This is a genomic window from Rhodococcus sp. KBW08 (genome assembly GCF_003852455.1).
Lineage (GTDB): Bacteria > Actinomycetota > Actinomycetes > Mycobacteriales > Mycobacteriaceae > Rhodococcus_F > Rhodococcus_F baikonurensis.
On the sequence record NZ_QAJJ01000017.1, the window covers coordinates 1 to 55,918 of the forward strand.

Annotated in this window: 59 protein-coding genes and 2 pseudogenes (1 of these 61 cut by a window edge); 32 read left to right on the forward strand and 29 right to left on the reverse strand. The window is 60.9% G+C overall.

The genetic code is table 11. The annotated features are described in order from the left end of the window. Positions 1–221: pseudogene (locus DBV08_RS20675) on the forward strand (hypothetical protein); the annotation flags it as partial. Positions 222–233: 12 nt separating this feature from the next. On the opposite strand, the gene DBV08_RS20680 reads toward DBV08_RS20675, so the two are convergent. Next, entirely contained in the window at positions 234–692 is a 459-nt protein-coding gene (locus DBV08_RS20680; protein WP_172436599.1) for a MarR family winged helix-turn-helix transcriptional regulator, read from the reverse strand. Positions 693–755: 63 nt separating this feature from the next. Between DBV08_RS20680 and DBV08_RS20685 the strand changes: the two genes are divergently transcribed. Both DBV08_RS20685 and DBV08_RS20690 read left to right on the forward strand, forming a co-directional pair. Further along, on the forward strand, positions 756–1,634 hold the full coding sequence (locus tag DBV08_RS20685; protein ID WP_095971322.1) for a haloalkane dehalogenase: 879 nt from the start codon (positions 756–758) through the stop codon (positions 1,632–1,634). Between the two features lie 143 nt (positions 1,635–1,777). Further along, a complete protein-coding gene (locus DBV08_RS20690; RefSeq protein ID WP_095971323.1) occupies positions 1,778–2,416 on the forward strand; it encodes a PAS and ANTAR domain-containing protein in 639 nt (212 codons plus the stop codon). Positions 2,417–2,572: 156 nt separating this feature from the next. Here DBV08_RS20690 and DBV08_RS32350 read toward each other — a convergent pair whose 3' ends face one another. After that, positions 2,573–2,719, reverse strand: a complete 147-nt coding sequence (locus DBV08_RS32350) for a hypothetical protein (protein WP_166813326.1) — start codon at positions 2,717–2,719, stop codon at positions 2,573–2,575. A gap of 179 nt (positions 2,720–2,898) precedes the next feature. On the opposite strand from DBV08_RS32350, the gene DBV08_RS20695 reads away from it, so the two are divergent. From DBV08_RS20695 to DBV08_RS20710, 4 genes are all read left to right on the forward strand, one after another. Then, positions 2,899–4,086 carry a zinc-dependent alcohol dehydrogenase gene (locus tag DBV08_RS20695; protein WP_124568688.1) on the forward strand — a complete coding sequence of 396 codons (1,188 nt, stop codon included), beginning with the start codon at positions 2,899–2,901 and terminating at the stop codon, positions 4,084–4,086. A 112-nt stretch (positions 4,087–4,198) separates the two neighbouring features. Continuing rightward, positions 4,199–4,726 (forward strand): SRPBCC family protein, encoded by a 528-nt coding sequence (locus tag DBV08_RS20700; protein WP_095971325.1) that lies wholly within the window; start codon positions 4,199–4,201, stop codon positions 4,724–4,726. Between the two features lie 51 nt (positions 4,727–4,777). After that, complete coding sequence (locus DBV08_RS20705) at positions 4,778–5,365, forward strand: TetR/AcrR family transcriptional regulator (protein WP_095971326.1); 588 nt, start codon at positions 4,778–4,780, stop codon at positions 5,363–5,365. Then, positions 5,362–6,132 (forward strand): glucose 1-dehydrogenase, encoded by a 771-nt coding sequence (locus tag DBV08_RS20710; protein WP_095971327.1) that lies wholly within the window; start codon positions 5,362–5,364, stop codon positions 6,130–6,132. The genes DBV08_RS20705 and DBV08_RS20710 overlap by 4 nt, the downstream gene beginning before the upstream one ends. 12 nt (positions 6,133–6,144) lie before the next feature. Here the strand turns inward: DBV08_RS20710 and DBV08_RS20715 are convergent, their stop codons facing one another. From DBV08_RS20715 to DBV08_RS20730, 4 genes are all read right to left on the reverse strand, one after another. After that, on the reverse strand, positions 6,145–6,864 hold the full coding sequence (locus tag DBV08_RS20715) for an enoyl-CoA hydratase/isomerase family protein (protein WP_260395674.1): 720 nt from the start codon (positions 6,862–6,864) through the stop codon (positions 6,145–6,147). Between the two features lie 53 nt (positions 6,865–6,917). Further along, positions 6,918–8,165, reverse strand: coding sequence for a CaiB/BaiF CoA-transferase family protein (locus DBV08_RS20720; protein WP_260395675.1), 1,248 nt, complete (start codon positions 8,163–8,165; stop codon positions 6,918–6,920). Between the two features lie 39 nt (positions 8,166–8,204). Then, positions 8,205–9,803: a bifunctional 3-(3-hydroxy-phenyl)propionate/3-hydroxycinnamic acid hydroxylase gene (locus tag DBV08_RS20725; RefSeq protein WP_124568690.1), complete on the reverse strand. Its 1,599-nt coding sequence runs from the start codon at positions 9,801–9,803 to the stop codon at positions 8,205–8,207. A 160-nt stretch (positions 9,804–9,963) separates the two neighbouring features. Beyond that, positions 9,964–10,653, reverse strand: coding sequence for a DAPG hydrolase family protein (locus DBV08_RS20730; protein WP_124568691.1), 690 nt, complete (start codon positions 10,651–10,653; stop codon positions 9,964–9,966). Positions 10,654–10,836: 183 nt separating this feature from the next. Here DBV08_RS20730 and DBV08_RS20735 point away from each other — a divergent pair, with 183 nt between their 5' ends. Then, positions 10,837–12,072, forward strand: coding sequence for an MFS transporter (locus tag DBV08_RS20735; RefSeq protein WP_124568692.1), 1,236 nt, complete (start codon positions 10,837–10,839; stop codon positions 12,070–12,072). 114 nt (positions 12,073–12,186) lie between these two features. On the opposite strand, the gene DBV08_RS20740 is transcribed toward DBV08_RS20735, so the two are convergent. From DBV08_RS20740 to DBV08_RS20755, 4 genes are read right to left on the reverse strand one after another with little or no spacing between them, the layout of a single operon-like run. Further along, positions 12,187–12,924 carry an IclR family transcriptional regulator gene (locus tag DBV08_RS20740; RefSeq protein WP_124568693.1) on the reverse strand — a complete coding sequence of 246 codons (738 nt, stop codon included), beginning with the start codon at positions 12,922–12,924 and terminating at the stop codon, positions 12,187–12,189. A gap of 2 nt (positions 12,925–12,926) precedes the next feature. Next, on the reverse strand, positions 12,927–13,334 hold the full coding sequence (locus DBV08_RS20745; protein WP_124568694.1) for a hypothetical protein: 408 nt from the start codon (positions 13,332–13,334) through the stop codon (positions 12,927–12,929). Further along, positions 13,331–14,578: a DUF3500 domain-containing protein gene (locus tag DBV08_RS20750; RefSeq protein ID WP_124568695.1), complete on the reverse strand. Its 1,248-nt coding sequence runs from the start codon at positions 14,576–14,578 to the stop codon at positions 13,331–13,333. Before DBV08_RS20750 ends, DBV08_RS20745 begins: the two co-directional genes overlap by 4 nt. Positions 14,579–14,589: 11 nt before the next feature. Continuing rightward, positions 14,590–15,345 (reverse strand): FadR/GntR family transcriptional regulator, encoded by a 756-nt coding sequence (locus tag DBV08_RS20755; protein ID WP_260395676.1) that lies wholly within the window; start codon positions 15,343–15,345, stop codon positions 14,590–14,592. A gap of 63 nt (positions 15,346–15,408) precedes the next feature. Between DBV08_RS20755 and DBV08_RS20760 the strand changes: the two genes are divergently transcribed. Further along, positions 15,409–16,260, forward strand: coding sequence for a fumarylacetoacetate hydrolase family protein (locus DBV08_RS20760; protein ID WP_124568696.1), 852 nt, complete (start codon positions 15,409–15,411; stop codon positions 16,258–16,260). Between the two features lie 31 nt (positions 16,261–16,291). Here the strand turns inward: DBV08_RS20760 and DBV08_RS20765 are convergent, their stop codons facing one another. Then, the gene (locus tag DBV08_RS20765; protein ID WP_124568697.1) at positions 16,292–16,849 is read right to left on the reverse strand and encodes an RNA polymerase subunit sigma; all 558 of its coding nucleotides are present in this window, start codon (positions 16,847–16,849) and stop codon (positions 16,292–16,294) included. Positions 16,850–16,900: 51 nt separating this feature from the next. After that, complete coding sequence (locus DBV08_RS20770; protein WP_124568698.1) at positions 16,901–17,245, reverse strand: hypothetical protein; 345 nt, start codon at positions 17,243–17,245, stop codon at positions 16,901–16,903. A gap of 287 nt (positions 17,246–17,532) precedes the next feature. Between DBV08_RS20770 and DBV08_RS20775 the strand changes: the two genes are divergently transcribed. The 3 genes from DBV08_RS20775 to DBV08_RS20790 all read left to right on the forward strand — a co-directional run bounded on the left by DBV08_RS20775 (position 17,533) and on the right by DBV08_RS20790 (position 22,353). Continuing rightward, the gene (locus DBV08_RS20775) at positions 17,533–18,420 is read left to right on the forward strand and encodes an SAM-dependent methyltransferase (protein ID WP_095971330.1); all 888 of its coding nucleotides are present in this window, start codon (positions 17,533–17,535) and stop codon (positions 18,418–18,420) included. A 184-nt stretch (positions 18,421–18,604) separates the two neighbouring features. Then, complete coding sequence (locus DBV08_RS20780) at positions 18,605–20,011, forward strand: serine hydrolase (protein WP_124568699.1); 1,407 nt, start codon at positions 18,605–18,607, stop codon at positions 20,009–20,011. 1,166 nt (positions 20,012–21,177) lie between these two features. Continuing rightward, complete coding sequence (locus DBV08_RS20790; protein WP_095971332.1) at positions 21,178–22,353, forward strand: glutamate--cysteine ligase; 1,176 nt, start codon at positions 21,178–21,180, stop codon at positions 22,351–22,353. Here the strand turns inward: DBV08_RS20790 and DBV08_RS32355 are convergent. Then, positions 22,350–22,505: a DUF6131 family protein gene (locus tag DBV08_RS32355; RefSeq protein WP_095971469.1), complete on the reverse strand. Its 156-nt coding sequence runs from the start codon at positions 22,503–22,505 to the stop codon at positions 22,350–22,352. The two genes, DBV08_RS20790 and DBV08_RS32355, sit on opposite strands and share 4 nt — an antisense overlap. Positions 22,506–22,650: 145 nt before the next feature. Between DBV08_RS32355 and DBV08_RS20795 the strand changes: the two genes are divergently transcribed. The 3 genes from DBV08_RS20795 to DBV08_RS20805 all read left to right on the forward strand — a co-directional run bounded on the left by DBV08_RS20795 (position 22,651) and on the right by DBV08_RS20805 (position 25,250). Further along, complete coding sequence (locus DBV08_RS20795) at positions 22,651–22,854, forward strand: hypothetical protein (protein WP_003945456.1); 204 nt, start codon at positions 22,651–22,653, stop codon at positions 22,852–22,854. Between the two features lie 77 nt (positions 22,855–22,931). Further along, on the forward strand, positions 22,932–24,014 hold the full coding sequence (locus DBV08_RS20800) for a M48 family metallopeptidase (protein WP_095971333.1): 1,083 nt from the start codon (positions 22,932–22,934) through the stop codon (positions 24,012–24,014). Positions 24,015–24,215: 201 nt separating this feature from the next. Next, a complete protein-coding gene (locus DBV08_RS20805; RefSeq protein WP_124568701.1) occupies positions 24,216–25,250 on the forward strand; it encodes a hypothetical protein in 1,035 nt (344 codons plus the stop codon). 38 nt (positions 25,251–25,288) lie between these two features. On the opposite strand, the gene DBV08_RS20810 is transcribed toward DBV08_RS20805, so the two are convergent. Both DBV08_RS20810 and DBV08_RS20815 read right to left on the reverse strand, forming a co-directional pair. Then, a complete protein-coding gene (locus DBV08_RS20810) occupies positions 25,289–26,455 on the reverse strand; it encodes a MinD/ParA family protein (RefSeq protein WP_124568702.1) in 1,167 nt (388 codons plus the stop codon). 309 nt (positions 26,456–26,764) lie between these two features. Then, on the reverse strand, positions 26,765–27,472 hold the full coding sequence (locus DBV08_RS20815; protein ID WP_124568703.1) for a hypothetical protein: 708 nt from the start codon (positions 27,470–27,472) through the stop codon (positions 26,765–26,767). A gap of 218 nt (positions 27,473–27,690) precedes the next feature. Here DBV08_RS20815 and DBV08_RS20820 point away from each other — a divergent pair, with 218 nt between their 5' ends. From DBV08_RS20820 to DBV08_RS20835, 4 genes are all read left to right on the forward strand, one after another. Beyond that, positions 27,691–28,221, forward strand: coding sequence for a hypothetical protein (locus DBV08_RS20820; protein WP_029254615.1), 531 nt, complete (start codon positions 27,691–27,693; stop codon positions 28,219–28,221). Positions 28,222–28,329: 108 nt separating this feature from the next. Next, entirely contained in the window at positions 28,330–29,760 is a 1,431-nt protein-coding gene (locus tag DBV08_RS20825) for a PepSY domain-containing protein (protein WP_124568704.1), read from the forward strand. A 24-nt stretch (positions 29,761–29,784) separates the two neighbouring features. Continuing rightward, complete coding sequence (locus DBV08_RS20830; protein WP_124568705.1) at positions 29,785–30,285, forward strand: copper chaperone PCu(A)C; 501 nt, start codon at positions 29,785–29,787, stop codon at positions 30,283–30,285. Beyond that, positions 30,278–31,495, forward strand: a complete 1,218-nt coding sequence (locus tag DBV08_RS20835) for a Dyp-type peroxidase (protein ID WP_124568706.1) — start codon at positions 30,278–30,280, stop codon at positions 31,493–31,495. Before DBV08_RS20830 ends, DBV08_RS20835 begins: the two co-directional genes overlap by 8 nt. An 80-nt stretch (positions 31,496–31,575) precedes the next feature. On the opposite strand, the gene DBV08_RS20840 is transcribed toward DBV08_RS20835, so the two are convergent. Next, positions 31,576–32,712, reverse strand: a complete 1,137-nt coding sequence (locus DBV08_RS20840; RefSeq protein ID WP_124568707.1) for a GIY-YIG nuclease family protein — start codon at positions 32,710–32,712, stop codon at positions 31,576–31,578. 45 nt (positions 32,713–32,757) lie between these two features. Then, complete coding sequence (locus tag DBV08_RS20845) at positions 32,758–33,345, reverse strand: TetR/AcrR family transcriptional regulator (RefSeq protein WP_234036657.1); 588 nt, start codon at positions 33,343–33,345, stop codon at positions 32,758–32,760. Positions 33,346–33,540: 195 nt separating this feature from the next. On the opposite strand from DBV08_RS20845, the gene DBV08_RS20850 reads away from it, so the two are divergent. From DBV08_RS20850 to DBV08_RS20860, 3 genes are all read left to right on the forward strand, one after another. Then, on the forward strand, positions 33,541–35,106 hold the full coding sequence (locus tag DBV08_RS20850) for an LVIVD repeat-containing protein (protein ID WP_124568708.1): 1,566 nt from the start codon (positions 33,541–33,543) through the stop codon (positions 35,104–35,106). Further along, positions 35,103–35,759 (forward strand): DUF305 domain-containing protein, encoded by a 657-nt coding sequence (locus tag DBV08_RS20855; RefSeq protein ID WP_124568709.1) that lies wholly within the window; start codon positions 35,103–35,105, stop codon positions 35,757–35,759. The genes DBV08_RS20850 and DBV08_RS20855 overlap by 4 nt, the downstream gene beginning before the upstream one ends. Positions 35,760–35,822: 63 nt before the next feature. Beyond that, positions 35,823–36,746, forward strand: a complete 924-nt coding sequence (locus tag DBV08_RS20860; protein ID WP_124568710.1) for a DUF2797 domain-containing protein — start codon at positions 35,823–35,825, stop codon at positions 36,744–36,746. Between the two features lie 7 nt (positions 36,747–36,753). Here DBV08_RS20860 and DBV08_RS20865 read toward each other — a convergent pair whose 3' ends face one another. Continuing rightward, positions 36,754–37,224 (reverse strand): hypothetical protein, encoded by a 471-nt coding sequence (locus tag DBV08_RS20865; protein WP_095971344.1) that lies wholly within the window; start codon positions 37,222–37,224, stop codon positions 36,754–36,756. Positions 37,225–37,475: 251 nt separating this feature from the next. Between DBV08_RS20865 and DBV08_RS33160 the strand changes: the two genes are divergently transcribed. The 3 genes and pseudogenes from DBV08_RS33160 to DBV08_RS20880 form a co-directional block, all read left to right on the forward strand. Continuing rightward, entirely contained in the window at positions 37,476–38,297 is an 822-nt protein-coding gene (locus DBV08_RS33160) for a hypothetical protein (protein ID WP_095971345.1), read from the forward strand. 111 nt (positions 38,298–38,408) lie between these two features. Next, positions 38,409–38,774, forward strand: coding sequence for a pyridoxamine 5'-phosphate oxidase family protein (locus DBV08_RS20875; protein WP_260395678.1), 366 nt, complete (start codon positions 38,409–38,411; stop codon positions 38,772–38,774). Positions 38,775–38,852: 78 nt separating this feature from the next. Then, positions 38,853–39,596, forward strand: a pseudogene (locus tag DBV08_RS20880) (HNH endonuclease family protein); the annotation flags it as partial. Between the two features lie 30 nt (positions 39,597–39,626). On the opposite strand, the gene DBV08_RS32360 reads toward DBV08_RS20880, so the two are convergent. From DBV08_RS32360 to DBV08_RS20895, 4 genes are all read right to left on the reverse strand, one after another. Continuing rightward, positions 39,627–39,797 (reverse strand): hypothetical protein, encoded by a 171-nt coding sequence (locus DBV08_RS32360; protein ID WP_166811684.1) that lies wholly within the window; start codon positions 39,795–39,797, stop codon positions 39,627–39,629. 343 nt (positions 39,798–40,140) lie between these two features. Further along, complete coding sequence (locus DBV08_RS20885; protein WP_240952525.1) at positions 40,141–40,509, reverse strand: hypothetical protein; 369 nt, start codon at positions 40,507–40,509, stop codon at positions 40,141–40,143. A 288-nt stretch (positions 40,510–40,797) separates the two neighbouring features. Beyond that, positions 40,798–41,916 (reverse strand): Ig-like domain-containing protein, encoded by a 1,119-nt coding sequence (locus DBV08_RS20890; RefSeq protein ID WP_124568713.1) that lies wholly within the window; start codon positions 41,914–41,916, stop codon positions 40,798–40,800. A 55-nt stretch (positions 41,917–41,971) separates the two neighbouring features. Beyond that, positions 41,972–43,186 carry an Ig-like domain-containing protein gene (locus tag DBV08_RS20895; protein ID WP_124568714.1) on the reverse strand — a complete coding sequence of 405 codons (1,215 nt, stop codon included), beginning with the start codon at positions 43,184–43,186 and terminating at the stop codon, positions 41,972–41,974. 297 nt (positions 43,187–43,483) lie between these two features. On the opposite strand from DBV08_RS20895, the gene DBV08_RS20900 reads away from it, so the two are divergent. From DBV08_RS20900 to DBV08_RS20910, 3 genes are read left to right on the forward strand one after another with little or no spacing between them, the layout of a single operon-like run. Further along, complete coding sequence (locus tag DBV08_RS20900) at positions 43,484–44,983, forward strand: SulP family inorganic anion transporter (protein ID WP_185564847.1); 1,500 nt, start codon at positions 43,484–43,486, stop codon at positions 44,981–44,983. A gap of 35 nt (positions 44,984–45,018) precedes the next feature. Next, positions 45,019–45,444 carry a MerR family transcriptional regulator gene (locus DBV08_RS20905; RefSeq protein WP_124568716.1) on the forward strand — a complete coding sequence of 142 codons (426 nt, stop codon included), beginning with the start codon at positions 45,019–45,021 and terminating at the stop codon, positions 45,442–45,444. Between the two features lie 26 nt (positions 45,445–45,470). Further along, positions 45,471–46,091, forward strand: a complete 621-nt coding sequence (locus DBV08_RS20910; protein ID WP_003945756.1) for an L-threonylcarbamoyladenylate synthase — start codon at positions 45,471–45,473, stop codon at positions 46,089–46,091. A gap of 8 nt (positions 46,092–46,099) precedes the next feature. Here DBV08_RS20910 and DBV08_RS20915 read toward each other — a convergent pair whose 3' ends face one another. Continuing rightward, entirely contained in the window at positions 46,100–47,059 is a 960-nt protein-coding gene (locus tag DBV08_RS20915) for a helix-turn-helix domain-containing protein (protein WP_095971353.1), read from the reverse strand. Positions 47,060–47,222: 163 nt separating this feature from the next. Between DBV08_RS20915 and DBV08_RS20920 the strand changes: the two genes are divergently transcribed. Then, the gene (locus tag DBV08_RS20920; protein WP_095971470.1) at positions 47,223–48,335 is read left to right on the forward strand and encodes an NDMA-dependent alcohol dehydrogenase; all 1,113 of its coding nucleotides are present in this window, start codon (positions 47,223–47,225) and stop codon (positions 48,333–48,335) included. Between the two features lie 43 nt (positions 48,336–48,378). On the opposite strand, the gene DBV08_RS20925 is transcribed toward DBV08_RS20920, so the two are convergent. The 3 genes from DBV08_RS20925 to DBV08_RS20935 all read right to left on the reverse strand — a co-directional run bounded on the left by DBV08_RS20925 (position 48,379) and on the right by DBV08_RS20935 (position 52,187). Continuing rightward, positions 48,379–50,292, reverse strand: a complete 1,914-nt coding sequence (locus tag DBV08_RS20925) for an alkyl/aryl-sulfatase (RefSeq protein WP_124568717.1) — start codon at positions 50,290–50,292, stop codon at positions 48,379–48,381. Between the two features lie 99 nt (positions 50,293–50,391). Next, the gene (locus tag DBV08_RS20930) at positions 50,392–50,955 is read right to left on the reverse strand and encodes a TetR/AcrR family transcriptional regulator (RefSeq protein ID WP_095971355.1); all 564 of its coding nucleotides are present in this window, start codon (positions 50,953–50,955) and stop codon (positions 50,392–50,394) included. Continuing rightward, entirely contained in the window at positions 50,952–52,187 is a 1,236-nt protein-coding gene (locus DBV08_RS20935; RefSeq protein WP_124568718.1) for a cytochrome P450, read from the reverse strand. The genes DBV08_RS20930 and DBV08_RS20935 overlap by 4 nt, the downstream gene beginning before the upstream one ends. A gap of 113 nt (positions 52,188–52,300) precedes the next feature. Between DBV08_RS20935 and DBV08_RS20940 the strand changes: the two genes are divergently transcribed. After that, positions 52,301–53,140, forward strand: a complete 840-nt coding sequence (locus DBV08_RS20940; RefSeq protein ID WP_206029634.1) for a glycosyltransferase family 92 protein — start codon at positions 52,301–52,303, stop codon at positions 53,138–53,140. A gap of 108 nt (positions 53,141–53,248) precedes the next feature. Here DBV08_RS20940 and DBV08_RS32365 read toward each other — a convergent pair whose 3' ends face one another. Continuing rightward, positions 53,249–53,404: a hypothetical protein gene (locus DBV08_RS32365; protein WP_166811678.1), complete on the reverse strand. Its 156-nt coding sequence runs from the start codon at positions 53,402–53,404 to the stop codon at positions 53,249–53,251. A gap of 205 nt (positions 53,405–53,609) precedes the next feature. Here DBV08_RS32365 and DBV08_RS20945 point away from each other — a divergent pair, with 205 nt between their 5' ends. Beyond that, positions 53,610–54,371: an SDR family NAD(P)-dependent oxidoreductase gene (locus DBV08_RS20945; RefSeq protein WP_124568720.1), complete on the forward strand. Its 762-nt coding sequence runs from the start codon at positions 53,610–53,612 to the stop codon at positions 54,369–54,371. On the opposite strand, the gene DBV08_RS32370 is transcribed toward DBV08_RS20945, so the two are convergent. Continuing rightward, positions 54,353–54,490 (reverse strand): hypothetical protein, encoded by a 138-nt coding sequence (locus tag DBV08_RS32370; protein ID WP_185564881.1) that lies wholly within the window; start codon positions 54,488–54,490, stop codon positions 54,353–54,355. The genes DBV08_RS20945 and DBV08_RS32370 overlap by 19 nt on opposite strands. A 221-nt stretch (positions 54,491–54,711) precedes the next feature. Between DBV08_RS32370 and DBV08_RS20950 the strand changes: the two genes are divergently transcribed. Continuing rightward, complete coding sequence (locus tag DBV08_RS20950; protein WP_095971357.1) at positions 54,712–55,656, forward strand: alpha/beta fold hydrolase; 945 nt, start codon at positions 54,712–54,714, stop codon at positions 55,654–55,656. Here DBV08_RS20950 and DBV08_RS20955 read toward each other — a convergent pair. Then, positions 55,646–55,918: the end of an Lrp/AsnC family transcriptional regulator gene (locus tag DBV08_RS20955; protein ID WP_166811673.1), read on the reverse strand. The gene runs 732 nt beyond the window's last position; the window shows 273 of its 1,005 coding nt (coding positions 733–1,005); the start codon falls outside the window, past its right edge; the stop codon is at positions 55,646–55,648. The genes DBV08_RS20950 and DBV08_RS20955 overlap by 11 nt on opposite strands.

The following is a 55,918-nucleotide window of genomic DNA, read 5'->3' on the forward strand; positions in this document are numbered from 1 at the left end:
ACACCGGACAGCCCTTCACAGTCCCGACAGCGTCCGGGTGCGGCCCGTTCGGCGTTCTGAATCCAATCGTCAACTGGCGTGCCGGGCTTCCCTCGTCCACCACGTCCAACTCACTCACCACGACGAGCGACGTCTACAACATCGGCGCCGACAGCCTCAGGCCCCAGTCGGCCGGCTCACCTGAACCCGCCGCCGTCATCGCCGAACGTAACGCCAGGTAAGTAGTTCGGACTTCATTCATCTCCGGCTTCGGTGGCGTCGAGCAATGCACCGAGGGCGCGGTGAAGTTCGGCAAGCTCACGTCCACCGGCTTCCGTCAGCACGCGAGTATTCTCCGCATCCAATTCGCGGACAATGCCTTTGGCGAGCACGATGACTCGTCCTCCCTCGTCACTGAGATCGAGGCGAACGGCGCGCCCATCGCGGTCGTCGCGTTCGCTGACGACAAATCCCCCCTTCTCCAAAGCTCGCACGAGCTTGGATATGTAGATTCGCTGCAACCCTGTGTGCGTGGCGAGTTCCCGCTGGCTGGGCCTCTCCCCCGCACTCACCAAACCGTGCAGGGACGCAAGCACCGAATACTGGGCGTGAGTCAACCCGAGATGCGCAATCGCTCTGTCAACCCCCGCCCGCCAGCGCAAGGCAAGATGCCACACCAGCGAGCCAGTCGTCCATGTTTCTCGATCTTGCATGCATATAGAGTACATGGCTACTATCTCAATATAGAGTATATGGAAACTATTTGAGGAGTCGCAATGGCCGCAATTTCCGTGCTCGACTCGACCATGGCTTACAACTCGTGCGGCGCAGGCACCCCCTTCGTGCTGATCCACGGGAACCCCACATCGTCACACTTGTGGCGAAAGATACTGCCAGACATAGGAAATCTCGGCCATGCACTCGCTCCGGACCTCATCGGCATGGGGGCTTCCGGCAAACCGGCCATCGACTACGGTTTCCTCGACTCCGCCCGCTACCTCGATGCATGGTTCGACGAGATGAAGATCGACGACGTCGTACTCGTCGGGCACGACTGGGGTGGAGCACTCGCTCTCGACTGGGCCGCCCGCCACCCCGATCGCGTCCGAGGTGTGGCCTTCTTCGAAACGATCCTCCGTCCGATGACCTGGGACGAACACTTCCCGGGAGACGCACGAGCGCGGGTTGAAGCGCTGAGGGCCCCGGGCACCGGCGAAACGAAGGTGCTCGACGAGAATTTCTTTCTCGAAATTGCGCTTCACAGAACAGTTCTCGGAGCTCTACCCGAAACAGATGCTGACGCCTATCGCGCCCCTTACCCGTCACCCGAGAGTCGCCGACCCCTTCTCGCGTGGCCACGATCCTTCCCCATCGAGGGAACTCCCGCCGAAGTGACGGCACGCGTGTCGGCGTACAGCCAATGGCTTGCCACAAGCAGCGAGGTACCCAAACTCCTTCTCACCTTCAGCGGACCAGCCGAACTGCTCATGATCGGACCGGACGAAGTCGCGTGGTGCCGATCGAACATCACCAACCTCGAGGTGATTCAGTGCGGTCCCGCCGGGCATCTTGCCCCCGAGGATCAGCCAGGAGCAATCACCGCGGCGCTCACCGAATGGACACAGCGGCATCGTCTCAGCCCACGAGTGACGTAAGACCGACACCGACACCGACCCGCACAGCTAGCGTCCAGACCTCGCTCCGAAATGTGGGACCGACACCACCTCCGCCGGATTTGTCCGATATAACTATCTGGCGAGTACGCCGGTTGGGACGAGGTCGAGAACGAGGGGCGTGTGTGGTGAACGAGGACGGGTTGGGGCGGACTTCCGAATCGGGGGCTCCACACCGAGTGGGTGGGTTTCTCTATCACCGCAACGGCGACCGTTGGGAGTGGTCAGCCGAAGTTGCGCGAATTCACGGTTACGAACCAGACCAGGTAGCTCCGACGACGGAATTGATGCTCTCGCACAAGCATCCGGACGATCGAAGACACGTTGCTCAGACACTGCATGCCATCCGCACTTCAGGCGGCCCGTTCAGCAGCCGACACCGCATCATCGACACTGCCGGAGACACTCACTCGGTAATCGTCGTCGGCGACAGCATCGTGGACGAGTCAGGGGATGTGATCGGTAGCTCCGGCTTCTACATCGACGTCACCGAAACCCTCGACAGCACCGTGAAGGCATCCGTCGACGAACTGGTCAACGAAATCGCCACGTCCCGCGGAGTCATCGAGCAAGCCAAAGGCATGCTCATGGTGATCTACGGCATTTCAGCCGATCGTGCCTTCGATATTCTCGTGTGGCGTTCCCAAGAGACCAACGTGAAACTCAGGGATGTTGCCGAGCAGTTAATCGTTCGTGCGCTGGACGACTTCCGGGTCCCGGCGCTTCTGCGTACCCGGTTCGATCACTTGCTGCTGCAGGTTTGAATCACTAATGGGTTGAGGGATCTGCAGGGTTGAGGGATCTGCTTGAGGCGGTTCCCGTGGCTGGCTGCTCAACCTCGAGGAACCTCGCCCGCATTGATTCCGGGACGGTCCGATGCGGCCTATCCCCGTTGTTACCCAACACCGGGTAAAAGGAAACTACTCCTGGTCAGACTTTTTGTCGGAGGAGTCCTCGACCAGTTCAGGTGCTTGTTCTCGCGTTGCCATTCCGCCGTCGCCGCCCTTGTCCACGGGCCCTGGGTGCCCACCCTTGGGCGACTGGTCGTTGTCGTCTTTGTCGGTCATACGATTGTCCTCATCATCTCGTGGTCCAGGTCCTGGAGCCGGCGCAAAGACCGGGACCCAGCTCCATCTCAATCTAACGCGCTCAGGACTTCTCGCAACCCTCACCGATTTTGTTTGCATTTCAGTGCTTTCGGGCAGGTGAGTGCGAACAGCAGTTCCACGATGAGAGGTCGATTCCAGTGCGCGCAGTGACTTGGCAAGGCAAACGGAAAGTAAGCGTCGATACGGTTCCGGACCCCACGATCGTCGAACCCACCGACGCGATCATCAAGGTCACCACGACGAACATCTGCGGGTCCGATCTGCACCTGTACGAGACCTTGGGTGCGTTCATGAATGCGGGCGACATTCTCGGTCACGAACCGATGGGCATCGTCGAAGAAGTCGGGTCGGAGATCACGAACCTCGAGATAGGCGATCGCGTCGTGATCCCGTTCCAGATCTCGTGTGGCAACTGTTTCATGTGCGATTCGAGCCTCTACACACAGTGTGAGACGACTCAGGTCCGCGATCAGGGAACCGGCGCAGCGTTGTTCGGATTCTCCGAACTGTACGGATCGGTGCCAGGTGGTCAGGCTGAATACCTACGAGTGCCGCAAGCACACTTCACACACATCAAAGTTCCCGAAGGTCCCGCGGATTCGCGCTTCGTCTACCTCTCCGATGTGCTGCCCACAGCCTGGCAGTCGGTCGAATACGCCGACATCCCGCCGGGTGGGTCCGTGACAATCCTCGGTCTCGGACCGATCGGTGACATGGCGGCTCGCATCGCCCACCACAAGGGATTTCGGGTAATCGGCGTGGACCGTGTACCCGAACGCCTTGCACGCCTTGCCGAACGTGGGATCGAAACCCTCAATCTCGACGACTACGGCAGCAAGATCGGCGACGCCGTCAGGAATGCGACGAACGGCCGTGGAACCGACTCGGTCATCGATGCTGTCGGCATGGAAGCGCACGGGTCTCCGATCGGAAAGCTCGCGCAGCAGTTCGTCGGACTTCTCCCCGATGTTCTAGCCGCGCCTGCGATGCGTAACGCAGGAATCGATCGCCTCGGTGCTGTCTATTCAGCCATCGACATCGTTCGGCGCGGTGGAACCGTTTCTCTGATCGGTGTTTACGGCGGCATGGTTGACCCACTGCCGCTGATGACCATGTTCGACAAGCAGATTCAGCTCAGGATGGGCCAGGCGAATGTCAAGAAGTGGGTAGACGACATCATGCCCCTGCTCACTGACGACGACCCACTCGGCGTCGACAGCTTTTCCACTCATCAGCTGCCGCTCGATCAGGCGCCACACGCCTACGAGATCTTCCAGAAGAAACAGGAAGGAGCGGTCAAGATCCAACTGAAACCGCACCTGTAGTCCAACTCCGATCAGCTCGACGGGTTCATGCGCCGCTGCGCATCTTGTTCGCGAAACCACCGATCGTCATACTCACCTCACACACGCTCGACAGAAAGAAACTGAAACCGAAATGGCTCGCGTACTTACCGTCTCCGACAGCGTCGTCGTCAATGCCGACGCGCTGTCCCTCTACGAGCTCATCAGCGATCCCACTCGTATGGGTGCCTGGAGTCCCGAAAACTTGGGCGCGACCTTGCGAGGAGATCGCGAAAGCGCATTCCTGGGTATGGAGTTCGACGGACATAACAAACGTGGGCGCGCACAGTGGACCACGAGATGCACAGTCACCGCTGCCGACGCCGGAAAGCTCTTCGAGTTCCGCGTTCACAAGATAGGCCTCTCCACGCCGCGGATTCCTGCCGCCATCGCAACCTGGCAGTTCCGATTCTCGCCGGTGCCCGGCGGAACCCGAGTCACCGAAACGTGGACCGACGACAGGCGCGGCTGGCCGGACCTTGCGGCCGAGTTGTTCGACAAGGTTGCCACCGGTGGAAAGACGTTCGCCGACTTTCAGCACGGCAACATCCGCAAGACGCTGCTGAACTTCAAGAGCGTCGTTGAGCAGGAAGTATCCGGCGTCGAAGGCAGCACCGGCTGACCAACTGCAACCATATATGGCAGTTTCTGCCACTTTTGGTACAGTGCGGATATGGCAACAGCCCGCCGCACCGCACTACTTCTCCGCGTCTCGCAGAGTTGTGCTGCCGCTTTCGTCGAACGCGGCGACACTTCGACGACAATCGCCGAACTCGCCGAGCGTGCGGAAATCTCCGAGCGCACGTTCTACCGCTGCTTCGCCACCAAAGAGGAGAGCATCTGGCCGATGCTCGACGACGGCAACCGGAGCCTCGCCGCCGCACTCGGTGAGCAGCCACGCGATTCGGGACTTGCGCCGGCTGTCCAAAACGCCTTCGTCGCCTCGGTCGGCGAGTCTTTCGAGGCCATGACACGGTCACTGATGCCGATCATCTTCAGTGATGCTGCACTCCGGAGAGTCTGGGAGTCAGCGACTTTCGAGACGATGGAACTCATTCGCCCCGAAGTGGCCCGGCTGATCGATCGGCCGGAAACCTCGCTCGACACCACCGCAGCTGCGGGTCAGGCGACGCTCGCGGTGGTCGCAGCACTACGGGAAATGGCAGACCACCGAACCCCAGCGCCCGCGGCAATCAACCGTGCACTCGACGCGTTTTCGACGTCGTATCTCTCACATCCAACTGGTAAGGAACAATCATGACTCAGGATCTCTCCGGAAAAACCGTACTCGTCACCGGCGGCGCACGCGGCCTGGGTGAGGCGTTTGCGCGCGGCATCGTCGCGGGTAACGGCCGCGTCGTCATCGGCGACCTACTCGACGACGACGGTCGAGCAGTAGCCGAATCTCTCGGCGACGCAGCGCGTTACGTTCATCTCGACGTCACCGACCCAGGGTCGTGGAAGTCTGCCGTCGAGTTCACCGTGTCCGAGTTCGGCGCCATCAACGGTCTGGTCAACAACGCCGGGATCTCCGCGTCCGGCCAGACGGTCGCCGATGAGCCCCTCGAAACGTTCCAGCGGATCATCCAGATCAACCTCGTGTCCGTACACACCGGCATCCACACGGTGGTCCCGTTCATGAAGGCAGCAGGTGGCGGATCCATCGTGAACATCTCCTCGGCTGCCGGCCTGATGGGCATGGCTCTGACCAGTGGGTACGGTGCGGCCAAGTGGGGCGTGCGTGGACTGAGCAAGATCGCTGCCGTCGAACTCGGTCGCGACAAGATCCGAGTCAACTCGGTTCACCCCGGCATGGTCTTGACACCCATGACTGCACCGACGGGCATCAGCCTCGAAGAAGGCGCATTCCCCAACAATCCGTATCGACGCGTCGGTCGCCCGGAGGAGTTGGTCGGTGCAGTCACCTACCTGCTTTCCGACGATGCTTCGTACACAACAGGTTCCGAGATCGCCGTCGACGGCGGTTGGACTGCGGGACCGTCGATCGAGTACATCGCCGGCCAGTAACCTCGCGTCGACTCAAGTGTGCAGAATTTGCGCGATGCCAAGTTGGAGGTCGCGCAAATTCACGGCCGGACCGAGGGCGTGCCGTGGTGCTGAACCTGTAGCAGCGATCAATGCCTCCTTCGCCGCACGCACGGCCGATGTCGGCTGCCGACCAATCTCCTCTACCAATTCCCGAACACTCGACGCGAGCAGGTCGTCTGTCACACACCGATTCGCCAAACCTGTTGTCACTGCCTCCGATCCTTGCAGAAGTCGTCCGGTGTAGTGCAGTTCAGCGGCCACTGCAGGTCCCGCAGCACGGACAAGGCGCGCCGCGAACGCCGGGCTCGGCCGAATCCCGAGACGCGCAATAGGCATGCCGATTCTGGCGGAAGTCGCGATGACTCGAATGTCGCAGGAGAGCGCCAACTGACAGCCTGCTCCGGCTGCCACGCCGGAAATCTGAGCGATGACAGGAACCGGGCAAGCCTCGATAGCGCGGAAAGCTGCCTCCATTTGCGCGAACGACTCCTCGACGTCCTCAGCACGGGCACCGACCCACTCGGTGACATCGGACCCGGAGCAGAAGGTATCGCCGACGCCCCGGAGGACGACAACGCCGAGCGATGCATGGGTCGAGACGCCAATGATCCTAAGTGCGAGATCTTTCCAAGCATCACCGTTCAAAGCGTTTCGACGACGTCCAGTGCCGATCGTCACGGTCACGATCGGGCCGTCGAACGCTACACTCACAGACCCGGCGTCGCGCCGACGATGTCTCAGAGCCGGAACCACCGATGTCGGTCTCATCGGATTGCTTCGCTGAGCCAACTGGCGACAAAGGCGTTGTCCGCGCCGAGCAGCGGTGGAGCCGAATGACAATCTTTGGTGACCTCGATCCCGTCCACAGAGAAGAATCGGAGTGGGGGGCCTGGAAGCGTAATCCGGCCAAGGCTTTCGTGTTCGACTTCGACCATCAACCCCTGCGAACGAGTCTGTTCCCAGCGGTACACCTCGTCGATTCCACGAACACGCCCCGCCGGAATACCCGCTCGATCGAGCTCAAGCAGCAACTCGTCTGTACCATACTTCGAAAATGTCTCCTCGATGAGCTGGCGAACCACCTTATTGTTTCGAACCCGCTCGGAGTTGCCTGCCATCCCAGGGGCATCTGGGTCAAAACCGAAGCCGGAGCAGAACCGCCTCCAAAGTCCTTCACTGCCAACCGCAATCTGAACTACACCGTCTGCCGTAGGGAAGAGCCCGTAGGGACAGATCGACGGATGGTGATTACCCTGTGCCTTACCAGTTTCACCAGCGACGGTGAATCGAGTTCCCTGGAAGGCGTGGATACCTACTATGCCGGCCAACAAAGAGGTTCGTACCGTCTGCCCAACGCCGGTTCGCGCTCGCTCCTGCAGTGCCGCGAGAACACCGAATGCGCCGTACATCCCTGCCAGTAGATCGGCTATCGGGGTTCCGACCTTTTGGAAGTCGTCCGGACCCGAACCTGTCAGAGACATCAGACCAGCCTCGCCCTGGGCAATTTGGTCGTACCCCGCACGCCCGCCTTCCGGTCCGTCATGACCGAATCCACTGATGGACAGCACTACGAGTCGCGGATTCAGCTCCGAAAGTCGTTCGGCTGTAAGCCCCAACCGATCGAGGACGCCGGTCCGAAAGTTCTCCATCAGAACGTCGGCGCGTGCGACAAGGGATTCCAGTAGCGCAAGGCCCTCGTGAGATTTCAGATCAACTACGACCGACTTCTTGTTTCGATTTGCGGACAAAAAGTATGTCGATTCTCGCTGTGCACCTGCAGGTTCCATGAAAGGCGGTCCCCAGCCCCGCGTATCGTCGCCGGTACCGGGTGTCTCGATCTTGATGACCGTCGCGCCCAGATCGCCGAACATCATTGCCGCGTGAGGTCCCGCGAGTGCGCGCGTGAGGTCTGCAACGACTATGCCTGCCAAAGGTCCTCTTCGAACATCGGATTCGGAGTGGTTCGACGATGATTCCACCGAATCGATGTCGTCCGTCGCTGAATTGATCATGTAAATTTCCTGTCGATAGTCGGCGTAGCGGTAGAGCTGTCAGGCGAGCGTCCGAGCAGGTTCCTGCGCTCGCAACCTGTGGAGGAATCCTGCTGCCAGCTCGGTTGCGTGATGCATTCCTGCAACGCCGTAGACGTGAAAATCCGGTCTGACCAGAACGACATCTGCGTCCTGATCATCGAGCCAGCGCGTATAGGTGAGGTCGACGTCGTCGACAAGGGTGACGCCCGGCGATTCGTCTCCAACGAGCGCAACGAGGTCGATCCCCAACTCCGCCAGAGCTGTTCGCATCGTCTCCGGCACATCTCGCAGCGCGGCCGATGTGCGTGAAATCAATGCGCCCGGCCCATCGAACGCGTCGTCGAACATTGTTACTGCGCCATCTCCGATTCGAACCTGACCTTGCAACGCCAGACTGCCGCCGGCAGTCCCAACATGAATCCCTGGGCCAAGCCCTGGTCGTGGCGGAGCAGGTGCCTTCATTCCTGCAGTCCAGTCCGCGATCATCCGGGCATCACGTTCAGCGGCTTGCTGCGGGTCGGACATGCAGATGACTTGGCCTAGTTCCGTCGAGAACTGCACAAAAGCACGTACGTGTCGAAGTCGTTCTGTTCCATACGTATCGAGCAGGTGGTCGTCCGCCGCCGAACGCAGCACCGCGTCGAGCTTCCACGACAGATTCATCACGTCGCGAACACCAGCGCCCAGACCTTGTCCGGCGAACGGTGGCATGAGATGCGCAGAATCGCCGGCGAGTAACACGCGCCCACGCCGCCATCGCGTCGCCCAGCAAGCCTGGAACGTGTACACGGAGTGTCGTTCAAGGACTGCATTGTCGGGGGTCAGCCCATACGGCTCGAGCAGTTCCCATGCGGTGTCTTCGCGTTGAAGCGATTCTCGACTCTCTTCCGGCAGTCGCATGAACTCCCAGCGACGGCGCCCCGGACCACCTGGAACCATCGTGGAAGGGCGCCGATAGTCGCAATTCTGCGCGGCAACATTCGGGAAACTGGTTCCAGCCACAGGTTTGACATCGACAACCAACCAATCGTGGAAGTACCCCTCGTCGTGCCAGTCGATGTCGGCCCATTGACGAACGCGACTGTTCGCCCCGTCTGCACCGACGATCCATCGCGCATCAACGGTGACGCACCTACCGCTCTCCACGGATTGAACGACTACCGTTGCCAGTTCCGAATTCTGCGTCAATGCCACCGCTTCCCATCCCCTCATCACGCGAATGTTGGGCAACCCCGCGACAATGGAGTCAAGGGCCCCTTCCAACGCGGGCTGACTGAAAAAGTAGGTGTTGTACCAACCGGATTCACCTCTACCACTCCAGTCGACCTCCACCAGTGTCCGGCCGTCACCGTTTCGCCACACATACATGTCGTCATAGGGTTCGGTTATCTCCGGAATGGTGTCCGGCGCCAACCCGACCGACTGCAGGATGCGGGCGAAATCGGCGCAATGGGTTACCGCACGCGGCAGGGGGTATCCGACTTCATTGCGGTCCACCACGACGACAGCGTGACCCTTCTGAGCGAGTTTGACGGCGAGAAGCTTCCCCACCGGCCCGAAACCGACGATCATCACGTCAGCAGCTATCCTCGTTGCTTCGGCGTTGACACTCTGCACAGCGAATTCCGTTCTGGTGAAATAGCTTTGATGTTGTAAACAATGATCGACTCGTCAATTCCATATGTCACGGATCGGGTCCCGGAAATCAGGACGAGCCGAATTCTCGATGCCGCAGGAAACGTCTGCACGACCCCGGCGAGCATCGAGACAACCGTCGTCACCACGGCGCTCGCGGCGGAGATATGTCCCGGTTCTCGGCTACGTAAAGCGAGGGCAGGAAACGAGACAAAAATGTGAACTCGTCGTACGCGTGCTGCAGGAGTCCCTGACCGAACTCCACAGTTGCTTGCGCCGCAATCTGTTCGGCGGTTTGCCCGAGTGCCTCGAGATCATGTCCGATGAAGAAGTGACTTCGCAGCGCCATCCCCCACTCGGTATCGCGAGCAATGTGCAGTAGCCTGCCGCCGAGCACGCGCCCATCCGGGAGGCGGGGCGGATTATGGGTGACCCCCAATCTCCCGACAACCACTCCGGAGACGGCACCGGATTCTCTTGCTTTGGAATAGGGCTCTTCGTCGAAGAACTCGGACGGATCCCGAAATTGAATGACCAGATCATCGGCAGGCTGCCCCGAGAAGTATTCGGTGACTACGTGCTCGCTGCCGATATGAGTGTCGTCCGAGAGATCACCCTGCCAACTGCTGTACGTGTGGTCGATGGGATGCCACCAGACGTATTTCTGTGTGTCGCAACGCCAGCGAACCCACCATTCGAGCATCTCACCGGTGCAACCGTGCATATCCGTACGTACTGCGACGTGCAGTCCTCCAGACGGCAGTCGCTCGTATCCCATCTCCAATTGCAAAGGCTTCGGGTCGAGTAGAGCGGCGACTTCTGACAGGTCCATTGATTCAGCTCCTCGGGATTGCGTTTTTCCAACGAGCTGAAGGTATGAGTCAGGTGTGCTGCGCGTCACCCCACTTGTCCCGGTTTCCGGGACTAAACGGTTACGCCCGAGAAGTCGACATCGGACGATGGCACGCATCACATCGACCGCCCGAATCGGGCTCACCATCTGGAGAGACAACACATGCATCTCAACGCACCCGCCCGTACCGATGAATGTGGGGAGACTCGATCCAACCCCGCCGTAATCGGGTTGTGCATGGTTATCACCGTGATCGAGGGATTCAACCTGATCGTCTACGGATCTGTTATTCCGTTGCTGTTGGAAGACTCGTACCTGCGCATAACCGATCAACAAGCAGGACTGGTCGGCGGGCTTGTCTATATCGGAGCCATCGCCGGATCTGTACTGGCCCCTCTCGCTGCCGAACGCTCCGGTCGAAAGTGGGTTCTCATCGTTGCCATCGCTCTGTTCGCTTTCGGAGCCGTGATCACCGGAGCGTCGATCAGCATCGTCATGCTCGCAGTGGGGCGCTTTGTCACTGGGTTCGGTGTCGGCGGCGCGCTCACCACTGCAATGACAGTCGCCCGCAACAGTGCGGATTCGTCACGGGCGTCGTTGGTTGTCACGATCACGATGGCAGGTATTCCGCTCGGTGGCGTGGTCGCGTCGTTGCTCGCAATTCCGGTGCTTCCTGCGTTCGGATGGCGCCCGATGTTCTTCATCGGTGCATGTACTGCCCTGGTGATCCTCGCCGCCGTCGTGATGATCGATATCCCGACCGATACTGCCCAAGAGGTGGCGGGGCGTTTATGGTCCAGTCGGGAAAAGATTGCCGCACTGTTCACCGGGCGCGGGTCCTTGATCGCGCTGACTGTCGCGGTATGCGCAATTTCCAACATGGTTGCGTGGCAGGGGCTCAACGTGTGGGCAGCGCAGTCGATGATTGACCTGGGGTACTCGCTGAACACCGCTCTTGTGATCACCTTCACCCTGACCGGCGCCGCAGTGCTCGGATCCTTTTTCAGTGCGTGGGCCGCCGACCGCCGCGGGGCCTCAGTCGTGGCGATAGGCACCAGTGCGTGCACGCTTGTCGGACTTCTCGGTATGGTCTATCTCCCGACATCGATGACGGCGACCATGATTTGCGTGGCACTGATGGGCATCGGCGGCCATTCCACGATGAATCTGGTGCACACGACCACAGCTGACATCTACCCGTTGCCGGCACGAGCAACTGCCCTCGGTTGGTCGAACGGGACATCATTCGTCGGGGCGTTCTTGGGCCCGGTAATCGGTGGTACCGCCATCATGTCGGGCGGGGCCGTCGGATTGTTCAGTACATTCGCGAACGCCGCGGCCGTGTGCGTGGTCGCGGTCTGTGCACTTTGTTTTGCAGACAGAGGCATCGGACGGTAAGAATTCCACTGAACACGAATCAGTTCCCGACCTCCGCGCAGGAGGCGGGAACTGATTCGCGCGAGCTGCAAAAGCCACGGTACAACACGAAAAAATACTCTCAAGCAGTCGAATTCAGAGTCGAGCTCGCGACAATTCCAGATCTACCTGACTGTTCACCACTTTGAGACCTTCCATCGCGAGTTCCTTCTTCATTTTGAACCGACCGGACGGAATGACAATGGCGATAGCTTGAAGGGCACCCGTCGGCCCGGTCATTGCAGTAGCCACGGCGCAAATCCCTACGTCGTGCTCCTCGATGTCCACGGAAACGTGGGAACGGCGCACTTCCGCTAGTTCCCCCAGCAGCGCTGCTCGTTCGGTGATCGTGTTATCCGTAAATCGCGGTAGATCCGGTGACAACAACGCAACTGCCTGCTCTTCCGGCAACTGGGCAAGCAAGGCCTTCCCGATACAACTCGCATGCAGCGAAAAGCTCTTGCCAACCTTGGTGACACCTCTGAGCCTCTCCGGGGAGGCAATCTGATCGACGACGACAACCTCGCGACCACTGAAGATCGCCAACTCCACGTTCTCGTTGACGGTTCGAGCCAACGTCGCCAGCTGGGATCGGTTGGCCGACAGCAGCCGCAGGTGAGCATTCATCCCGAACTTGAGTAAGCCGGGCCCCAAGATGTATCCGGATCTGTCCGGAACTCGGACGACGTACAACTCGCGTTCGAGGGCTTGAATGACTCGATGCACCGTCGAACGTGGAAGTCCGGTGCGGGTGGCGAGGTCTGTCAGCGTCATTGGCCAGCGACTCTCGGCGATCGAATCCAGAATCACCGTGGCCCTGCCTATGTTCGCCACGACTAGCTCCTCGTCCAGGTCCTGGTCACCGTCAGCTCGATGATGCTCCAGTCTCGTTCGTCGACAACCATCGTGTATTCACCGAGGGTGTGCACGCAAGGGTCGGGTTCGAACACCCACCGAGTGTAGTGCGCGTGGGCTTTCCACACTCGGGGGCCCGCCCCGGGGAGCACCACGAGGTTGCTGACGTCATGGCGATGTGGCACTGGTGATTTCCACAAGTCTGCGAAGAAATTCTTCGCATCGTCCGGATGATCGAAACCCATCCCGGGAAAGCTCACTCGGGCAGAAGCCAGGAGCCCCACAGCACCGTCGATGTCTTTGCGATCGGCAAAGTCGACGTACGTGTGAAGTAGATTCGAAATCCAATGTCTGGCCGAGACGACTCCGTGGAGCTGACTGCCGTTCACGATTCTGTCTGCTCTTGCCACTGCCGAACGTAGGAACGTCCGTAATCGTTGCCATGCGGAGTGCGCATCACCGTGTGAATATGGAAGGGCTGAGGAGTGTCGTAGTCGAGGAAGACACCGCAGTGGTGATCCAGTTCGGCTATCAAGACCGGAGATTGGATACGGTAGTAGAAGACGTCCCCCGGACGATGCCCGCCGATCCAGCAGAACCATGTCTGGTCCAGGTGCTCTTCGATCTCGCGCAGACGAGCTGTCCGAGGTCCCGCGGGCAACAATTCCACGAACTGTTCGGCGATCGCGAGCACTAATTGCCTGGCACGAGTGTCCATTTGATCGACAGGGAGGCCTTCTAAGGGAATCACGCGGTTGTCCTGGAACGCTCCAGCGAGGTGCCGTTCGTCCCCGGGGTGCACTCGCCCTGGAGGCATGGCTGGATCGTTCATCAGCCCGTACACAGTGGCCACACGCCGCTGGTCGTCCGTGAGGGCGGCCATCAGTTCTATCCCGAGTTCGATTCGACCAGTAAACGATTCGGTGCCGGCGTGAGGACCCGCGTCTATCTCGTTGGGCTCCGCGCCGAGAAATACCGGACTTACAACCATCCGCCCGCCGATGATCAGGCAGTTGACCGCGCAGTGGTGACCGTACAGCTGCCATCCCCACGGCGACACGACACTCGGCTCACCGTACAGAGCGACGTTGTAACTGAATTCGTTGAGGATGGTCTCCAACCCGACAACCTCGCCGAGAAAACCATTGATCAACATCATGTTTCGGACGATTCGAAAGCCCTCCGGGCTCAGCGACGCCTCGACCAACCGCAAGGCCAACTGTCTGACGCGTTGTGATTGGAACTCGAGTCGCACACCTGTGTCGAACTGCATGAATTCAGGGTTTGCCCACGTCTGCCACTCGACAGCGTCGATCGGATAACTGATCCTTGAGCGATCGGCGTCACTCAACTCCGAAATCAAATCTTTCGCGGCACCCACCATTTCACCTACCGGCGCCTCTTCACGGTGCGTGACTGCGGTCAATGGGTAAAGCCCGTCCGTGATCGTGCCGTTTTCGGTGACTCCCCGAAATTCGTTGAGGTATAGCGGCCTCCATCCCTCAACGAGATCACCGGTAAAGGTCCCAGGCCGACTCGACACATCACGATAGGCGTAGGGATCCAAACCTCGAACACTCGAGAGTCGGCGATGATCGTGAGAAAACAGATGTGAGCGGAACTCACCGGACATGAATCGTCCTTTCAGGCTGGAATGTTGTGCCGTACGACGGCTGCATTTACTGCAGCCACATCGCCGGCGGAGATTGCGTCGACAAGTTCGACGTGAATGTGAAACCTCTCGGTGCGGTAGTCCGCGGCGGCACGCTCGTTGTCGAATTCGGTGGCCGTGCCGTGCAGCGGACCCAGAGTGCCGATGTAGACCGATCGCGCCAGGCCATTGGGAACGATCGTCGCGATTCGCTCGTGCAAGGCCCAGTTCGCTCGGAGGAAGGAGTCCCAGTCGAGGGCGGATTCCATCCGCTTCAGGTGTGCCCCCAAGTCGGCGATGTCGGTCCGGCTTCGGTGCCGAGCCGCAGCAGTGTCGATCAATATTTCGAGGTGATCACGCAACTCGATAGCGTCCGCGACTACCGAAGGCTCCTCGGCGACACTCAGCAACGTATGGCGCAAGCGAACTACTGGGCTTCTCTCAGCGACAAATAAGCCGCCGCCTCGCCCCTGGCGAATCTCCAGCACTCCCCGATCACGAAGAAGCCGAACCGACTCGCTGACAGTCGAATACGCAAATCCGGTCTCGCTGCGAAGCGATTCCAGCGTGCCGATCGGTGCCCCGGACTCCAGGTTCTGCTCCCGAATCCGGCTGTCGATCGCCGCTGCCAACTGCTCGGCACGGGTCCCCCTCCCCGCGGATTTCGACAGCACAGAAATCGGGTCACTCGGCGCAACAGAACTCCGTCGTGTGCGTCCGTCTTGTCCATCTGGGGTCTCGTGAGGCATAGTCCTATGAAACCATAAACCTCCGAAGGTTTATAGGTTTAATTCGAACCTGAAAGGCAACTGATGAAAATCGTTGGGATTCAGCAACCCGATCGTGGAGTTCAGGTGGCTCAACTGTCCGAGGACGGTGCCCAGGTGAGTGTCGTGTGCACTCTCGAGGAGTTCTGGTCGGATCCCGCCGGCAAGCTCGCAACGACTCCGACCGGCCCGCGTCTGCCGATAACCGACTTCGAGTTCGTTCCACCGGTCCTGCCGGGCGCGAGAGTGGTCTGCGTCGGACTCAACTATCTTGCCCACGTAGCAGAGGGGAGCTACCGCGCGGAGCCCCTACCCGTCCATCCGACTCTGTTCGCCCGGTGGCCCAACTCCCTCACTGTCGGGGACACTGGTGTCCCCGTTCCCGCCAACGAGCAGGGTCTCGACTGGGAAGGAGAGGTGGTCGCCTGGGTAGGGCGGAAGCTTACCGACGCCACTCCCGACGAGGCCCTTGCAGCTGTCGTCGGATACTCGACGTTCAACGATCTCACCTGCAGACGAGCACAGAAACTCACCTCGCAGTGGATACTCGGAAAGAACGGTGACCGATCCGGCCCACTAGGACCGATGGTTCCTGCGAGCGAAGTCGGAGACCTGCGCGACGGCCTTCGGATACAAACCCGCGTCAACGGCGAAATCGTTCAGGACGCCCGAACCGACGAAATGGTCTATACAGTCGGCGACACGCTCTCTCACATCTCACACACCTTCACGCTGCGCCCCGGGGACCTTCTCGCTACGGGCACCCCGTCGGGAGTCGGCTACGCACGCTCACCTCAATGGCTACTGCAACCAGGCGACCAGGTCGAGGTGGAAGTCGAAAAGCTTGGAATCCTTCGAAATACATTGGTATCCAACCATACTCGACTCGCAGGCTAAGCAAGAACGACATGCACTGTCTCGAGATTCGTCAGCCCGAGATGGGCGATCCCCCAGATGGTCCTCGGCAGACACCAAGGTGGTGACCTTTGCCGGCCACTTCACGGGGACCAGTCACAATGTTTCTGATTGCATTCGCGGAGGGCAACTTTCGCAGTCGCTGCAGCGCTCGATGCAGGTCGAGTGACACCTCGTCCGTCGTACGGGCAAGCGATGTTGCGGTCGCCTCGGTGCCGAGGCCGACGATCAGACGCAGAACCAGGACATCGCGTTCGACAACCGGAAGGGCCGTTGGCGACGGAAGCGGCCCGCCACTGAACCCGTCGGGTGCCGCCCGGGCAATCGCGACGCTCGTTCTCGCATACAGCAACCGCAGGAAAGGCTGATTCAACTCCAATCCGTCGCGCACTGCCTCGAGAACAGCGAGGCACGAGGCATCCGCGGCGGAGTCGGAGACAGTCCGATCAAGCTCGGCGCGGCACCGCAGCACAACCATCGGACGAAACGCCGCGTACAAATCGGCCATGGCTTCATTGCTACCGCTCCGTGCCGCGGCGGCCAACACCTCGAGCGCGCCTTCCTGCAACATGGGCTTACATTCTCTCTGTCTCGAAACGAAATTCGTCGTGCAGACGACCGATCAGCTGGAACCGAACAGTCCGGCGAAGGGGTTCACTATCGGCGCGGGTGCCGGACCTTGCCCGCCTTGCCATTGATTCTGGTTGCCCTGATTCCAGTCGTTGCCCTGATTCCAGTTATCACCCTGGTTCCAGCCGCCGTTTCCACCATGGTCCCAATCGTGCGAGTGATCGCCACCCTGATCTCCGTACCAACTGTTATCAGTCTGCGTTACATCATGATTCACCGTATCCGCCGAGGCCGGCGCGGCGAGCACGGCTATCGGTACCGTCAATACCGCACCCGTCACTGCGAGCTTGGCCCAGAAGTGCTTCTTACGTTGTTCCGGTGTGAATAGTCGAGCCATGATCGATCCCTTCTCCGAAGATTTCTCCAGACTCCCTCTGGCTGTCCCGAACGGGGCACACCCCAGTGAAGTCCTGCATCCTGGCCGTCCACTGGCACTACCCTGGCAGATGCCTGGCAGGACTTACTTCAAACCGAACGCCTTGCACTACAGAATGTTCCGGCACTGACGCGCTGCTCGCTCCGCGCCCCAGTTCCGACCGTTCCGTTCCAGGCGGCAAGCGGTCGCTCGGGCGTAAAGTCGAGAGAGTTCGGCTCAGTCACCCAGAGCGGAAGGACACCCAGGCAATGCGGAGCGATGGAGACACGTGGGACATCGTCAGTAGTGTCGGACTCACTGCGCTGGCAGTGGCGACGTTCCGCGCATTGGAAAGCACCCGCACGGACGCGATCATCGAGGACCAATTCGCATCGTGGTTCGTGGAGGCCGCAGCGGAGCCGCATTTCACAGCTCTTCTGAAAGATCCCGCGCTCCTCGACGACACCCCCTTCGGCGGTTTCATGGGGTTGCGAACCCGGTTCTTCGACGAATTCTTCTTGTCGTCAACCGAATCCGGAATCATGCAGGCGGTAATCGTTGCGGCAGGGTTGGATTCGCGCGCCTATCGACTGGACTGGACCCCAGGATCGACAGTCTTCGAAGTAGATCAACCAAAGGTGCTGGAGTTCAAAGCCGAAGTGCTCACCGCGCGCGATGCCCAGCCGAAAATCGATCGACGCACAGTTCCTACCGATCTGCGCAACGATTGGCCGACTGCGCTCGAGAGCGCTGGTTTCGATCGGAACGACCCCACTGCCTGGTCGGCAGAAGGCCTGCTCGCGTACCTCCCCGGCGCTGCCCACGATGCATTGTTCGAGCGGATCGACGAACTCTCGGCGACCGGTAGTCGGTTGGCAGTGAACGACTTTCCGGCCGGCACGGACCCGAAGAAGCTGGCGGCCATCAGATCCAAGTACTTTGCGCAGAGTCCGTTCGGAGACCTGGACATTTCGCAACTGTTCTACAGCGACAAACGATCCGATCCGGGACAGTGGTTGACTGAACACAATTGGACCGTCCGACGCTTCAACTCGGTCGAGTTGGCAGATCTGTATGATCGCCCGATTCCTGATCTCCCCGAAGAGATCGCCGCACTGTCGACGCAGCCCACTTTCCTGGCCGCAACCAAGAACTGAATCTCGCAGTCATCACGAAAGTTACTCGGGTGCAGCATTTCTCCCTATTGTCCAGCTTCAACATGCGTGTCACCACCACAAGGAGTTGACGGTACTCGAGGATGAACCGATTCAGTACTTCAGGCTGAGTATGTCCACACCTCAGACGGACGCGCGCCGAAGAGAACGCTGATGAAATGAATCCATGAAACTCGAACACACACGCAGGAAGAGTCGCCCGCTCACGCTGGTGGCACTTGCCTCCGCAGCGGTATTCGCCCTCGTGGCATGTACCTCCGGGTCCGATTCTGCACAAACCTCTGAGAACAGCACAACGAGCTCCGCCTCCGATACACCTGCGACAGTCACGATCCCCGACAGCTCCGTCGGCAAGCAGATCACCTGGCTTCTCAGTGCTTTCAACACGAGCACGCCATTGACCCAGGAAGAAATCGCCGAGCACTTCGGACCCACCGCACCCGTCGTCCTGACGCCTCCGGACTTCGACTCCATCCGAGCCGGACAGCCCTGGACACCAGTGAATTACACGGGAGGTGATACCGACGGCACCGTTTCCATCACCAGTGCCACCGGCGGCGCATTCGACATCAACGTCGTCGTCGACGGCAACGGATTGGTCCTTGGAATGGCGATCACACCGGCCAAAGACGATCATGTGCCTGCCGCATCATGGCAAGAGCTCGAAACAGCTGTCAAAGCACTTCCCGCGCCGACGAACTTGACCGTCACCGAAGTCACCGGCGGAAAGAACGCCGAGGTCTTCGGCGTCGGCGACACTTCACCGCAGCCCACAGGGTCAACGATCAAGCTGTACGTTCTCGGCGCAGTTGCGACGGCTGTCGAGAACGGGACACTCTCCTGGGATCAGAAGCTCACCGTCACCGACGACCTCAAGTCGATGCCAGGCGGGACCATGCAGGACCTGCCGTCCGGAACCGAAGTCACGGTCCGGGAAACCGCCGGCAAGATGATCTCGATCAGCGACAACACCGCCACCGACATGCTGATCGCTGCTGTCGGGCGCGAGCAGGTCGAAGCCGAGTTCACCCCGATGGGCATGGCGGATCCTTCGCTCAATATTCCGCTGAAGCCGACCCGCGCACTGTTCCAACTCGGCTGGGGCAACGATGGCGCACAACGTGTCGCCTGGCGCGACGGAACCCCGGACGAGCGTCGAGCAATACTGGCGGCACAACCCGGCGGCCTGGTGGACGTTCCTGTGTCAGCATTCACCACCCCCGCATGGCCTTTCGACATCGACTGGTTCGCCTCGCCCGCGGACCTGCGTGCCGCGCTGGTCTCGCTACAAGAGATGGCGAAGACCGAGACCGGCGCACCGGTTCGAGACATACTGGCCGAGGATCCGGCGCTCAGTGAGGAGTCCGCGAAATGGTTCACCTACGGCGGATTCAAGGGCGGCAGCTCCATCGGCGTCCTTGCAGGTGCCTACTATGTCGAACGCGAGGATCGCGCCTGGGTTGTCACCATGCAAACTCATGGTGACGAGGCTGCACTGGTTGCCGACCCGGCTCTGTACTTCGATCCGGTCGACGACGCGATGCTCTTGATCCAGAAAGACGCGACCAGCTAGGAACAGATTGAGGTCGAGATTTCGCGGAAGTTCCCAGCGTGGCTTGCAGCGGAACAAAGACCGCTGCGCATCCGGTGACATCCGGATGCGCAGCGGCTTCGGTAAGTCTTAGCCCGTTGGCGTCTTAGCCCGTCGGCTCAGTCTCTTCCGACGAGAATCCGTCGAAGAATGCGATGACCTTCTGGAGAAGTGCCGCGATGTCGAAATCTTCCAAGCTACCCATTGCGTTCGTCCTTTCGTTTAACACTGAGGATGAAACGTGCATCTTGCAATTCCCAATGTAAAGCATCAATGGGATTATTTCTCGACCACGCAGCACTTCTGCCACAAAACTCCACACAGCAAGATGCGAGCAAATTGTCGCAAATAACTGCTTCCACCCGCAGTATTTCCGATCTTTGGAACCCGAGAAACTTCCCCAATTAACCGATGGGTAAATCTTGAGAAAAATTTCCGGGCGCGTCGATTTCGATAGATATCCCTGGCGAAACTCTCCGTCGAAGACGACAAGGTTGGCGAAGTTTCCACACTGTTTAAACGCAGTTTTGCCAGCCTCAAAGAGGCGCCACCCACATACATAGTGGACATTCGACTGCGATAACGAACCGGTAGCAACACGATCCCACGCACTTTCTCCCAAATTCTGACGTTCACCCATAACCACTGCATATTTCCGCTGATGAAACGCAATACCAGTCCGAAAGTCCGATAACTTTACCAGATACTGTGCGCGGGATTAACTGGTCACATATCCACTGCCGCTCCGAGTGGCCACTCTCACCGAAACCTCACATCTGAATGTTGGACGTTAGTTTAGATGGGTTCACATTTCTCCGGGATCGGCGTGATAAATGCGGACTCCACGGATAAAACCGAGACAGCCCCACCGCACTCCGACAGGTCACGATCCGCGACTCGACGACGTGCGGGCGGGCAGGCTCACACGAGGGTGAAATAGGGGGTGAAACATGCCAGGAGGTCTCGTTTTTCCGAGTCCGACACAGTACGTTTTCCCAGGCACGCCAGTCCCCAGATTCACACGGTGTGCAAGGGCTCGTTGACGCTTACGAGATGTTGGCAAGACCGACCACAGGCCCCGTTCTCCCGACGAGAACGGGGCTTCCTCGTGTCGGTTTCCTCCGTCGACCGACCGGGTAGACGCGAGCATGAGCGCCACCAGCTCGACCGGATCCACCGCTGGCCGCTACGAATCGACGACCCCGACCGTCGGCGTCGAAGAAGAATTCATCCTCGTCGACCCGACATCGTGGTTGCCCTCCACCGACAATGCCGCGGTCGCGGAAACCGCGTCGGCACTCGGTATGGATCTTCAGCTCGAATTGTCCCGGTGCCAGGTCGAGACCAACTCTCCGGTGTGCCAGAGCATCGGCGAACTCCGAACCCATTTGATCGACATGCGTCGGCGCGCAGCGAAAGCGGCCGAGTTGAACGGCTGCAGGCTGTTGGCCGTCGGCGCACCGCTTTCCGGGCCTTCGCGTTTCGAGATTAGCGATGCGCCTCGTTACCGACAGATGGGTGAGCGCTTCGGCGCCCTCGCTGCCGAACAGAGCATCTGTGGTTGCCACATCCATGTTGGCGTCGCTGATCGAGCCGAAGCCGTGCAGGTCTGCAATCACGTGCGCATCTGGCTGCCCGCCTTGCTTGCTCTGAGCGCCAATTCTCGTGTCCACCAAGGATCCGACACAGAATTCGCGAGTTGGCGGGCGATCCAATGGTCCAGGTGGCCCGTCGCCGGGCCGCCGCCGTACTTCGAGAGCGCTGCAGACTTCGACACCGTGGTAGCGCGGATGGTGGATTGCGGCGTGATGCTCGACGAGCGGATGGCCTACTGGGACGTCCGTCCGTCGTGCCATCTACCGACCGTCGAGATCCGGGTTTGCGACGTTCAACCGACAGCAGACGATGCAGCGCTACTGGCAACACTTGGACGGGCTCTGGTGGCAACTGCGTTAGGCGCGATAGACCGGGGCATCGAGGCTCCGAACATTTCTCTCGAGAACCTTCGTCTCGCAACCTGGGTGTCCGCGAAGGAAGGGGTCCTGGGAACGTCGATCGATCCTGTTACCACACAAAGAATTTCGGCCACCGAACTGTTGCACCGACTCCTGATCCATGTCCGCGACTCACTCGACGAGACAGGCGAGTACGCGAGTGTGGAGTCGGCGCTGCGGAACAAGTCGGTCACCGGCAGCGGCAGCGACTGGCAACAGCGAACGCTTCGCCAGGTCTGCCTTCGGGAACTGATCGCGCGTGCCATTCAACGCACCACCCCGATCGAGCCGGCACGCATGGATACGCATGCGGGACCGGCTCCCGATTAGTAGTAATGCCGCCGACCGCCGACAGCGTGCCCGGCCGCGCCCAACGCGTACAGGATGATTCCGATCACCAGCAAGACGACACCAATCGTCCACAGGATCGGAATGTTCACCACGAAACCGATTATCAGCAGGATTACGCCGAGGATGATCATGACAAGCTCCTTCAGTGCGTTCACTCGGGCGGATACGCCCGCCTCGAGCCGCATACACCCCGGATACCCGTCGGCCGTGCGTTTCATACCCTCGCTGACCGGGTATTTCGCTGGGCACCATAATATTTGAAGAATCGAGCACGCCATGATGAGAATTGTGACTCTGATCGTTCTGATCTGGCTGATCGTCGGAGCCGTTGCGGCCGGCCAGCGCGGTTACTACAGCAGTTCGCCGACCAACTGTGCCGGCGTCGGGACCATCGCGCTCACCGTCATCGCGGGCCCGCTGAACTACTTCGGCGTCAATCCCAAAGTTACGGACTGCACGCTTCCTCAACCGACCGAGTGAACTGCCGATATGCAGCGCTAAACCGACTAGTCGTTACCCTGGAGGTGAGTCGACACACATCGAAGTGAGGGGCCACCATGACCACTGCGCCAGATCGCACCCGAATCGAGTTCCCGGACATCAGCTCGCGTGCGTGGGAACACCCTGCCGATCGGGCTGCATTGGTGACCCTCCGGACACTTCGGGGGTTCGACACCGTGCTGCGGACGCTGTCCGGCTTACTCCAGGAACGCCAGCATCGCCTCATGTATCTCGCTACATCCGTGCGGGTCGACGAACGCCAGTTCAGCGACCTGAACGATCTGCGACGCGATTGCGTCGACATTCTGCAGGCCGACGAGACACCAGAATTGTTCGTCCTCCAAACCCCGATGGTCAACGCCTTCACCATCGGTATGGACAAGCCGTTCATGGTGGTCACGACCGGCCTGCTGGACGTGATGAACTACGAGGAGCAGCGGTTCATCATCGGCCACGAACTCGGCCATGCGCTGTCCGGCCATGCGGTCTACCGCACCATCCTGATGCATTTGATGCGACTGGCCGGAACCATCGGTTGGTTACCCGTCGGCGGGTGGGCACTGCGCGCGATCATCGCCGCCCTCATGGAATGGCAGCGCAAATCCGAACTGTCCGGCGATCGCGCCGGATTGCTGTGCGGGCAGGACGTCCACACCGCGATTCGCGTCCAGATGAAATTGGCGGGCGGATCGCGAGTCAGTGAAATCGACATCGACGCATTCCTCGCCCAGGCTGCCGAGTACGACGCCAGCGGCGACCTCCGGGACGGCGTACTCAAGCTCCTCAACATCGAACTGCTCTCGCATCCGTTCTCGGTACTTCGCGCCGCAGAACTCAAGAAATGGGTGGACAGCGGAGACTATGCCGCGATCCTGCGCGGAAACTACCCGCGGCGAGGAGAAGACGACGGAGCGAAGATCAGCGACGAGTTCAAGAATGCAGCCAAGACCTACAAGCAGAACTTCGACGAGTCAGAGGACCCTCTGATCCGAATGGTGCGCGAGATCGGCAGCGGACTGGGCGGCGCGGTCGGCGCCGTCGGAAACGGCGTCGGCGACGTCGCGTCGGATATCAAGGAACGATTTACTCACTGGCGCAAGAGTTCCGACAGAACGAAGGGCACCGACGACGCCGAGTGAGCAGAATCGGGACCTGCCACCGAAGGCAGTCGGCGGCAGGTCCCGGGCTCTTGGCGTGAGAGTGATGCAGGCTTCCCTCTGCACCACCCTCACGTTCACAGACAGTACCAGCAGTCGAACAAACGTGCGAACTGAAAGCGGTCGTGTCGAATACCCGGTTGTCGGGTACGCGGCATAGGACCACTACAGAAGGGAGCCGACATGCATGCTGGGCGACTGAAGAAGGTCGGTTCGAGTGACGGCCCGTTTGCCTCCGTGTACTTCGAAGACGTCCGCAACCGGGAGGATGCGCGCGAGCGCTTCGAACTCGAATGGCGCTCGATGCGCAATCAACTCTCGAAACAGGGCGCGTCCGAAACGCTCATCGCACGACTGGACGAGGTGAAGGACAACCATCACGGAATCTCGGGACGCGCTGGGCGAGCGATAGTTGCCACACCCGAAGCAGTGCTGATCGACGATATTCTGCTCGAACCCGCAGGATCGACCATCGCAACCTTGGGCGAGCTGCCCTACTTGATTCCACTGATCGCACACGGATACGACACCGAGCCCTTCCTCATCGCCAAGGTCGACCACACCGGCGCGGACCTGTGCGTGCGCGATGCCCGCGGGCGTGACGTGTACGGCGAATCGGTCGACGGCGACGGCTTCCCGGTACACAAGGCGCACGTGGGCGGCCAGGAGCGGTACACCGACAGTCAAAGCCTCGTGGAGGAGAACATCCGGAAGAACCTGGCACAGGCTGTGGAGCGCGCGGCATCGCTCGCCCGCGAACACAAGGTCGCGCTGGTGGTCGTGATCGGAGAAGTACAGTCACGCAAAGCTTTTGCACAGCTCCTACCGTCGACGCTACGAGTGGTGGATGTCGAAAAGGGTTCACGTTCAGTGGGTTCGTCACCTGCTGAGGTGTCCAAGTCGATTCGTGAACTGATCGATACGCAGCGGCTGCGCAGGATGGACTCGGAAACCGAACGCTACGTCGCAGAGCAGGGACGGGACTCCGGTCTCTCCATCGACGGGACCGCGCGCGTCCTCGACGCTCTCGAACAGGGCAAGGTCGAGACACTGTTGCTCACCGATCCCGACGACAAGGAAGTCACCAGCGGAAAGTTGATCGGGCCCGCCGATCGCGTACTCCCCTACATCGCAATCGGGACCGGAACCGAACTGGTACAGATCGACGAACGCCTGGTTCTCGCCGACGGATACGGCGCGATCCTCCGGCATCCTTGAACATCGGCAGCCTGATCGGATTCGGTGGGTGAGCACCTTCAGCGAGAGGCGTGCTTGCCCACCGAGTCCGGAAATCCGTCGGCAATTGCTGCGACAAGTTCCAGATATGCCCGCGCAGTGCGCTTGTTCAGCAATTTCAAGTCGATCGGACCGCCCTCGCCGAGGTGATCGTCGTAGGGCAAGGTCTTGACCGCGCGCACTCCCCGCTGAGCGAAAACGTCTTCGAGTTGATCGAGGTCGAGCGAAGACGAACCCGGCCTCGTCGAATTGATCGCCACGACCGACCTGCTCACCAGGTCTGCGTAGCCATGCTTGGTCAGCCAACTGAGCGTTGCAGCAGCGCTACGGGCACCGTCCTGTGCCGTCGGGCTGACGACAACCAACGCATCTGCTTCGTCGAGGATTCCGTACATGGCCGAGTGCATGATCCCTGTGCCGCAGTCGGTGATGACGATGTTGTAATGCACCTCGAGAATTCGCAGAGTATCGAGGTAGTCCTGCTCGTTGAACGACTCCGAGGTTTCCGGATCTGCTTCACTCGCAAGGATTTCGAGCCGGCTGTCGCCTTGAGACGTGTAGTAGCGAACATCGCTGTACGTGCGAATGTCGCCGTCGGCCAACAGATCACGAACGGTCAGATGATGTTCACGTCGTTCGCGATCCGCCAGGGTCCCCAGATCGGGGTTGGCGTCGATGGCCACGATGCGATCCCCACGGATCGACGCGAACGTCGAACCGACGGTCTTGGCCGCCGTGGTTTTTCCCACACCGCCCTTGAGCGAGATGAAGGCAATTTTGTACACACCGCGCACCGTGCGGTTGGCACGGCGCACGAGAGCTTGGTGCTCGAGTTCGGCAGCAGACTGCCCCGTGTTGATCCTCCCACCGGTGAGTTTGAACAACACACTGCCCAAACCGCGTTCAGGCGGACGCTTCGCTCGCTTGATGATGTCCAGGTCGTCGACGGACGTCATAGCCCTGGGCGTCGAGGTCCGAAAATCGGTCGGCTCTTCACGACGTTGCTGACGCATCCGCTGACTGGGCAACGGTTTTGCTGCGGGTTCGTCGAATTGCGGTGTGAAGGTGACGGTTCGAATCGACGTTGCGTAACCGTCGTCGGACGCGTCGAAAAGGCCGTCGCCCTGAGTTGTTCCGGAGTTGTTCCCCAAGACTCCGCCATTCGAACCGTTGTTATCGCTGCGCACCGTTTTCCTAGGTCGAGTTCGGAATCATTTCGGACATAGCCTCTCGGACGCTATCACTCTGGCGGGCTTGCCGTTCTCTGCTCAATACCGTCACGGCACAACAGACCGTTACACCCGCACTTCGATGACTTTGGTCCTCACACTGGTGCCATTCTCAGCAAACACGATCGTCGTAACGATATGCGGCACATATATCTTCATCTGCCGACAAAAGCAGCCTTCCGCAATGTCAGGGCAAATCCCTTGGTAACAAACGAAAAAAGGGAGGGTGATCGCGCAAGCGACCTCCCTCCCTTCATGGACATGTGTTCAGCTGCTGCAGAATTCCGAGCTCCCGAGGCTCCCGAAAATCGTCGACAGATCCACACTTCCGAGCGAACTGCCTGTATCGCAGCCGTCGGCAGTAAGCGCGAAGTCGACACCGGTGACGTCAGCCGTACTCAGATTCACCGGAATTGAGGTTGGATCGGCGCCGCAACCGCTGCCGGGAATCACTTCGACGGAATAGCCATCCTTGGCCGGCTTGTACTGAAAGAAGTAGTCACCGGATCCATCCGTGGTTGTCGTCGCGATTTGTGTGCCCGCATCGAGCAGATTCAACGTCACGTCGGAAGCACCGACTCCATCGACGCCCGGACACCCGGTGACAGTTCCGAAGATGCTGAACACTTTCACCATCTCGAAGTCGATCCCGGTTGCGTCGGATGTCGTCAGATCCACCGGCGTGCCGTTGGGTACGGATCCGCATCCGGCGGGCGCGTAGGGACTGACGGTGTAATTGCCCGGAGGAACATTCGCGATCGTGTACGCGCCACCCGCCCCGACAGTGGCCGAGGAGATCTGCGTCGAACCGTCCCATACGACCATCCATATCCCGACCGGATCGCCAGAGTCGCTGCACGAGTTGACGAGGGTTCCCGACACCGAGCGTGTGACCGGGTCCGCCGAGGCCACCGAAGACAGGAAGAGACCGAACGCACCCACCAGGGCGAATATCGCAAAGAATCGACGCCTCATGAAACTCTCCTATGTGTTTGCCCTGCCGTCGACCCGTTGCCGGCGACCGGAGCCAAGTCAACACGGGAAAATGACCGTCATGTTTGTTTTGTCCACTCCTCGGCAAAGTTTGGCGAATCGGACAAATCGCCCTCTGACACGGTCGTCGGTCGGCGACCACAACGATCCCGACCGATCACCTACTAAGCCCGGTAGTAGGCGCCTGTATCCTTTCGCGTATGACGCCGGGTCCGAAAGATGTCGCGCAGCTGCGCGGCGCTTTTGTGGGCGGCACCTCCGGCGCGGTGTCGGTCGCAGCCCACGCCCTCGGTGGCGGCGGCATGGCCCCGTCCGAAAGCGCCGTGGTGTTGTTGATCCTCGCGTGCGCGAGCGTCGGCGCGGTGGTCACGTCCATCGACACCCGCAGATCCCCCGCGCTCTTGCTTGCCCTCATGCTCGCAGCGGGTCAGGCCATCGGCCACGCGACATTGACGATCGCTTCAGATCATCAACACGGCTTGCTCCTGTCGCTCCCGATGCTCGCAGCGCACATCGCTGCGGTCGGAGTGTGCGCAGTACTGATCCGCGGCGCAGAACGCGGGTACGTCGTGGCGGCGTCGACGGTAGCGGCCATCGTCGCGGTGCTCCTACGGCCGTGGGCGCCTGAACCATCGCCGTTCACTGCGCGCACTCGATACCGCGCCAAAGTTGTTCTGCGTCAACTTCTCACTTCCGGTCTGGGCACTCGCGGCCCGCCGGCATTCGTGTAACTCACCTTCCCTTTCCTTTCACGCACGTGATTTCGTGCGCCACTTTGCTGTGCGCCTTTATTAACCGCCCGCGGTTAATAAAGGCGCACGGCGGGATCGAGTACACGCATGTCCGCACCCGAATTGGAGCGCGCACAGACGCGCGCGTCCAACGACAGTTCTCCCCCGAAGAAGCAGGTTGGCGGCGCCAGACCACTGATACTGCGTCTGCATTTCTACGCCGGCGTTCTCATCGGGCCGTTCATCCTCATCGCCGCGTTGAGCGGTGGCCTCTACGCGATGGCGCCCACCATCGAGAAGTTCGTCTACAGCGACTACCTCCAGACCGACACCACCGGACAGATCGCGTCTCTGAACGACCAGATCCGTTCCGCTCAGCAGTATCGACCTGACCTGACGGTCTCGGCAGTACGTCCGTCCCCTGCTGCCGGAACCACCACACGGGTCCTGTTCACCGATCCGTCACTGGGCGAATCGGAGAGGCTCGCGGTCTTCGTCGATCCGGTGCTCGCACAGCCGGTCGGCGAGTTGGCCGTGTACGGAAGCAGTGGTTCGCTGCCATTGCGCACCTGGATCTCCCAGCTGCATCGCCACCTTCATCTGGGCGAACCCGGCCGCCTCTACAGCGAATTGGCCGCGTCGTGGATGTGGGTGGTCGCACTCGGTGGCGTCTACCTGTGGTTCCGTCGATACCGCACCGCCAGGAACGCTCGTCTGCTCACGATCGACCGAGCGTCCACCGGACGAAGCCGGACCCTGAACTGGCACGGTGTCGTCGGCATCTGGATAGCAGTTGCATTGGTCTTCCTCTCGGCGACCGGCCTCACGTGGTCGACCTACGCCGGAGAGAACGTCAGCAATCTGAGAACTGCATTGAGTTGGACGACGCCCTCCGTCGTGAAAACTCTCGGCGACGCTCCCCCACCGGCGACAGGCGGGCACGAGGGCCACGACATGGCTCCCGCTGCCACCGGCACTCTGACCGATACCAACGTCGGACGCGTCGACACCGTCCTCGGAATCGCCAGATACAACGGGATCACCGGTCCGGTCGAAGTATCGATACCTGCCAATGCCGAGACAGCGTTCACCGTCGCCCAGACTCGTGAGCCCTGGGTGTACAGCAACAACACCATCGCCATCGACGGAGCGACACAAAAGGTCACCGACGAGTTGTGGTTCTCGGATTGGCCACTCGCAGCCAAACTTTCGGCCTGGGGAATCCAACTCCACATGGGCCTTCTGTTCGGCCTTGCCAACCAGATCGCACTCGCCGCACTGGCGCTCGCGCTGGTCAGCGTGGTCATTCGGGGTTACATCATGTGGTGGCGCCGACGCCCCACCCGTGGCTCCGACTGGGCAGTCGGCCGGGTTCCTGCCCGCGGCGGAATCCGCAACCTCTCCCCGATCAGCCTCGTTGCGCTCGTCGCGATCACGGCGCTGGTCGGCTGGTTCGTTCCGCTACTCGGCATCAGCCTGCTCGCATTCCTGCTGATCGACGTGTGCATTGCGGCGTTCAAACGCCGCGCCACTACCTGACAATCACGAATTACGGAGACACACATGACTGTTCGCACCAAGATATTCGCAGCTGTTGCATTGACCGCAGCTCTCGCGCTGACCGGCTGTTCTTCCAACTCCGACAAGGAAACCGAAGCTGCACAATCCATCACAGTTCAGGATCAATGGGTCAAGGCCGCGCCGGAAGGCATGAGTGCGGCGTTCGCCGAACTCATCAACTCCAGTGACAAGGACGTACGCGTGGTCTCGGCCACCAGCCCCGCGTCGTCTCGACTCGAATTGCACGAAGTCGTGACCGGCGACGGCGGAACGATGACGATGCGCCCCAAGGACGGCGGTTTCCTGGTCCCTGCCAACGGTTCCGCCTCCCTTACCCCGGGCGGTGACCACCTGATGTTCATGGACCTGTCGGCGCCGCTGCTCCCGGGCGCCGAAACCGATCTCACCCTGATCTACGACGACGGTTCCAGCACCACGTTCACAGCTCAGATTCGCGACTTCTCCGGTAATCAGGAGAACTACGACCCGAATCACGGTGGCTGAGAACACGAACCCGCCCAGCCGAGCTCTCAGCCGGCGGCGCCTTCTCGGAGGAGGCGCCGCCGCGCTCGGCGTCGCGGGAATAACCTGGGGCGCAACCACAGTGGTCGAGCGCAGCGAACACGAGCAGCAAGCAGGCAAGCTCGTGGAGCCGTTCTACGGAGTCCACCAAGCTGGGATCGCCACCACTCCACAAGCGCACGGCACGTTCATCGGGTTCGACCTCTTGCCTGGAACCGATCGAGCAGTCGTCGTCGGGATCATGAAGATGTGGTCCGAGGATGCGTCACGGCTGACCGCCGGCAGTCCGGCGTTGGCGGACACCGAACGGGAACTTGCCGTGGATCCGGCGCGCCTGACGGTGACCGTCGGTTACGGCCCCGGCCTGTTCACCAAGCTGGGATTGCAGGCACGTCAACCGGACTGGTTCGAGCCGTTGCCGAGCTACGCGATCGATCGACTCGACGAACGATGGGGCGGCTCGGATCTGCTGCTGCAGATCTGCGGCGACGATCCGGTGACCATTGCTCACGCCGTTCGAGTGCTGACCAAGAACGTCCGATCACTGACGACAATCCGATGGACGCAGAAAGGATTCCGGAACGCACGTGGCACCACGCCCGAAGGAACCACGATGCGTAATCTCATGGGCCAGGTGGACGGGACGGTCAATCCTGCTCCGGGAACAGTGGATTTCGATTCACTGATCTGGCACGACGGGACCGGGCAGTCGTGGCTCGCGGGCGGAACCTCCTTGGTACTACGACGCATTCGCATGGAAATGGATACCTGGGACGAACTCGATCGCTCGGGACGCGAACTCACCATGGGGCGCACGTTGTCCAATGGCGCTCCGCTCAACGGAACCGACGAATTCGACGAAGCGGACTTCACTCTCACGGACAAGTTCGGTATTCCGGTGATCCCGCCAGGATCACACATCGCCAGAGCACACCGAACACATGAAAAGGAGCAATTCTTCCGCCGGGCTTACAACTACGACGACGCACCCGAGAGCGGGCAGACCTCGAACTCGGGGTTGATCTTCGCCGCGTTCCAACGGGACATCGCCGAGCAATATCTGCCGGTCCAACAGCGGTTGAGTGACTTCGACGCACTCAACGAGTGGACGACGCCGATCGGTTCTGCGGTGTATCTCATTCCGCCGGGGTGCACCGAGAACGATTACCTCGGAAGCGGTTTGCTCGGCTGACAACACCGGGTAACGATATTGTGGGGGCGGGATCCGAACGGATCCCGCCCCCACAATGCCTTCTACCTGAAGCTGTTGCGTTACTTGGACTTACGAGGTCCCGGCATAGCCGCACCCGGACGAGCGGTAGTCAACCTCGTGACCCACCCACTGGCGGGCCACTTCTTCAGGCCGACGTTGTGCGGGGTGACCTCGGTTCCGACGTACTTGGCAGCAAGCTCGTCGTCGACGGTTCCGTTGAAACGCCACAGTTGACTTCCGTCGGCATTGCGAGTGGAGACCTCCCATGACTGTGCGCGGAAGGCACCACGAATGATGCTGTCGGCAAAGACCAGAACGGGAATGCCGATCTCGGCACGGACAGCCGCACCGGCAGACCACTCGGCGCGTGCGAGTTCGTAGATCTCTTCCGGCGTTACTCCCGGACGGGCGGAGGCCGGTACGTGGAGGACGATGCTCGGCGTCGGGAGTTCCGGCGCGGGATCGGCCGAGTATCGCAACGCGAGTTCCTCGACGCGGGTCGCACGGGCGTCCTTGTCCGAGGTATCGCCCGCGAGGTTGGTCAGGCCGTCTCCCGCGTCGGTAATCCGCAAGGCTTCCACGATGCCGCGGACGACCTCTCCGGTAGTGGCAGCCGAATCGGTGGCGGCGGAAACAGATCGGAGGAGTACGAAGTGCTCCACTGCCGAACCTGCGTCGTAGATTTCACGGATCCGAGCGATCTTGGCTGCCGTCACAGCAGCATTCGACTCGGCCGGGCCGTCCGCTCCTTCGAGATTCGCGAGTTCACCGAGCGCTTCGAACACCGGCGCGAACACCTGGTTTCCCGTGCCGTGCCCGACATGGAATACCTGGTCGTTACGTGGGTCACGCAACGCAAAGACATACTGCCCCAACCGCTTCCCGACCTTTTCGGTGAACGGCTGCGGAGCCGGCTTCCTGACGACGACCTCGGTGGACAGAGTGCGCATCACGGCCAGACGCAGTGCGTCGGGCACGCTGGCAGAACCGGCAGCACCGGAAAAGATTGCCGCCGAGGCAGCGCTGATCGAGGTGAACGTGCGGCCGACTTGCTTCTCGAGAGATGCAGAGACCGTACCGACCGCAGTCAGTTTTGCATCGAGGGTGCCGTCACCCTCGACAAGGAACTCCTTGATCAACGGAGCAACGAGCAGGGTGGAGCCGATAGCGCGAGGAACTGTCCAGACAATAGCCATGACACGAGCCTAGGCGATCACCTCGAGACGCGAGGCGAACGCGACTCAGCCCGCCGCTGTCGGCCCGGCCAGTCCCTGCACAAGTAGGTTCCAGGCCGCGTGCGCGACTTCTTTTCGTGAGCTCTCGGCGGTCCGTTCCATGATCGCGGCGAACATGGCGATCGCCAGGATCACGTCCTCGGCAGTGACGGACTCGCGTATCTTCCCAGCTCGACGCGCTTCGTCGAGGCGACCTTCGAGAAGATCGGTCAGGCGGGTGCCGGCCGAATTCAGTCGTGAATCGCCGAAGGAGACAGGTTTGATGACCTCCACGAACACGATCGAGGTGGTGATCTGGTCGACCAACAAACGAAAAAGATCGTCGAGAGTCGAATCCGGATCGGCAGCCAGATCCTGCAACTCGACGATGTTCTCGTCGAACACTGCGAGTGCCAGGCTTTCGCGAGTGGGAAAGTGCCGGTAGAGGCTGCCCTGGCCGACACCGGCCGTACGGGCGATCAGGCTGAGCGGAGCAGCGAAACCCTGGGTGGCGAACACCTCGCGAGCTGCTGAGATGAGTGCCGCACGATTGCGCGCCGCGTCTCTCGGCCCTCTGTTGAGAGATCCGCTATTGACGCGGCCAGACGATGTCACGCACACTACGATACCAACCGGACAGCATTGTCCGGTTGGTTGCGGCCCGACACCGGTTCACACCCCGACCCGACCGTCGTGAGCGCTCGAACCCGCGCCTGCCCTCCGTGCTGCCTGTCCGTGAGATACGTCTGCCCGTGAGATACGTCTGCCCGTGAGATACGAAAGGCAATCCCGCACCGGGAGTTGGACTCGATGAAATCGTTCACGACCATCAGAACCAGATCTGCCATCGCGCTCGTCGCATTGATCACCATCCTTCCCGTGTGTGTCGCCGCGGCCGAACCAGCCACCGCCCCCGGCTCGATCCTCGAAACCTCCGGTGTCGGTTCGAACGCGGCGAGTCGTGCGGAGTGCGGGCCTGGTTCGATGCCCGAGACCGGGTTGCAGGGTGATGTTCCGGCCGAGGACCGAAACAGCGGACGCAGCCGGGATGGTTACAGCTGCAACATGTCTCAGATCGGTGGCTACTCGGGTCGCGGCGGCGGGATCACATCCACCAACTTCGAACACTGCTCGTACGTCGGCAGCTTCTTCCCCGGGAACCTCCTCGGCCCCGCGCAAGGCGTCCAAGTTCTCGACGTGTCAGATCCTGCCAACCCCGCACTCACCGCCACTCTGACCGAACCGGCGATGCTGGCCGGAACGTGGGAGAGCCTCAAGGTCAACGCCACGCGAAAGCTGCTGGTGGGCACGGGCGTTCCGCTCTTGACCGGCGTCGGCCTGATGTCGGTCTACGACATCTCCGACTGCGCACACCCGAAACTGCTCAACCCCGGGCCGGGAACCGATCTGGGAATGCTGCTGCCCATCACCAATCACGAGGGTGGGTTCTCACCGGACGGGAACACCTACTGGTCTTCCGGCACCGCCCCCGGCGTGGTGAGCGCCGTCGATCTCACCGATCCCACCAACCCGCGTGTCATCTGGCAGGACCTCATCGGGTTGTCGACCCACGGATTCGGAATCAGTCCCGACGGAACTCGCATGTACCTGTCCAACAATCTCGGCGGAATACATGTTCTCGACATCAGTGAGGTTCAGCGCCGCGTCCCCAATCCTCGGGTGCGCCAACTGTCCCAGCTCTCGTGGACCGACGGGTGGGCCACCCAGCACAGCATTCCCGTGACGTACGACGGTTCGCCGTACCTGTTCACCGTCGACGAAGGCGGTTCAGGCGGAGTCAAATTGATCGACGTCTCCCATGACGACGAACCGTCGGTCGTCAATTCGGTGAAGCTCGAGATCAATCTGCCGGAGAATCAAGACGCTGCGCTGGCGTCCGCTGCCGGCGGATCGCTGTTCGCGTACGAATCTCACTACTGTTCGGCCGATCGCCCGGTCGACCCGACGGCGCTGGCATGCGGATGGATCTCGAGCGGAATTCGGGTCTTCGACATTCGAGATCCCTTCGATGTCCACGAAATTGCGTACTTCAACCCACCTGCTCGGACCGGCGACAATCTCCAACTCGCCAACTCGCCGCACGCTCTCGCATCGCTCATCGGGGTACCCATCCTCAGCACCCCGGCAATCGCGCAGTCGATCGCGCAGGGCCAGTTCGACCCCGGCCAAGCGCTGAGTTCGCGGTCGGGCATGCTCGCTCTCGGCGACATCTCGACCGATTGGTGCTTCTCCCCACCCGAATGGCGAGGTACCACATTGTGGGCGACGTGCGCCGACAACGGCTTTGTTGCCATGCAACTCGAAAACGGTGTCTACACACCACCCGCCGACCAGAAGACGACCGTGGGATCATGACGGTGCCACGATCGGTCAAAGCCGTCGCGCTCGTAGCTGCGGCACTGATGCTGCTCGTACTCGGCGCAGCACTACGTCCCCTGTTTGCACCCGAGAACCACACGCAGACAGCTGTTCTGAGCGAAACCGAAATCGGATTCGTACACGACATGGCGGCCCACCATCAACAGGCACTCTTCATTCTCGCGCGTCTGAGTCCTGATGTGGACCCGGCGGTAACGAGACTGGCCCAACAGATCGACGATGTTCAACGAACGGAAATCGGTGTCATGCTCGGTTGGCTGCGGTTGGCCGGTGTCCCGCCGAACAGTAGAACGCCGATGGCGTGGATGGAGGCGTCACCGAGCAGTGCGGGCGACTCTCATCATCACCCGGCAACGCCGGAAACAGAGGCCGACGCCATGCCGGGCATCGCTACGACGGAAGAACTCGAGAAACTGAGCGCCGCTCGCGGGCTCGACGCCGAGGTTCTGTTCCTTCAACTGATGGAACGTCACCACCGTGGCGGGATCGCCATGGCACAGGTGGCCGATACCCTGTTCGAGAGCGGGCCAGTGAAACAGTCCGCCCGCGACATGATCAACACGCAGAGTCAGGAGTCCGGGCTGATGACACTGATGCTCGGACAACGTGGGGCACAACCACTGCACTGACCCGCATGTGCACTGACTACCATGGGTGTCGACCTGTGAACTACAGAAAGAATCGACACTTCAATGACCCTGCTCGTTCGCGGAATCGAATGGTCGAACCCGACAGCACCGCGGATCCGATGCGTCGACGACACCACTTCCGCTACGACCTTCTTCACTCACGACTCGGTTCTGCGGTTTTCCGTCGACGAGAAGAAGGGCCGCCGCTGCCTCGGCTGGCGAGATCTCACCGCAGAAGGTCGAGGGCACTCGCCGTGTGACCGCGAGGCCACGGTCGTTGCCGGGCGCCAATGCGACCGGTGCCGAAATCGCGAGGGGTTCACCACAGTTCATCAGGCACACGTCAGCGGGGCGCACATTCATCCGAACGTGCGCACCTACCTCGCACAACCACAATGGCTCTACGTGGACGTATTCGCCGGCGGTCAGATGAAGGTGGGGACGGCGTCCGAGTTTCGCAAACATCCGCGAGTCGCCGAGCAGGGCGCGGTCTGCGCGTTGTTCGTCGCGCGGTCGACGGACGGTTACAGCATCCGTTCGCTCGAAGCCAGGGCGTCGGAAGAGTTCCACTTGAGCCAGGCCATACGTACGTCTCGGAAGATCGAGGCGTTGACGGGAACTCTTGATCGAGAAAAACTCCGAAAGTCGTTGCACCACTTCGTATCGTCGATCAGCGACGAGCTGAAGGACATCGGATCGGACATCGACGGCATCGAGATCCTGGAGGCTCCCGAAGAATGGCGGGCGCCGGAATGCGCCGACGTGGTCTTCGATGCCGCACCGTTGATCGCGTATCCGCACACTTTCGAGTCCGGGGAGCATTCCCTGTATCTAGAGGGCCTTGCCGGTTCGATCGCATCGATGCGGATCGACCCCGATCCTGAATCACCACGCTTTGTCGCGGACGTGTCCGGACTGGTCGGTCGAACCATCACCGTCGGCGAGTTCGAGTCCCCAGGCGTGGCGATTCAGGAATCGTTGTTCTGAAGGTTGGTCAGCAACTTCCCGCAGTCGCTGCGGCGAATCCGCGAGTGACCTCGGCCTGCTCGTCGGCAGACAAGCTCGACCATTCGGGATAGGCCTGGATGGAGGTCAGCATGTCGTTTGCCAATGATTCACGCGTCATGCCCATTTCCTCGCCCGACTCGTCAATCGCCGGCTGGTATGCGTCGAGGTACCGGAGAACGTCGGAGCACGCCTGCGCGTAGGTCCGTGGCAGCGCCGAACTCACATTCGGGTCCGACGGGACCTCGGCCGGGACGCTCGAGTCGACGGGCGGTGCCTCGGTCGTCGATTCCGGCGACGTCGCCGGAGCCGCGGATGACGTCGTCGGCGTCGCAGTGGCGGTCGCCGAAGCGGAGGAAGTGAGTGTTCCGACCTCGGTCGGCTTGTCTCCGTCAGAACCGCAGGCAACCAGCGCCACCAGCGAGCAGGCACCGATGAACCCGGTGATCGTTTTCTTCATCCTTCAAGGATGCCAGAGGGCAGCCGGCGTTCGAACCGACCGGCGCCGCCGACCGGCCGGGATCGCCTGGGCGGCCCGTCGAATCCGAGCACCTCGTCGGCCCGACTGCAGGATTGGACCGTATGCCCCGTCCGCCAACCCATGCTACCGTTATTTAACTGCAAAGTAACTATGGGCGGGATTGTCCGGTCTGCCGCGTTCATCCGGAACGCTCTGATCGGAAATAGTTCGTTTTTAAGGGGCTGGAACGAGTGGGACTTTTTCGTCGACGAGGTTCCCGGGAGGAAGACGACGATCGCGGGCAGAACCTCGATCGCAGCGACCCCGGGTACGCTGCCTGGTTCGCGAACGTCGCCGACGCGGGCAGTCAGCCGGTTCCGTACAAGCGGCCGCTGACCGCACCGGTCTATCCGCAACTCCACTCGCCGACACCGGACTACGAGACAGACACCGGATGGCCGCTCGACGCGCCCTCCGGAGACGGCTGGCTACCCGCAGACCGAATCGACGAATTCGAGTCGTCGTATGGCCGCTCATCTGCATCGAACGGAACGAACCCGCACATCTCACCAGCTGAACAGTTGCCGCCCGGCCCACCCCCGACGCCGCAACCGACGATTCCGCCTCGAAATGTACCGATGACTTCACCACCGAAGCATCACCTGGAGTCGCCCAGCGCGACTCGGCCCTACCAAGGAGAAGCAATGAGCAACATCGACAAAATCCTCGGCGAATTGATGCGCATCGACGGTGCCAGCGGTGCAGCCGTCGTCGACGCCGACAGCGGGATGGTTCTCGGTATGAGCGGCAACCCGTCGTTCAGCCTCGAATATGCCGGCGCCGGCAACTCCGAGGTTGTGCGAGCAAAGCTCCGCACGATGAGTAACTTGGGGATTACCGACACCCTGGAAGACATCCTGATCACCCTGAGCAACCAGTACCACCTCATTCGCGTCCTCGAGACGCCCGGACTGTCGACACTGTTCGTGTACCTCGTTTTGGACCGCGCACGTGCGAACTTGGCGCTGGCCCGCCACAAGCTGGGCGAGCAGACCCCCAAGATCGAGATCTGACGCGTCCACTCCACCCGAGAAGGCCCGGTCCTCACCCAACGGCGAGGACCGGGCCTTGTCCGTTCAGAACCGTCGATTGGTGAACGTCGCACCGGCACCGATACTGGGACCGTGACTATCGCGGATACACCTTGCGTGTGGTTGACCACCCTCCGAAATGACGGCTCGCCGCACACGACTCCGGTGTGGTTCTTACTGCGTCGGAACACATTCTGGATACCGAGCGCAGAGCAGAATCGGAAGGTTCGGAACCTGCGGGACGATCCTCGGGTCTCGTTGGCCGTCGACGGATCCGCCGGCGATCCGTGGGTCGCACAGGGACTCGGGACAATTCATCACGACGTCGGCGAGTTCAGCGATCTCCTGAGACTTTTCGGCGAGAAGTACGCCGGCTGGGATGCCGCGGACAAGACTCCCGACGGCCCGCGAGTTCTCGTCTCGGTCCCGGTGACGCGGTGGCTCCTTCGACCGGACTGACAGACAGTGCCGGTTCGGCCCGAAATGTCGTGAATGACATACTTGTAGTTCATCTCTCGCAGAAATGGACTCTCACACATGGCACGCACGGCACATCACAGGCGCGGCATCACCGGCGTCACCATCGGCATTGCTGCCGTGATCGTGCTGGGAGGTTGCGCGAACTCCAACGCCGACGCGCCCGAAACATCTTCTCTCGGTTCAGGAATCGGATCCGGTGTCACGACGACGGCGGTGGCCGAAGCCTCGACGCCGTCTTCCGCTGCAGCTGAACTACTGGCGCAGATCCCGATCAAGGGACGCGCACCCAAGACCGGATACGACCGCGCGCTGTTCGGCACCGCTTGGACGGACGACGTCACCGTCGAGTTCGGTCACAACGGCTGCGACACACGCAATGACATTCTCCGCCGCGACCTCACCGACCTGACATTCAAGGACGGCTCCAAAAGCTGCTCGGTCCAAACCGGTACGCTCCGTGACCCGTACACGAACAAGACCATCGCCTTCACCCGCGGCCAGGACACGTCTTCGGCAGTGCAGATCGACCATGTAGTCGCACTCTCGGACGCCTGGCAGAAGGGCGCGCAGCAGCTGGACACCCAGACGCGAACAAATCTCGCGAACGACCCGCGAAACCTACGCGCTGTCGACGGACCCACCAACCAGAAGAAGTCGGATTCCGACGCAGCGTCGTGGCTGCCACCCAACAAGGCCTACCGCTGCCAGTACGTGACTGCTCAAGTGGAAGTGAAAGCCGCATACGGTTTGTGGGTCACCCAAGCCGAACACGACACCATCGCAGACATTCTCGCGACCTGCTGAACTCTTGCTTTGATCAGCGGACTCTGATCAGCGACCTTTGATCAGATACCGCACAATCGCCATTCCGAGCGCGAGGCCCACCACGGTGGCCAGCGCTGCAACCAGACCGTGACCGGTCAGTGCGACGAACGCGCCGGTGGTGACTGCGACGACCGCAATGATCCCCGCGTCCACTCTGCTTTGACCACGTTCAGGCATGGCACTCTCTCGTGCCGTCAGGTCCGTCCGCTCCCCTCGTAGCGGACGGACCCAGCGGCAAACTGTCGAAATGCGCGAACTCCGGTGGCCTCACCGGGCTGACTTTGCGGGCGGTCCTGCGAGGCCGGCACGTCCCCCGGAGCCAACTCACATCGGTTCACGAAGTCCGTACCTTCGCAGAATATACCGATTGGTAGGTAATTACCGAGGGCTAAAGTCCCTGGTCATGGACTCATGCGACGAGTGGTCGGAAACTCGAGACGAACGAGCGTATCCGCGAGCCGAGCGTTTATCGAGATAGTGAGAACAGCCATAAGGCCGCCCGGACATGGAGCGGAGACGTCTAGGACCCGAAAAGTGATCCGAGATCCAATGATCCGATTGACGACACTCTCTTCCAATCAGCGCAATATGCGGTGGTGAAGCGAGAATCCGTCAAGAGAATCGTGACCGTCGCCGGTCCGAGGGTGCTTTCGAACTCGAGGACATTCACTACACCGTCGCCGTCAACTTTTGCTCGGCCATATATGCATGGCATGTCAGCCGATTCGGGTCCGGAAGTCGTGTAGGTCCCCGGCAACACCTCCCACGGCACGTCGAACAGCCCGTGACCGGGAATGTTTCCCGGCGCTGCTGAGGCCGTAGACGTCCCGATCATTGCCACACTGACAGCTACTACCGCAGCGGACGCGAGCAAACCAACCTTGCGCATTTTCCCTACCTTGTTCATACCTGAACCGCAGCGGCGAGTTCGAAGGCTTGTTGATGTAAGAACCCGCGGTTCGCGCAGTTCTTCAACTAACGGTAGTAAAAGGACACAAGTTTTGGTGAGCTACCTTTTGTGGTTCTGGCCCGGTTTCCGTGACGGAGACTCCCCTCGAGAAAAACAGGGAACGCCGGCGTTGCGGCTCTCGGCATGATTCGAACCTGTCATTCCAGTATTCGATCACACACCCGTATTCGAGCCGAAACGTCGACGCTCCCCTGCCGTTTGGGTGACTCAGCCCCCGAGTGAGCCTGTCGGAAGCTTCGAGAAGATGTCCCCGAGGCTTCCGGTTCCGCCCGGTGTTTCCGGATCCGTCGGATCCACCGGCTCCACGACGACGACACCAGGCACGGTGACGGTCACGGTCTTGTCCACGGACTCCGAGGCGCTGAACTTCTTGGTACCCAGAAACTTTGCGGTGATACGATGTTCACCCTGGTCGCGGAACGGCCAGACCAGTTCTGCGTGACCATTCGAATCGACTGCGGCGCTGCCGATCTTCGTTTCACCGTCGAAGAACTCGACTGTTCCCTCACCCGGATTCGGGTCGATACTCGCCGCGATCTTGACGTCTTCGCCGGTCAGTGCCTCGAGTGCAACGTCGACCGTCGTTTCGGTCTGGTTGGTCGAGAAAACCTCGGTAGTGGAAAGGGCGCCACGTCCGTCACCGGAAGCAACACAATACCCAGCTGCATTGGTCCACCGAGACTCACCGAAACTCATGCTCGTGTCTTTGATCTTGATAACCGGGCTCGCCGCCCCGGCGCGCAGGTGCGTCGTCGCGTTGCCCTCATCCAACCGAGCCGTGAGCGTCAATTCAACTGCCGGCAGGCGGAAGTCGGTGTTGGCCTTGACCTGCAGCCCTTCCTTGGGCTTGTTGTCGCTCGCGCTCGGCCCGTCGTTGACGGTCTTGTTGCCGGTGCCGGTAATTCGCAAATACTCACCGGCGGGGTTCACATTTCCATCTGCGCCGACACGGAGCAGCACCGCCGTTTCGCCGGTCAAGTTGGACGACGAATCACCGACGAGTGAGTACGAAATCAGTTCTGCACCTTGAGGAAGCGCGATGTCGTACTTGATACGACCGGTGTCCGAATCCGAACTACGCATGACGCCCGGATGGAGTTTCACGGTGAACTCTTCGCCGGGACGCACGGACCGGGGCGCCGTGACCTCCAGGTTGTCGGAGAACGACCAGTCCCAATCGGTGAAGCCGTCGACCCGGCACTTGTGTTCGACGGAAACTGTTCGCGTCACGGCATCTGAGGCCGCTGCCACCGGCGCGGACACAGCGAGGAGTCCGGCGGCGAGAGCTGGCACGACTGCGCAGGCAGCCAGGGTACGGGGGTTCATGTGTTGCCTTTCAGAAGAACTCGGGCATCGAGGGTGCGGTGAAGTAGGACCGTGATCACTTGCCGCCGAGCGAACCAGTCGGCAACTGAGGCAGAACGGACTCGAGGCTGCCGAAACCACCCGGGGTGCCCGGATCGGTCGGGTTGGGATCGACCGGACCTGTTGTATCGCCGGTCACCGTGAGAATGTGCGCCGCCGAGGTGTACGTCGCCTCGGCGCCGGTAGCGGTGAACACCGCAGTGACGGACTTGGTTCCAGCCTTACCGAAGGTCATATCCAGGCGGGCAATTCCGCGAACCACCGGTCGCGGCTCACCGACGGGCTTGCCGTCGACGATGAACTGCACTGTTCCCGTTGCGTTTTCCGGCGTGACGTGAGCGGCAAAGGACACCTTGGTGCCGGTAGCGGCGGTAGCCGGTCCTTCGAGCGTGGTCACGATGTCGGCTCCGGGTCCTGGATCAACAGGTCCCAGATCCCCGTCGATTCTCGTCGACGCCAATGCACCGGCGCCGGTGTTGAGGGGGCCGGTCTCACTGTCGCGAGGTGAGCAGGACGTGGGCGCCCAGATGGTTCCAGCGAGCCAGTGACTGACCTGAGGGAGGAAGGTCAAGAACGACTCCGGTCCACCGAACGTACCTGCAGCACCAGAAGTCCGGACATTGGTTTCGACTGCGCCGGACGGCCCGGCCTTCACGGTGATTCTGATCTTCGGAAAGACGATGTTGGTCTCGGCTCCGGACTGAGCATTGATCGCAAGCCCGCCGTGCGCACCCGACGACGATGACGGGCTGTTGCCGATCGCTTCGTTCGCGCCGGACAACCGGAGTATCGGACCGTCCGCTGCGGGAGTGCCGTCTTCGTTCACGCGAATGACCGAAGCGGGTTTCCCGGCAACGACATTGCCCGGATCGGTGACTGTCGCGGAGACGAACTCCGCGTTGGCCGGAATCGGCAGATCGATCTTCAGACGCGAGATCTTCTTGACACTTGCGCCGCTCACATCGTTCGGGATCTGGACGCTACCCGGGTCCACGTCGATGTCGAAGACTTGACCTGGCGCCACGACAGAAGGAGCCGAAACCCGTACCGTGGCAGGCTTTCCGTCTGACGACGGACCGGAGAACGCACTCGGAACTGCGCGGCACGTGACCTGAAAGGTTGTCGACGTGGTTTCTGCAACGGGCGCCGCGGTCGCCGGAATCACGGCCACCGCAGTTCCACCGGCAAGGAGACCGGCGAGCAGCGCAGCGTTCAGTAAGCGTTTTGACATGATGTCCTCTCGGAACAACCTGATTGACGTTTGCCGCCGAACTGTAACGGAGTCACCAACCGAATTAGTCAGTTTTCGATCAACAAAACCCACACAGTAGGTAAACAATTGGTAAGAGTTACTGGCCGTCACAGCTGACCGCCCACATGAGCGTTTCCCATTCCGGGCATATATATGGCACGAAAGGCCTTGCAGCGTAGTCGAATTCAATGCCGTGTCGCACCGCGGCCGCACCTTCGTTCACACTCTACCCTTACGGGAGGGTAGGGTATGAGCACCTCGTCAGGACGGAATCTCATGGCAGTAACCATCACTTCATCCACCAACGACAATTCGGTACGGGCCGCTCTCCGGTCACCTCGCCGTCTCAAAACCGAAGTCTTGGCCGGACTTGTCGTTGCACTGGCGCTGATTCCCGAGGCGATATCATTCTCGATCATCGCCGGTGTCGACCCCCGTGTGGGCTTGTTCGCGTCATTCACGATGGCAGTGACCATCGCCGTCGTCGGCGGACGACCCGCCATGATCTCGGCGGCCACGGGCGCAGTCGCACTGGTCGTCGCTCCACTCACTCGCGAATACGGAATCGACTATCTGATTGCGACCGTCCTCCTGGCCGGCCTTCTACAGATCGTGTTGAGCCTCCTCGGAGTCGCGAAGTTGATGCGCTTCATTCCGCGCAGCGTCATGGTGGGATTCGTCAACGCACTGGCAATCTTGATCTTCATCGCTCAACTCCCCCACCTGATCGATGTTCCGTGGCTCGTCTTCCCACTTCTGGCCGTCGCCCTCCTGATCCTCGTATTCCTGCCGAAACTCACGAACGCCGTCCCGGCTCCACTGGTGGCGATCGTGCTACTGACTACCGCCACAGTCGTTTTCGCTTTCGACGTTCCCGACGTCGGCGACGAGGGCGAACTTCCGTCGAGCCTGCCGACGCTACTGTTTCCCGACGTCCCTCTGAATACACACACACTGTCGATCATTGCTCCGTACGCATTGGCCATGGCGCTCGTCGGCCTTCTCGAATCGTTGATGACGGCCAAACTCGTCGACGACGTCACCGATACCCACTCGAACAAGACCCGCGAAGGGTGGGGTCAAGGCGTCGCCAACATCGTCACCGGTTTCTTCGGAGGCATGGGAGGGTGCGCGATGATCGGCCAGACCATGATCAACGTCAAGGTCTCCGGTGCTCGCACTCGGATCTCGACCTTCCTGGCGGGTGTGTTCCTGCTGATACTCGTGGTCGGCCTGGGTGACGTCGTGGCATTGATTCCCATGGCCGCATTGGTAGCCGTCATGATCATGGTCTCGGTCGGCACTTTCGATTGGCACAGCATCAATCCGAAGACCCTGCGCCGCATGCCGATCGGTGAGACGGTGGTCATGCTGGTCACCGTGGCCGTCACCGTCGCGACCCACAATCTCGCCTACGGCGTGATCGTCGGAGTGATCACCGCGATGGTGATCTTCGCGCGCCGCGTCGCGCACCTCACCGAAGTAATCGACGTCGCGCACCCGGACGCGGACACCCGCGTCTATGCGGTTCGAGGCGAGCTTTTCTTCGCGTCGAGCAACGATCTGATCTACCAGTTCGACTATGCCGGCGACCCGAAGAACGTTGTCATCGATTTGTCCGAGTCTCATATCTGGGACGCGTCGACCGTGGCAACTCTGGACGCCATCACCACCAAGTACGCGACCAGAGGCAAGAATGTCGAGATCGTGGGCCTCGACGGCGCCTCGGCCGAGCGCCATCTGCGCCTGTCCGGCCGCTTGGGTGACGGTCACTGAGAGGATGGAAGCCCAGCGCGACGAAAGTGGGAGTGATGTCTGAGGCGGAACCCGCGGGCCAGGAGCAGAACATGCAGATCGGCCAGGTTGCCGAACGCACCGAACTGTCGATCAAGACGATCCGTCATTACGACGACGTCGGGCTGGTCACTCCGTCCGAGCGGAGCGCCGGAGGATTCCGCCTCTACACCGAGGCCGATGTCCAACGGCTACTGGTAATCCGACGAATGAAGCCGCTCGGATTCAGTCTCGAAGAAATGAGACAACTTCTCGATTCTCTGGCCGTGCTCGGCGATACAGCTTCGGACTCGTCAACACGAACCGCCGCAACCGAATTCGTCACCGCTTGCCATACCCGAGCGGAAGAAAGCTGCATACATTTACGCAAGCAACTCGCCTACGCCGAAGAGCTGACGGGATTGCTCGCCGACCACAGCCTGAACGGTGAACGGCGTTCGTGAACTGCGGTCTGAACTAAGCTGGGTTGATGGCCCGATACTTCGACGTTCACCCCGAAAACCCGCAGCCGCGCGCGATCAGCCAGATCGTCGAAATGCTGCGCAACGACGCGGTCATCGCCTATCCCACTGATTCCTGCTACGCCCTCGGTGCCCGAATGGACAATCACTCGGGCACCGATCGGATCCGCGAGATCCGTCACCTGCGGTCGGATCACCACTTCACGCTGGTCTGTGCCGACTTCGCGCAGCTGGGGCACTTCGTCCACGTCACCAACTCGGCGTTTCGCGCGGTGAAAGCGGCTACCCCGGGGCAATACACGTTCATCCTTCCCGCCACGAAGGAAGTTCCGCGACGGCTGGCACATGCCAAGAAGAAGACCGTCGGGGTGCGCATTCCCAGCCACCCGGTGGTGCGTGCACTTCTGCAGGAGTTGGGCGAACCGATCCTCTCCAGCACTCTTCTGTTACCGGGAGCCGAGGAACCGATGACGGACGGCTGGCAGATCAAGGAAGAACTCGACCACCAACTCGACGCCGTCATCGACTCGGGTGACTGCGGTACTGAACCGACCACGGTTGTCGACTATTCGTCCGGTGTTCCCGAGATCGTGCGCGTCGGCGCGGGAGATCCTTCCCGTTTCGAGTAGCCGCGACGTCAGCTCTGCATTTTCCGAGAGCGGAAGGCCGCCGGAGAAGTCCCGAACCGTTCTTTGAACAGTCGCGAGAAGTGGCTCGCGTCGGAGAAACACCATCGGGTTGCGATCGAGGTGATCGAGCCGTTCGTTCGGCGCAATTCCTCACGCGCCCTGGCCAAGCGCCGCGCCCGTACCGTCCCGTTGAACGTCTCGCCAGTTCGGCCGAAGACTCGCTGGACCGTCCGGGCCGAGACCGCGTGGGCGGCAGCAACAGCGGTTAACGACAACGACGGATCACTCAGGTGCCCGTCGATCCAGGCATCGATTGACAAGCGCAGCGCGACGGAACCGACAGCGTCGCCGGTTCCGATGGTTTGGCTCACCGCCCCGTCGAACAGTTCGAGGGTGGCATTTCTTGCCGCTGATATCGCAGATTCAGGAAGTTCGGCCAACGAATCGTCCAGCATCGACAGATAGGAAACCAACAACCGTACCGACGGTGAGTCCCGATTCAGTGCGCCGCCGAAAGCCGGCCACGCTCGACCGGAGACCTCTGCCAGAGCTGAGCGAGGAATCAGCAAATTGATCGAACGAATCGCCTCCAGCACCTCGAACTCGGCCTCATTGCGCGTATCCCACAGAACCACGTCACCAGCGCCCACGAGAATCGTTTCGCCTGCCCGTGTCAGCGCTTCGCGTCCTGAACGGATTGCGATCAGCACCACCCAGTCTTCCGTGGCGTCGGATACCTGAGTTGCTGTTCGCTTTCCTGAGCACGGATCACAACTGAGGTCGACGAAACCGAAGTCGTCCAGCGAGCGTCGCCCCACCGATGCGGTAAATCCCCCGCGTAGATCCGACCGGGATACCTGCACATCGAGGGGAATGAATTCCTCCCGCAGACGGGACTCCCACCAGTGGCCACCCCTACCGAAAGGAATGCCGTCGGCAGCCTGCTGTTCCGACCCGACGGTGACCATACCTCAGGTTATCGCATATTCACTTCAAGGGTCGGTGACACGGCGCGAAAACACCAGACCGTGGCGCGCAGATGCATGACCGAGGCCCTCGACGGGAGACAGCATGTGTCCAGGAGCAGACGAGAAGACCCTGCGCCGCGAAGCACGCTCGAAGGGAATGTCGATGAAGGCGAAGGCCGCAGTGCTGTGGGATCACAACACACCGTGGAGTGTCGAGGAGATCGAGCTCGCAGATCCGAAAGAACGAGAAGTCCTGATCAAAGTGGTTGCCAGCGGCATGTGCCACTCCGACGATCATGCTGTGACCGGTGATCTGGCAGTGCCACTCCCCGTGATCGGTGGCCACGAAGGCGCGGGCATAGTCGAGAAAGTCGGCCCCGGCGTGCGAGACGTCGAGGTAGGCGATCACGTCGTCCTCTCGTTCATTCCCTCGTGTGGACGCTGCCGTTGGTGTGCAGTCGGGCAGAGCAACCTCTGCGACCTCGGCGCCATTCTGATGGCCGGCGCGCAGGTCGACGGAACATATCGCGCGGCAGCACGCGGGCACGATGTCGGAACCTTCTCGCTTCTGGGCACTTTCGGCAACTACACGGTTGTACCGGAAGCGTCGGTGGTGAAGATCAACAAATGGATTCCCCTGGAGAAGGCCTGCCTCGTCGGCTGCGGAGTCACCACCGGTTGGGGATCTGCCGTCAATACCGGAGAGGTCTCGCCCGGCGACTCCGTGGTCGTCGTCGGAATCGGCGGGATCGGCGGAAGTGCCATCCAGGGGGCGAAGATCGCGGGCGCGAGGCACATCGTGGCAGTCGACATCTCGCCGGACAAGAAGGCCATGGCCGAAACTCTCGGAGCGACACACTTTGCTTCGTCGATCGACGAAGCCATGACGCTGGTCAACGAATTGACCTGGGGCGTCATGGCTGACGTCGCGATCCTGACCGTCGGGGTGGCGAGCGGCGACATGATCCAGCCGATGGTCGGGCTGATCCGCAAGGGTGGCCGCGTAGTTCTGACAGCGGTCTCACCGATGGGTGCCACTGACACACAGTTGCACCTCGCCGAAATGACCCTGTTCCAAAAACAGCTCCGCGGAAGCCTGTTCGGCGAATGTAATCCTCGCGCCGACATCCCCCGCCTACTCAACCTCTACGAAGCCGGCCTCTTGAAGCTCGACGAGATGGTCACCACCGAGTACCGCCTCGAAGACATCAACCAGGGCTACGACGACATGAAGTCGGGAAAGATCATGCGCGGAGTCATCATTCACGAACATTGATCATCGATCGGCGCACCTGTCACGGCGTGACTCTGCACACCTGTCACGGCGTGACGATATCGAACCACAGATCGAAGTCCTCCAGCAGCGAGATGAACGTCTCCAGTTCAGACTGATCTCCCACAGCTTTTGCCGTTCCGGCCTTGATGGATTCGGTGAGCGAGGTCGTTCCGAGATACACCTCGTTGAACACGGCACGGGTCAAGGTCAGAGTCAGGGCGGCCGAAGCATCTGCCTTGTCCGTGTCGTAGTTCAGCACGCCGTTGCGCACTGTGACCAGGACGTTGTCCGCAGTGTCCGACAACACGAATCGCAACGACAGGTCGACGTCGGCAGCTTTGGGACCGTCGAGGCGAACTGCCCAGAAGTCCAGCATCTGCTCGAGTGGCATCACCGCGACAACGGCCGGGCCGGTGGGGTTGTTGGACGGCATCGGCGCCAGCGGATGCCGCAGTTCCATCGCTCCGACCAGGTAGAAGTTGCGCCACGTACCGTTCTCGGCTTGGTAGCCGAGTTGTTCGTACGTGTCCGCCAACAACTCTCGCGCGTTCTGGTTACTCGGATCGGCGAACACCAGATGGTTCACCAGCTCCGCTGCCCAGCGGTAGTCGCCGTCGTCGAACGCCTGCTTACCCTTGGTCAGAAGTGCATCCGGCCCGCCGACTGCTTCGACGTAGCGTTTGCCGTTCTCCACCGGCGGATGAGGATTCAGGTGAGCGGGAACGCCGTCGAACCAACCGAGATAGAAGGTGTAGATCGCTTTGACGTTGTGACTGAGCGAGCCGTAGTACCCGCGGTTGTACCACTGCTTTCCGATGGCGTCGGGAACCTCGATCTGGTCGGCAATCTCTACCGGTGTCAGCCCCTTGTTGGCAAGGCGCAACGTCTGGTCGTGGAGATACTTGTACAGGTCTGCCTGATCCGACATGAGCTTCAATATCTTGTCGTTGCCCCACGTAGGCCAATGATGCTGCGCGAAAATGATTTCGACGTCGGGGAACAGCTCCATCGCCAGGCGGACGTAGTGCGACCAGGCCTTGGCATCGCGAGTCTTGGCGCCTCGCAACGTGTACAGATTGTGCATCGTGTGCGTGACGTCCTCAGCCGAACCGAGCGCTTTGAAATCAGGCAGGTAGAACAGCATTTCGGACGGAGCTTCGGTTCCCGGAGCAAGCATGAAGGTCACTCGCACGCCGTCGATCACTTCTTCGTGTACCGGTTCGGTAATGATGTCGGTCGGCACGGCGAACGTCGACGTGCCGTGCGAGGTGGACAATCCGAGACCACCGGATACCTGCCCCTGTGGACCCGGGCGCAGGAACGATCCGTACATGTACATTCCGCGACGGGTCATCGCCGTGCCGGCAAGTACGTTCTCGGAAATCGCTTCCTCGGTGAAACTGTCCGGTGCATAAACTTTTACGGCACCGGACTCGATCTCTTCGTCGGTGACAAATCCTTTGACTCCGCCGAAGTGATCGCCGTGGGAGTGCGTGAAGATGATTGCCTTGACCGGGACCTTGGGGCGGTGCTGGTAGTACAACTCCAACGCAAGAGCGGCTGTTTCCGCGGACATCAGGGTGTCACCGATGATCAACCCGGTATCACCCTCGATGATCGTGGTGTTCGACAAGTCCTGTCCGATCACCTGGTACAGACGATCGGCGAGCTTGAAGAGACCGCCGCCCTTTCCCATCAAGGTGGCTTGGCGCCACAGACTCGGGTTGACGGTGTCCGGAGCGTCGCCGTCGGCGAATCCGTAAGCGTCGTACGAGAAGATGAACTGCCCTTTGTCGCCCTTGACCAACCCACCGTCGATGAGCGGCGCCACCAGACCCCGTGAAATCAACTCGAAGTCGAAAGTGTCGTCGAATGGGAGGTCACGGAGAACCTGGGCATTTGCCAGCCGAGTCGCTTCGGTTGCGGGCTTGGGGTCGAGTTCGGACGGTGTAGTCATCTTCTCTTACGCTCCTCGGGAACTCGCGGTGACCTGTGTCGGGATACCGGTTCATCCTCGATCCCCACGCAGGCCTCGCGCATCACCCGGAAGGGATGATCAGGTGGTCCGCCCAGCGATCAACAACGCAGCGACGAACTCACGGACCAACGTCCGCTCGTCGTTCTCGTCCGCCCCCGGCACCATGAGCAGCGAGAGGATCACTCGCACGATCCAGCGTGCCCGCGACGCTGTGTCTGCGCCGATTTCACCGAGCATCGCGACGCCCAGTCCGTTGATGACGTCGGATGAATTGGCAAGTTCACCGGCAAGACTCGCATCGCCCGGGGTGAACCATGCAGCCAGCGTCGGAGTGTTGCGCACCGCGGATACTGCAGTGAGCATCGCCGTTTCGAGACGTTCGCTCGGATCATCGATGGTCGCCACAGATTCCGCGATCGCAGTTCCCAACCTGCGCGCTTCGCGGTGAACGAACGCGATGTGAAGAGCCTGGCGATTCTCGAAATACCGATACAGGGTGGCCCGGGAACATCCTGCAGCAGAGGCTATCTCCGCCATACCGACGGCGTTGACGCCTTTCTCGACGAACAATTGTGCCGCGCTGTCGAGGATCTTCTCGGCTGCCGCCAAGGCGCGACCCTCACCGAGCCAGTCGTTGCTCACGGCCGAGTCACCGACATCGGAGCCGTGAGGGGACGGCGCACGTAGTTGCCCGGCGCGTACTGCATCGCGTCGATGTCGACATGGAAGTCGGGGATCCGGGAAAGCAACTCTTCCAACGCAACTCGTGCCTGCATTCGAGCTGCCGATGCTCCCAGACAATGGTGGGCGCCATGACTGAAAGTGAGAATTTTCTGCGGTCGACGCACGACGTTCAACTCCGCCGCGTCAGGTCCGTACTTGTCAGGATCACGATTGGCCGCACCGTACATGAGCAGAACTTTACGTCCCGCCGGAATCACCTTGCCACCCAAGGCCACATCTCGCGTCGTCGTTCGCGCCAAACCTTGGACAGGTGAGGTGAGTCGAAGCAGTTCTTCGACCGCGTCGGTAATCAATGCAGGATCATCCAGCAGGATCTGACGCTGGTCGAGCCGCTCGGTCAACATAGCCACCGATCCGCCCAACATTCCTGTTGTCGTGTCGTTTCCCCCGGCCACCATGGTGAAGGCGAAGCCGAGAATCGACAACAGGCCGGACATGTCGCCGTCATCACCGAGCCCAGCGGCGAGTAGATGGGAAATCGTGTCGTCGCCCGGTTCGACCTTGCGGCGTTCGATCAGCGAAGCGAAGTACATCATCAACTCGCCGGTGGCGGCCTGCGCCGTCGTCGCTGCTGCGGCCACACCACCGGCCGAGTTGGCAGCAACAATGGCCTCGGTCCAGCCGTCGAACTGATCCCGGTCCGCTTCCGGCACACCCAGATAGTGCGCGACAACCATCGACGGCAACGGCTTGAAGAGCTCGACGACGATATCGCCGCTGCCTCGCGCTTTCAACGCCTCGATGCGTTCGACGACAAAGTCGCGGACCATCGGCTCGACCGCCGATACCTGACGCGGCGTGAAGCCCTTCGACACCATGCGCCGGAACTCCGACTGCACGGGCGGATCCTGCATCACGAACGGCGGATTGTCCTGCATCCCGATCTGCTCGAGCTCACCGTAGACAGTGGTCAATCCCTTTGCCGACGAGTACGTCTCGTAATCACGAGCGGCGTTGTAGACGTCTTCGTGACGGGTGAGCACCCAGTAGTCGTCCTGCGGCGAGGCTTCCGGCACCACGTTGTGCACCGGGTCGTTCTCGCGCAATGCGTCGTACATGGCCCACGGCGAACGCCAGGACTCCCCGGTGGAAGGAACAAACCGTGGTGAATGTGACACAGAGGTTGTCATGACTCGACTATGAGACATATTGATAGATGTGTCAACGTTCGACGATGAATATTTCAGCGATCAATATCGAGTAACCCACCTCCACGCAGAGCACTATCGTGTGTCGGGTGATCATGGATCCGAAGAACCACCCGAACAGTTCTGACACCGGACGCCGCGCCGTGGTCGCGGTTCTCCTCCCCCGCGAGCACCTCGCTTTCATCAGGGACTGGTGCCTGCACCACATCGAGCAGGGCTGGGAGGTTGTTCTCTACGACAACACCGGTTCCGTCGGGTCCACCCGCAAGACAAGCGCATTCAGTCTCAATCGCTGGCACGGCCGCAGCGAGGACAAAAGAGGCAACTCCTACGGCGCCTTCACACGATCGATGTCGGACACCGAAGTTCAGGTCGCATTCCGCAAAGAACTGCACGACCTTCCGGTGACGATCGTCGACTGGCAACCGCGCGACGCGGACGGTCGGATCGTGCACGGGCAGGTAGAGGCCTACGTCGACTACGTGGGTCGATACCGCGACACTGTCGAGTGGGCAGCATTCATCGACGCCGACGAATACCTCGAGCACGCACCAGGATTGAACTGGGAGGTTCTACTTGGCGGCGTTACTCAGGCAGGTTCGCACCGCGTCGTTCTCGATGCCCTGGTCTACGAATCCAGGTGGACCCGCGACGGGCAACTGCGAGACGTCGAGGCATTGAAATGCCTTGGCCTGCAAAGCCACGGCTGCAAGAACATCGTGAGATTGTCGGAGATTCTGCGAGCGGACGTCCACTGGGCCTGGAAGACAACCGAACCCGACACCTTCGTGCGACCGGACAGATCGCTCTACTACTTCCGTCACTATCGCGGCTCGGAAGCGACACTCGATTTCACGCCGGCGCCGAACTTCGGACCTCAGGTCCACGAAGAAGGCGTGGATGTTCCGGCGACAATCGACCTATCACAAAAATGAATGTGCCTGCAAGGCACAGGTATTCAGATGGAGAAAACCTCCGGCCCGCATCCATGAAGGCAATGCCTTCAGAATGCGGGCCGGAGGCGGTCAATCCGCTTCAGCGAATCACTTAGGCTGCGAGCTTGCTGCGCCGCCGATTGCGCCGAGAAGACCGGCAACTGCGCCGATGCCGACGAGAACGCCGCCCAGGCCTGCAATGATCTTCTGGAAGTCGCCGAGCTGGGTCAGGTCTGCCTTGCTGCTGCCAGTGGTGAATGCCATGTCTAGCTCCTCATCATGGAATGTGTACGCGGTCCGCGCGCCCGGTATGTAACGGCGCTCACAATATACGTAAGACAGCCGAAATTTGAAGCGGTGCCGCCGAGTGGGACGTAACTCACATCTCATCCAGCGGGAACCCATGAGTAACAATGCGCGATTCGGACAACGCTTCGGGAACCGTTGAATGACGAGCAGGAGAACAGCAGTGGGCAAGTTGGATGGAAAAGTGGCCCTGATCACTGGCGCAGGGCAAGGCGTCGGTCAGGGAGTCGCGTTGGCACTCGCCAAGGAAGGCGCTCACATCGCGGTCGCGGGTCGCACAGAGTCGAAACTCGTCGTCACATGTAACGAGATCACCGAACGCGGCGGTCGTGCCGAGCCGGTGCTCATGGATATCGCCGACGCGGATTCCATCACTGCTGCCGTGGCGCGGACGGTGGAACTGTTCGGCGGCGTCGACATCCTGATCAACAACGCCAGCCTCAACCCACTCGGCAACATCCTCGACATCACTCCGGAGCGCCTTGCCGACGGATTGACTTCCGGTCCCGTCGCGACGCTGCGAACCATGCAAGCCTGCTACCCGTTCATGAAGGAGCGCGGCGGCGGGGCGATCATCAACATGGTCAGTTCCGTGGCCGTCCGCTGGGATGCTGCCGGCTACGGCGGATACGCGGCGGTGAAGGAGTCCGTCCGAGCCCTCAGTCGCGCGGCAGCGTGCGAATGGGGCGTCGACGGGATCCGCGTCAACGCGGTCGCTCCACACGCGTCGTCACCGGGGTTGCAGCGTTGGGCAGATGCGCGTCCGGAAGAGGCTGCCGCTTTTGTTGCCGGGATTCCGCTCCGCAGGATCGGGGACTGCGAGACGGACATCGGCACCGCGGTGGCTTTCCTGGTCGGCCCGGATGCCGCTTATCTGACGGGAGCAACAATTCCGCTCGACGGTGGTCAGTCACGCTGGGGCTGAGATGTGTCGTCGTCGAAGGCAAGCACCGCCGACTTGTCTTCGGCGATCGGGCGGCCGAAAACGAAACCGACCAGAACGGATGCCAAAACCAACGCGGTCAGCACTATGAGCCCGACCATCCACCACATGGTTTTCAGTATGCCCGAACGGTCATCGACCGGGCATGCCACGGGTCCCTTGAAAAATCGCAAACCTTCCGCGAAAAGTGTTTGACATCAGTCGAATTCCGTTTCGACCGTTTTGCGAACTTCGCGAAATTCCGTGATCGAGCGCACAGTTTCGGATCTCGAACTGCGACGAGAGCGTGACTGGAACCGCGCCTCGGTGCATCCTGACAAGTATGGAATCCGCTGTTTCGACCCAACTCGCCACCGGTAGCACCCTCACGCACCCGTGGGGCGGGACGAGCAACATCACCGATCTCGGTGGAGATGTTCACTGGATCGACTTCGGTGGCCCCAGCGGAGCGCCGCCCATCGTGCTCGTCCACGGGCTTGGCGGCTCGCACCTGAACTGGGTGCGGGTGGCACCGGCGCTGGCGGCGCGCACGCGCGTGTACGCACTGGACCTCGCCGGATTCGGACTCACCTCTGCCCGGGGGCGGCACACCGGCGTCGACGCCAACGCAGCACTCCTGAATCGTTTTCTCGACACAGTGGTCGGTGAACCCGCCGTCCTGTTCGGCAATTCCATGGGCGGAATGGTCTCGGCAATGTCGACCCATGCCAGTCCCGAATCGGTCGCCGGCCTGGTCCTGGTGGATCCGGCGCTCCCCCTGCCCGTCCAACTTCCCGACCTGACAGTCGCCGCACAATTTGCGCTCTACTCGATGCCGTACGTCGGAGAGCAGGTCCTCGGCTTCGGACGTCGGAAGATGTCAGACCGGCAGTTGGCCGCTCAGATGACCAGATTGTGTTTTGCTGATCCGACGCGAGCCGATCCCGCAGTCCTCGACGCTGGCGCCGCCTTGACGGCGATTCGCCGCAACGAACCCACCCAGGACGCAGAATTCCTCCAGGCAGCACGGTCATTGTTGATGACGCTCGCCCGTCCGGCTTCGTATCGAAAGACCCTGCGAGAGATCACGACTCCGACGCTCCTGATGCACGGCGACCGCGATCGGTTGGTCCCGGTCGAGGCTGCACGGGCAGCTGCTACCGCACATCCACACTGGACCACCATCATTCTCGGCGACACCGGCCACACCCCACAATTGGAGATTCCGGACGAGTTCACCCGTCATGCGCTCGCGTGGCTCGATCGCACGGGGCTGATCACGAGCTGATCCGTACCGGCACCACGCCCGTTGAACGGCCTTGCCGATCGAGCAAGTGCCCCATCAACTTCGGCGCATCGAGGACGATTCGGCGATCGACTATCTCCAATGACGGCGTACGTGCTGCGATGTCTGCTTCCACCGCGGCGGCACTCGACAGCGTCGGGAACCATCCGGCGAAGATGACGTTGGCCGGCCCGGCCACCGTCGCCACCAATCTGATGTCCGAGAGAGTTCGAAGTATGCGGGCGGAGTTCTCCGCGACGGAACT

What these genes read in the sequence shown, in the direction of transcription:
- DBV08_RS20900 (WP_185564847.1), top strand. Translation starts at nt 43,484, where the DNA reads ATGGCAGTAACCATCACTTCATCCACCAACGACAATTCGGTACGGGCC.
- DBV08_RS20765 (WP_124568697.1), bottom strand. Translation starts at nt 16,849, where the DNA reads ATGTTGCAGGAAGGCGCGCTCGAGGTGTTGGCCGCCGCGGCACGGAGC.
- DBV08_RS32350 (WP_166813326.1), bottom strand. Translation starts at nt 2,719, where the DNA reads ATGACCGACAAAGACGACAACGACCAGTCGCCCAAGGGTGGGCACCCA.
- DBV08_RS20705 (WP_095971326.1), top strand. Translation starts at nt 4,778, where the DNA reads ATGGCAACAGCCCGCCGCACCGCACTACTTCTCCGCGTCTCGCAGAGT.
- DBV08_RS20735 (WP_124568692.1), top strand. Translation starts at nt 10,837, where the DNA reads ATGCATCTCAACGCACCCGCCCGTACCGATGAATGTGGGGAGACTCGA.
- DBV08_RS20885 (WP_240952525.1), bottom strand. Translation starts at nt 40,509, where the DNA reads ATGCGCAAGGTTGGTTTGCTCGCGTCCGCTGCGGTAGTAGCTGTCAGT.
- DBV08_RS20925 (WP_124568717.1), bottom strand. Translation starts at nt 50,292, where the DNA reads ATGACTACACCGTCCGAACTCGACCCCAAGCCCGCAACCGAAGCGACT.
- DBV08_RS20915 (WP_095971353.1), bottom strand. Translation starts at nt 47,059, where the DNA reads ATGGTCACCGTCGGGTCGGAACAGCAGGCTGCCGACGGCATTCCTTTC.
- DBV08_RS20860 (WP_124568710.1), top strand. Translation starts at nt 35,823, where the DNA reads ATGACCCTGCTCGTTCGCGGAATCGAATGGTCGAACCCGACAGCACCG.
- DBV08_RS20905 (WP_124568716.1), top strand. Translation starts at nt 45,019, where the DNA reads ATGTCTGAGGCGGAACCCGCGGGCCAGGAGCAGAACATGCAGATCGGC.
- DBV08_RS20720 (WP_260395675.1), bottom strand. Translation starts at nt 8,165, where the DNA reads ATGATCAATTCAGCGACGGACGACATCGATTCGGTGGAATCATCGTCG.
- DBV08_RS20795 (WP_003945456.1), top strand. Translation starts at nt 22,651, where the DNA reads ATGATGAGAATTGTGACTCTGATCGTTCTGATCTGGCTGATCGTCGGA.
- DBV08_RS20685 (WP_095971322.1), top strand. Translation starts at nt 756, where the DNA reads ATGGCCGCAATTTCCGTGCTCGACTCGACCATGGCTTACAACTCGTGC.
- DBV08_RS20775 (WP_095971330.1), top strand. Translation starts at nt 17,533, where the DNA reads ATGCGGAGCGATGGAGACACGTGGGACATCGTCAGTAGTGTCGGACTC.
- DBV08_RS20890 (WP_124568713.1), bottom strand. Translation starts at nt 41,916, where the DNA reads ATGAACCCCCGTACCCTGGCTGCCTGCGCAGTCGTGCCAGCTCTCGCC.
- DBV08_RS20865 (WP_095971344.1), bottom strand. Translation starts at nt 37,224, where the DNA reads ATGAAGAAAACGATCACCGGGTTCATCGGTGCCTGCTCGCTGGTGGCG.
- DBV08_RS20790 (WP_095971332.1), top strand. Translation starts at nt 21,178, where the DNA reads ATGAGCGCCACCAGCTCGACCGGATCCACCGCTGGCCGCTACGAATCG.
- DBV08_RS20755 (WP_260395676.1), bottom strand. Translation starts at nt 15,345, where the DNA reads ATGCCTCACGAGACCCCAGATGGACAAGACGGACGCACACGACGGAGT.
- DBV08_RS20895 (WP_124568714.1), bottom strand. Translation starts at nt 43,186, where the DNA reads ATGTCAAAACGCTTACTGAACGCTGCGCTGCTCGCCGGTCTCCTTGCC.
- DBV08_RS20750 (WP_124568695.1), bottom strand. Translation starts at nt 14,578, where the DNA reads ATGTCCGGTGAGTTCCGCTCACATCTGTTTTCTCACGATCATCGCCGA.
- DBV08_RS20760 (WP_124568696.1), top strand. Translation starts at nt 15,409, where the DNA reads ATGAAAATCGTTGGGATTCAGCAACCCGATCGTGGAGTTCAGGTGGCT.
- DBV08_RS32360 (WP_166811684.1), bottom strand. Translation starts at nt 39,797, where the DNA reads ATGCCTGAACGTGGTCAAAGCAGAGTGGACGCGGGGATCATTGCGGTC.
- DBV08_RS20830 (WP_124568705.1), top strand. Translation starts at nt 29,785, where the DNA reads ATGACTGTTCGCACCAAGATATTCGCAGCTGTTGCATTGACCGCAGCT.
- DBV08_RS20730 (WP_124568691.1), bottom strand. Translation starts at nt 10,653, where the DNA reads ATGGACCTGTCAGAAGTCGCCGCTCTACTCGACCCGAAGCCTTTGCAA.
- DBV08_RS20855 (WP_124568709.1), top strand. Translation starts at nt 35,103, where the DNA reads ATGACGGTGCCACGATCGGTCAAAGCCGTCGCGCTCGTAGCTGCGGCA.
- DBV08_RS20710 (WP_095971327.1), top strand. Translation starts at nt 5,362, where the DNA reads ATGACTCAGGATCTCTCCGGAAAAACCGTACTCGTCACCGGCGGCGCA.
- DBV08_RS20850 (WP_124568708.1), top strand. Translation starts at nt 33,541, where the DNA reads ATGAAATCGTTCACGACCATCAGAACCAGATCTGCCATCGCGCTCGTC.
- DBV08_RS20700 (WP_095971325.1), top strand. Translation starts at nt 4,199, where the DNA reads ATGGCTCGCGTACTTACCGTCTCCGACAGCGTCGTCGTCAATGCCGAC.
- DBV08_RS20950 (WP_095971357.1), top strand. Translation starts at nt 54,712, where the DNA reads ATGGAATCCGCTGTTTCGACCCAACTCGCCACCGGTAGCACCCTCACG.
- DBV08_RS20840 (WP_124568707.1), bottom strand. Translation starts at nt 32,712, where the DNA reads ATGGCTATTGTCTGGACAGTTCCTCGCGCTATCGGCTCCACCCTGCTC.
- DBV08_RS20910 (WP_003945756.1), top strand. Translation starts at nt 45,471, where the DNA reads ATGGCCCGATACTTCGACGTTCACCCCGAAAACCCGCAGCCGCGCGCG.
- DBV08_RS20780 (WP_124568699.1), top strand. Translation starts at nt 18,605, where the DNA reads ATGAAACTCGAACACACACGCAGGAAGAGTCGCCCGCTCACGCTGGTG.
- DBV08_RS20935 (WP_124568718.1), bottom strand. Translation starts at nt 52,187, where the DNA reads ATGACAACCTCTGTGTCACATTCACCACGGTTTGTTCCTTCCACCGGG.
- DBV08_RS20770 (WP_124568698.1), bottom strand. Translation starts at nt 17,245, where the DNA reads ATGGCTCGACTATTCACACCGGAACAACGTAAGAAGCACTTCTGGGCC.
- DBV08_RS32355 (WP_095971469.1), bottom strand. Translation starts at nt 22,505, where the DNA reads ATGATCATCCTCGGCGTAATCCTGCTGATAATCGGTTTCGTGGTGAAC.
- DBV08_RS20920 (WP_095971470.1), top strand. Translation starts at nt 47,223, where the DNA reads ATGAAGGCGAAGGCCGCAGTGCTGTGGGATCACAACACACCGTGGAGT.
- DBV08_RS20800 (WP_095971333.1), top strand. Translation starts at nt 22,932, where the DNA reads ATGACCACTGCGCCAGATCGCACCCGAATCGAGTTCCCGGACATCAGC.
- DBV08_RS32365 (WP_166811678.1), bottom strand. Translation starts at nt 53,404, where the DNA reads ATGGCATTCACCACTGGCAGCAGCAAGGCAGACCTGACCCAGCTCGGC.
- DBV08_RS20825 (WP_124568704.1), top strand. Translation starts at nt 28,330, where the DNA reads ATGTCCGCACCCGAATTGGAGCGCGCACAGACGCGCGCGTCCAACGAC.
- DBV08_RS20805 (WP_124568701.1), top strand. Translation starts at nt 24,216, where the DNA reads ATGCATGCTGGGCGACTGAAGAAGGTCGGTTCGAGTGACGGCCCGTTT.
- DBV08_RS32370 (WP_185564881.1), bottom strand. Translation starts at nt 54,490, where the DNA reads ATGGTCGGGCTCATAGTGCTGACCGCGTTGGTTTTGGCATCCGTTCTG.
- DBV08_RS20940 (WP_206029634.1), top strand. Translation starts at nt 52,301, where the DNA reads ATGGATCCGAAGAACCACCCGAACAGTTCTGACACCGGACGCCGCGCC.
- DBV08_RS20820 (WP_029254615.1), top strand. Translation starts at nt 27,691, where the DNA reads ATGACGCCGGGTCCGAAAGATGTCGCGCAGCTGCGCGGCGCTTTTGTG.
- DBV08_RS20815 (WP_124568703.1), bottom strand. Translation starts at nt 27,472, where the DNA reads ATGAGGCGTCGATTCTTTGCGATATTCGCCCTGGTGGGTGCGTTCGGT.
- DBV08_RS20680 (WP_172436599.1), bottom strand. Translation starts at nt 692, where the DNA reads ATGCAAGATCGAGAAACATGGACGACTGGCTCGCTGGTGTGGCATCTT.